The following is a 56,763-nucleotide window of genomic DNA, read 5'->3' as shown; positions in this document are numbered from 1 at the left end:
GCGGGGGGGGGGGGGGGGGGGGGGCGCGGGGGGGGGCCCCGGGGGGGGGGGGGGGGGCCCGGGGGGGGGGGGGGGTTGGGGGGGGGGGGGGGGGGGCATCAGAAGAGGGACTTGTACGTGTTCCAGCCGCCGGAGCCGATGAGCATGCGGGGGCCGTAGGCGCCGGTGCAGGTGCCGTCGTAGGAGTAGAGCCGGCCCGAGGTGTCGCGGGCGGTGAGGTCCGCGCAGCCGTCGCCGGAGAGGTCTCCCGTGCCGACCACGGAGGTGTAGGCGCCCCAGCCGGTACCGGCCTTGACGCGGGGGGCGAAGCCGCCGGTGGCGGTGGCGTAGTAGCGCCAGAGCACACCGGAGGCGTCGATGCCGAGCAGGTCGCCGCGGCCGTCGCGGTTGAGGTCGCCGGCGCCGACGACCTTCTTGTACAGCTTCCAGTTGGTGCCGAAGCGGACCCTGGGCTTCATCCGGTGGTCGGCCGTACCGGCGTACAGGTACATGTCGCCGGTGGACGTCTGGCGGGCGATCAGATCGGTGAACCCGTCGCCGTTCACGTCGCCCGGGGACGTCAGGATGTCGTACTGGCCCCAGCCGGAGCCGAGCGCCGTGTACGGCGACGAGGCCGCGACGACCTTCCCGCAGCCCGGCCGGTAGGCCCGCAGCTGGTCGCCGACGCGGGCGAGGACGTCCGCGCAGCCGTCGGCGTTCACGTCGCCGAACGGGACGAGGACGGACGTGGTCGGGAACTTCGTGCCCGTGCCCGTCATCCGCGCGGAAAGACCGCCGTACCCGTCGCCGCGGTACATCGACACCAGGCCCGCCGTGTCCATCGCGAGCAGGTCGCCCTGGCCGTCGTTCCCGGCCATGTCACGCCAGGCCGGCTGCCCGCCGGAGACGGTGACCGTGCCGTTCAGGGACAGGTCGCCGCCCTGCCCGTCCGCCGTGTTCGCCTGCAGGTGCCAGGTGTACCGGCCGTTCGCGACGCTCTTCCCCGCCGCCGTCCTGCCGTCCCACGACACGTCGATGCGGCTCCGGGTCTCGCCGCCCCCGTAGGCGCGGACCGGGTTCCCGGACAGGTCACGCAGCGTCAGCTGCCAGTACGACGAGGGCTTGGACAGCGCCCAGGACGCCTTCCAGCCGTCCTGCAGCCGCATGGTCGCGGACACCTTCGCCGAGGCGGCGGTGAGGTCGGAGGTGGGGACACCGGTCCACACGACGTGGACGAGGTTCTCGGCGTCCTTGTACGCGACGGCCCCGCCGAAGCGGTCCACGGTCCAGGACTCGCGGCGGGCGCCGCGCACGGGAGCGGCGTCGACGAGCCTGCGCACCGCGGGCTTGCCGCTGGTGACCTTGGTCAGGTCGGTGAGCCGGAGGTAGTCGCCGGCGTCCCGGTCGACGACGTAGCCGTCGCCCAGGAGGGCGTTGCCCGCCGCTCCCGTGGACAGCTGCAGCTTCGTGTTCGTCCTGAGGTCGACCACGCCCTGCTGGGCCGACCCGCACGCCCAGTACAGCCAGCGGCCCGCGGCCGCCTGAAGCTCCGTCGGGACGCACGCCGCGCCGGTCGTGACCTTGCCGAGGTCCTTGCCGGTGGCCAGGTCGGTACGCGTCACCTCGCCCGCCGCGGTCGAGCCCGCGTACAGGGTGTCGCCCCAGAGGGCCGCCGGCGCGGACGGCGTCTCGCGGACGACGCTCTGCGCGTCGAGGTCCACGACGAGCGTCCGGGCGCCGCCCTGGAAGACCGCGCGCCGGCCGAAGGCGTCGGTGATCCGGCCGTTCGCCTCACCGGTGTACACCCGGCTCACCTGACCGTCGGAGGTGCGGGCGGTGACCTCCAGCGGCCGGGAGGCGTCACGGGCCAGGTAGACCGTGCGGCCGTCCCCGTTGTCGAGCAGCGGCGTGGCGCTCTCCAGCTGCTTCGCCTCCGCGCCCGCCCACAGCGGCTGCGGGTGACCGGTGTGCACCGGCCCGACCGGCAGCGGCGTACGTCCGTAGAAGCCGCTGCCCTGGGCGGTGCCCGTCTCCAGGGTGGAGAGCCGGCCCGCGCCGAGGGCGAGCGAACGCACCTCGGCCGGCAGCGGCTCCAGCCGGCGCAGCTTCTCCAGGAGCGGAGCGCCGCCGTCCTTCGCCGGGACGGCCTTGAGGAGGGACCAGTCGGAGGACGACGTACCGCCGACGACGGCCACGCCCCCGCCCGCGACCTGGGTGAGCTCGGCCTCGGCCTTCTCCAGCAGGGTCCGGCTCCGCCCGTCGGGGTGCAGCGCGACGAGCCGCCGCTTCAGGGAGGCGTCGGTGCCGGAGGCGTCGCCGAGCGCGAGGACCCAGTCGCCGACGAGGGCGACGCGGGCGGTGCTCAGGCCTTCGGGCAGGACGACCGTCTGCTCGGCGCCGGTCAGGGCCGCGCGCTGCCGCACGTGGACGGTGCGGTCCTTGTCGATCCAGGCGATCCGGTCGGGGCTCACGGCCACCGGCGCGACGAGCACGCTCCCTTCCGGGGTGGGGGCCGCGATCACCGTCATCTGCCCGGTGCGCAGGTCGACGACGCCGAGGTCGGAGAAGTCGTAGGCGTACGGGTCGGCGGACCGGCCGAAGCGGATCACGGCCACGGAGTCGTCACCGGCCGCGAGCCGCGCGCGGTGCAGCCCGGCACCCTCGGGCCAGCCGGTGACGGGCGTGCGGGCCCCGTCCGGGTCGGCGGCGCTCACCAGGTAGTAGCCGAGGGTCGTGGAGGAGTCGTCGGCGGAGGCGTACTGCTGGAAGAGCAGCGTGTCGCCGAGCAGTCCCCGGTAGCTCGCGTCGCGCGGCACGGTGAACGGCCGCTCGGTGCCGTCCGTCAGGTCGCGGAGGTAGTGGGTGCCGGCGCCGTGCTGCACGTACGCCCAGCGGCCGGCGGTGCCGGACTCGGCGAAGGGCAGGAACCCCTTGTCGTACCCCAGCGGAACGCTCTTCGCGGGGGCGGTGAAGTCCGTCCACTCCAGCTGTCCGCCGGCGCCCTCCGTCTCGTGGACGTACCCCGTGGGGCCGACCGCGGTGACGGTCTCCTGCCGGGGCACGGCCCGCCAGTTCGGCGCGACGTCGAGCTGGTCGATCCCCACGATCGGTGACGCCTGCGCGGCCCCGACGGGCGGCAGCACGGCACCCGAGGCGAGCAGTGCGGTGGCGAGGACGGCGAGACGCGCGCGGGAGTGCCGCGCGCGTGCGAAACGAGACAAAGAGAGGTCCCTCCCCAGGGCAACCTGATGTGCGGACATCGGGGGGCGGAAGCCTCCGCCGGGCCCCCTGGCCGGCACTTCCCACCCACGTCGACCGGCTGAGCGTATCCCGTCGCACGCGGGTACGACTCAGGGCCCGCACCGGCACCGAAGTGCGGGGCGGGCCCTGAGGTTCGTTCAGCGGTTCACGGCAGGTCAGCCGTTGCGCTTCCAGCGGGGCTTGTCGTCGCGGCGGCCGAAGGAGCCGCCGGTCGAGCCGGTGCCGCGGTGGTCGTCACGGCGGCCGAAGGGACGGTCGCCGCCACCGGAGCGGAAGCCGCCGGAGGGACGGTCGTCACGACGGTCGCGGTTGAACGGACGGTCGCTGCCGCGGTGGCCGCCGGTCGGACGGTCGTTGTCACGGCGCTCGAAGGGGCGGCCGCCGCGGTCGTCGCGGTTGAAGCCACCGGACGGACGGTCGTCGCGGCGGAAGCCGCCACGGTCGCCACCGCGGTCGTCACGGTTGAAACCACCGGAGGGACGGTCGTCGCGGCGGAAGCCGCCACGGTCGCCACCGCGGTCATCGCGGTTGAAGCCGCCCGACGGACGGTCGTCGCGGCGGAAGCCGCCGGACGGACGGTCGTTGTCCCGACGGAAACCACCGGAGGGACGGTCGTCGCGACGGAAGCCGCCACGGTCGCCACCACGGTCGTCACGGTTGAAACCACCGGACGGACGGTCGTCGCGGCGGAAGCCGCCACGGTCGCCACCGCGGTCACGGCGCTCGTAGTTGCCCCGCTCGTCGCGGGCCGGGCGCTCCTCGCGGCGCTGCTCCTCGATGCGCGCGGCACGCTCGGCCTCGACGGCAGCGGCGGCGACCTCGGCCTCGGCGGCCTCGGTCACCTCGGCCACGGCGGCCTCGGGGTCCTCGCCGCGCTCACGGGCGGCGCGGGCCACCAGGCGGTCGGCCTCCTCGCGGAGCTCGACGGCACGGCGCTGGAGGCGCTCCAGCTGCTTGGTCAGGTCGACGACCTCGCGCTCGGCCTGCTTGGCCGAGTTGTTCGCGGAGTCGGCCTGGACCTCGGTCAGCGAACGGGCGCCGGTGATCTCGGCGACCTCCGGGTCGAACGCGCCCGCGCCGCCGACGATGTGGCGCGTGGCGTCGACGCCCGCGTCCTCCATCAGGCGGAAGATCTGGCGGCGCTGGTGCGGCAGGGCCAGGGAGACCACGACGCCGGAGCGGCCGGCACGGGCGGTACGGCCCGAGCGGTGCAGGTAGTCCTTGTGGTCGCCGGCCGGGTCCACGTTCAGGACCAGGTCGATGCCGTCGACGTGGATGCCTCGGGCGGCGACGTCGGTCGCGACGAGCGCGTTGACGTAGCCGTCCTTGAAGTCGGCCAGGGTGCGCGTACGGGCGCCCTGGGTCATGCCGCCGTGCAGGGCGTCGGCCTTCACACCGGCGTCGCGCAGCTGCTCGGCGATGCGGTCGGCACCGAGCTGGGTGCGGACGAAGATGATCGTGCGGCCCTTGCGGGCGGCGATGGCGGCGGTGACCGGCGCCTTGTCCTTCGGCTTCACGACGAGGACGTGGTGGGTCATGGTGGTGACGGCACCGGCGGACGGGTCGACCTCGTGCGTGATCGGGTCCACCAGGTAGCGCTTGACCAGGCTGTCGATCTCGTTCTCCAGGGTGGCGGAGAAGAGGAGGCGCTGGCCGCCGACCGGGACCTGGTCGAGCAGCTCGGTGACCTCGGGCAGGAAGCCCAGGTCGGCCATCTGGTCGGCCTCGTCGAGGACGGCGATCTGGACGTTCTCGAGGGAGCAGGCGCCGCGGTTGATGATGTCGCGGAGACGGCCCGGGGTGGCGACGAGGATGTCGACGCCGCGCTCCAGGGCGTAGATCTGGTTGCCCATGGACGTACCGCCGCAGACGACCTTCATCTTGAGGCCGAGCACGTCGCCGTACGGCTGGAGGGCGTCCGCGACCTGCATCGCGAGCTCACGGGTCGGGGTGAGGATGACGCCGCGGGGCTTCTTCTTGTCGGTGTGGCCACCGGACAGGGTGGCGAGCAGCGGCAGACCGAAGGAGAGGGTCTTGCCGGAGCCGGTGCGGCCGCGGCCGAGGATGTCCTTGCCGGCCAGGGCGTCCGGGATGGTCGCGGCCTGGATCGGGAAGGGGGTGGTGACGCCGTTCTGGGCGAGCTTGCGCACGACGCCCTCGGGCAGACCGAGGTCGCCGAAGGTGATGGTGGGCTCGTCGGACTCCGCGGACTCCTCGGACTCGTCGTCGAAGGAGTCGGCGTCGAGGGAGTCGGTGTCGGCGTCGAGGACCTCGTCGACGATGATGTCGGCCTCGAGCTCGGCGATCTCGGTGGCCTCTACGGCCTCGACGATCTCGTCGTTCTCGGGCATGACGGCGTGGTCAGAACTGAAAATGGACATGCGAAATGCGAAACCTTCCGGAGTCTCGGCACGCGCCCGTCAACTCCGTGATTTCGCAAACGACCGCCTCAATGCGGTCAGCCACGGCTAGGGAGAGTACGCGCCACGCGGCGCTCTTCTGTGTCGGCGCCGGGCAATGGGATCAAGCGATCTACCACCATACGGACTCTCCCTCACCTATGGCAAATCGGACTACGTCACACCGGTCCGACCTGCGGTGACGCCGCCGGCTCCGACGGCGCCCCCGGCCCGTCCGCCGCCCGCATCGCGCCCAGCTGGGTGTCGGCGCCGGACGGCGGCGGATCGGTGGGGTTCGAGGTCGGTTCCGGGGTCGGCTCGGGCGTCGGGACCGTCGGCTCGGGCGTGGGCTCCGGGCTCGGCGCGGTCGGTTCCGGCGTCGGGGTGGCCCCGCCGCCCCCCGGACCGCCGCTCCCGTTGCCGTTGCCGTTCCCGTTGCCGTTGTCCCCGTTCCCGCCGCCGTTCGCCCCGCCCGGGCCCTGGTGGCCGCCCGTCGGCTGCGGTTTCGGCGAGCCGTCGGGGCCGCCCGGGCCCTCGACCGGCAGCACCGCGCCCGCGGAGGGCTTCGCCGTGCCTGAGGGCGAGCCGCTCGGCACCGGTGACTCCGAACCCGCTCCGGCCGCCTCGGGTCCGTCCCGGCCGGGCCGGCCGTTCCAGGAGCCGCCGCCCCCGGCCGAGCCGTCGGCACCGCCGCCGGACTCGGACGCCACGCCCTGCTTCCCCCCGGACGCGCCGGGCGCCGGCTTCGCCCCTTCGTCGCTGACACTCATACAGCCGCTCAGACCGGCGCAGGCCGCGACGGCCAGCGCGGTGGCGACCCATCTCACCGGGGTGGGCAAATGGCGCACGGGGGCACCTCCAGGACACAACAGGCAGGAACGGAACGCGTCACCCTGCCCAACTCCCTTTGCGCCACAAGGGACACGCCCGGATGCCGCCCGGAGGGCTCAGCCGTAGCCCAGCGCGTGCAGCCGCTCGTCGTCGATGCCGAAGTGGTGGGCGATCTCGTGCACCACGGTGATCTCGGTCTCCGCGACCACGTCCTCGCGGGACTCGCACATCCGCAGCGTCGGCCCCCGGTAGATCGTGATCCGGTCCGGCAGCACTCCGGCGTACCACTCGCCCCGCTCGGTCAGCGGCGTCCCCTCGTACAGCCCGAGCAGCTCCGGATCGTCCGGGGCGGGCTCGTCCTCCACGAACACGGCGACGTTGTCCATCAGCCGCGTCAGCTCCGGCGGGATCCGGTCCAGGGCCTCGGCGACAAGCTCCTCGAACTCCTCGCGCGTCATCTCCAGCACGGGCCCATTCTCCCCCGGGAGGAAACCGTTTTGGCGATACCGGCCGGCATCCCATATGCTTCAGACGTCCCCGACGCGCTGAGAAGCGCGCAGGTGGGCCCTTAGCCCTCATCGTCTAGTGGCCCAGGACGCCGCCCTTTCAAGGCGGTAGCACGGGTTCGAATCCCGTTGGGGGTACGCATTACCGTGTGCGAGACTAGTGCTCGCACATAGCCAGGACCTGTGGAGCAGTTGGTTAGCTCGCCACCCTGTCAAGGTGGAGGTCGCGGGTTCAAGTCCCGTCAGGTTCGCTGAGGCTGGAAACAGTCTCGTGGCTGGGTAGCTCAGTTGGTACGAGCGATCGCCTGAAAAGCGATAGGTCGCCGGTTCGACCCCGGCCCCAGCCACAAGGAGAAGGCCCCGTTCGAAAGAACGGGGCCTTCTGCGTTTCCCGGAAGTCCCCGGAAGGCTCCCGGAAGGTCTCCCCGAGGGGTTCCCGGAAGTTCTCCCGGAAACGGGGAAGCGGCCGTACGGGGAAGGGGCCCGCGCCCCTTCCCCGGCCCGTCACGCCTCCTCGCGCTCCGGCGCCCGGCCCGCCCGGCGGCCCCGCACGGCGAACACGAGCGCCACGACGGCCGGTACGGCGACGAGCAGCGCCCAGTCCGGCACCGCGCGGCCGAGGGCGGCGACGCGTTCCTCCACCGCGAACGACTGGTCCACCGACAGCGGGCCCGGCAGCGCCGTCGTCCCGTCGAAGACCAGGAAGAGCGCGCCGAGGGCCACGAAGAACAGGCCCGAGAGCAGCGAGGCGGAGTGGACCTCCAGGCGGCCGAGCCGGACCGGCCGGCCGCGCAGCCAGCGCCGCCGGCCCAGGTCGTACCGCTCCCAGAGCAGCGCCAGGACGAACAGCGGGACCGCCATGCCCAGGGCGTACACGGCGAGGAGCAGTCCGCCGTACGCCGGGCTGCCGCTCAGCGCGGCCACCGTCAGGACGCTGCCGAGGATCGGGCCCGCGCAGAAGCCCGCGAGGCCGTAGACCAGGCCGAGGGCGTAGACGGAGAGCGCCGACGTGGGGCGGATCCGGCCGCTCGCCTCGGCGACCCGGCGGGAGGCGAAGCCGAGCCCGAGGAGCTGGAGGACGCCGAGCCCGATGATCAGCCAGCCGCCGGCGGTGACGAGGAGGTCCCGGTGGCCGTAGAAGAACCGGCCCGCGAGGGAGCCGGCCGCGCCGAGCGGGACGAGGGTGGTGGCCAGGCCCGCGTAGAGGACGCCGGTCCTCGCCACCAGCTTCGCGCGCGTGTCGATCGAGTACGCGAAGAAGGCGGGCAGGAGCAGGGCGCTGCACGGGCTGAGGAGGGCGAGCAGACCGCCGAGGAACGCGGCGAAGTAGCCGATGCCGGAGGTCACCGCCCGGCCTTCGCCGTCTTCGCCGCCGCCTCGATGGCCTCCGTGAAGGCCTCCAGGGGCTGGGCGCCGGCGATCGGCCGGCCGTTGACCAGGAAGGACGGGGTGGAGGTGGCGCCGAGCGCGTACCCCTGCTTCTGGTCCTCCAGGACGGCCCGGCGGGCCGCCTCCCCCTCGCTGTCCCTCGCGAACCGGGCCGCGTCCGGGACGCCCGCCTCCTCGGCCAGGGCGGCGAGCCGCTCCTTGCCGAAGCCCTTCTCCTTGGCCCCCTCGGCGTAGGCGGCCTTGTGGAACTCCCAGAACCTGCCCTGCTGCCCGGCCGCCCAGGAGGCGCGGGCGACGGCCGACGACTCCTCGCCGAAGATCGGGAAGTTCCGCCACTCGATGCGCAGGGTGCCGTCCGCGACGTACTTCCGCACCAGGACGGGCTCGGTGTCCCGGGCGAACTTGCCGCAGTAGCCGCACTGGAAGTCGGCGTACTCGATGAGCACGACGGGCGCGTCGGCCCGGCCCAGGGCGAGCTTGTCGGAGGCGTCCCGGCGGGCGTAGGCCTCCAGGTCGGGGTAGACGCCGGCGGACGGGTCGGCGGAGACCTCCGCGACGGAGGAGGAGCCGGCGGCGCCGGGCGACGACGGCCGGGTCGCGGTGTACGAGACGACGCCGAGGAGCACGGCGGCGGCCGCCACCCCGGACACGATCAGGACCTGCTTGGACGTGGACGTGGGCTTGGACGTGGGGTTGGACATGCGAGAACGATAGATACGGCCCCGCTCGGAAATCGGTTCGCCGCTTCTCGGCCACAGGTGCGATCCTGGATCCCGTATGTCTACTTCCTTCGCCGCCCTCCAGTCCGTCCTGGCCGGGGTCTCGCTGCGGGACTCCCACCGGCTCGGCCGCCGTCTCGAAGGCGCCCGCCGCATCCGCAAGCCCGAGGCCCGCGCGGCCGTCCTGGACGAGATCGCCGCCGAGGCGGCCAAGGCCAAGGAGCGCGTCGACGGGCGCGCCTCCCGCGTGCCCGCGGTCACGTACCCCGAGCAGCTGCCCGTCTCGCAGAAGAAGGACGAGATCCTGGAGGCGATACGCGACCACCAGGTCGTGATCGTCGCCGGTGAGACGGGTTCCGGAAAGACCACCCAGATCCCGAAGATCTGCCTGGAGCTCGGCCGGGGCGTCCGGGGCATGATCGGCCACACCCAGCCCCGCCGGATCGCGGCCCGCACGGTCGCCGAGCGCGTGGCCGAGGAGCTGCGGACCCCGCTCGGCGAGGCCGTCGGCTGGAAGGTCCGGTTCACCGACCAGGTGAACCCCGACGCGACCTTCGTGAAGCTGATGACGGACGGCATCCTGCTCGCCGAGATCCAGACGGACCGCGAGCTGCGCGCCTACGACACGATCATCATCGACGAGGCCCACGAGCGGTCCCTCAACATCGACTTCCTGCTCGGCTATCTGGCCCAGCTGCTCCCGAAGCGCCCCGACCTCAAGGTCGTGATCACCTCCGCGACGATCGACCCGGAGCGGTTCTCCCGCCACTTCGGCGACGCCCCGATCGTCGAGGTCAGCGGCCGGACGTACCCGGTCGAGGTCCGCTACCGGCCGCTCCTCGAAGAGGACTCCGAGGAGTCGGACCGCGACCAGATCACCGCGATCTGCGACGCCGTCGACGAGCTCCAGTCCGAGGGCCCCGGCGACGTCCTGGTCTTCCTCTCCGGCGAGCGCGAGATCCGCGACACCGCCGACGCGCTCCTCAAGCGGCAGCTGCGGAACACCGAGGTCCTCCCGCTCTACGCACGCCTGTCGCACGCCGAGCAGCACCGCGTCTTCCAGGCCCACTCCGGCCGCCGGATCGTCCTCGCGACGAACGTCGCCGAGACCTCCCTGACCGTCCCCGGCATCAAGTACGTGATCGATCCGGGCACCGCCCGCATCTCCCGCTACTCGCACCGCACCAAGGTCCAGCGCCTCCCGATCGAGCCGGTCAGCCAGGCCAGCGCCAACCAGCGCAAGGGCCGCTGCGGCCGTACGTCGGACGGCATCTGCATCCGGCTGTACTCGGAGGACGACTTCCTGACCCGTCCAGAGTTCACGGACGCGGAGATCCTCCGGACGAACCTGGCGTCCGTCATCCTCCAGATGACCGCCGCCGGCCTCGGCGACATCGAGAAGTTCCCCTTCATCGACCCGCCGGACCACCGCAACATCCGGGACGGCGTGCAGCTCCTCCAGGAGCTCGGCGCGATCGACCCGGCGGAGAAGGACCCGAAGAAGCGGCTGACCCAGCAGGGCCGGAAGCTCTCCCAGCTGCCCGTGGACCCCCGGCTCGCCCGGATGGTCCTGGAGGCGGACAAGAACGGCTGCGTCCGCGAGGTCATGGTGATCGCGGCGGCCCTGTCCATCCAGGACCCGCGCGAGCGGCCGTCCGAGAAGCAGGCGCAGGCGGACCAGCAGCACGCCCGCTTCAAGGACGAGACGAGCGACTTCCTCGCCTTCCTCAACCTGTGGCGGTACGTGCGCGAGCAGCAGAAGGAGCGCGGTTCCAGCTCCTTCCGCCGGATGTGCAAGCAGGAGTACCTGAACTTCCTGCGCATCCGGGAGTGGCAGGACATCTACAGCCAGCTGCGCACGGTCGCCAAGCAGATGGGCATCCACCTCAACGAGGAGGACGCGCCCGAGCAGTCCGTCCACGTGTCCCTGCTCTCCGGCCTCCTCTCGCACGTCGGCCTGAAGGACGTGAAGGAGTCCAAGGACGGGGCGAAGGACGGCTCCCGCCGCGAGGGCGGCCGGGGCGAGTACCTGGGTGCCCGCAACGCCAAGTTCGCGATCTTCCCCGGCTCCGCGCTCTTCAAGAAGCCCCCGCGCTTCGTCATGTCCGCGGAGCTGGTGGAGACCTCGCGCCTGTGGGCCCGGGTCAACGCCCGGATCGAGCCCGAGTGGATCGAGCCGCTCGCGCAGCACCTGGTGAAGAAGACGTACAGCGAGCCGCACTGGGAGAAGGACCAGGCGGCCGTGATGGCCTTCGAGAAGGTGACGCTGTACGGCGTCCCGATCGTCGCCGACCGCAAGGTGAACTACGGCCGGATCGACCCGGAGGTCTCCCGCGACCTGTTCATCAGGAACGCGCTGGTCGAGGGCGACTGGCGCACCCACCACAAGTTCTTCGCGGACAACCGCAAGCTGCTCACCGAGGTCGAGGAGCTGGAACACCGTGCCCGGCGCCGGGACATCCTCGTCGACGACGAGACGCTCTTCGACTTCTACGACAAGCGCGTCCCCGAACACGTCGTGTCCGGCGCCCACTTCGACTCCTGGTGGAAGCACAAGCGCCACGACGAGCCGGAGTTCCTCGACTTCGAGCGCGAGATGCTCATCAACGAGAAGGCGGGGGCCGTCACCAAGGACGACTACCCGGACTCGTGGCGGCAGGGCGCGCTGAAGTTCCGGGTGACGTACCAGTTCGAGCCCGGCGCGGACGCGGACGGCGTCACCGTCCACGTGCCGCTCCAGGTGCTCAACCAGGTGACGGACGACGGCTTCGAGTGGCAGATCCCGGGCCTGCGCGCGGAGGTCGTCACGGAGCTGATCCGCTCCCTGCCGAAGCCGATCCGCCGCCACTACGTGCCCGCGCCGAACTTCGCCGGCCGCTTCCTGGACGCGGTCGTCCCCGTCCAGGAGCCGCTGACGGGCGCGCTCGCCCGCGAGCTCCAGCGGATGGTCGGCGTCCCGGTCACGGCCGAGGACTTCGACTGGGCGAAGGTCCCCGAGCACCTCAAGGTCACCTTCCGGATCGTCGACGAGCGGCGCCGCAAGCTCGCCGAGGACAAGGACCTGGAGACCCTGCGGCTGCAGCTGCGCCCGAAGGCCCGCAAGGCCCTCTCCCAGGCCGCCGCGGCGGCCACGGGCGGCCCGGACGGCTCCGGGCCCTCCCTGGAGCGCACGGGGCTCACGGACTGGACGATCGGCAGCCTCACGAAGGTCTTCGAGGCCCGCCGGGCCGGCCAGCCGGTCAAGGCGTACCCGGCGCTCGTGGACGAGGGGGCGACCGTCGCCGTCCGGCTCTTCGACACGGAGGCCGAGCAGGCCCAGGCGATGTGGCGGGGCACCCGGAAGCTGATCATGCTGAACATTCCGGTGAACCCGGCGAAGTTCGCCTCGGACAAGCTCACCAACCAGCAGAAGCTGGCCCTGTCCGCGAACCCGCACGGCTCGATCCAGGCCCTCTTCGACGACTGCGCCACCGCCGCCGCCGACAAGCTGATCGCGGACCACGGCGGCCCGGCCTGGGACGAGGAGTCCTTCCGGAAGCTGTACGACAAGGTCCGCGCGGACCTCGTGGACACGACGGTGCGGACGGTGGGCCAGGTCCAGCAGATCCTGGCGGCCTGGCAGGCGTGCGAGCGCCGGCTGAAGTCCACGAACAGCCTGGCCCTGATCGACAACCTGACCGACGTGCGGGCGCAGCTGGCGTGGCTGATGCCGGCCGGCTTCGTCACCCGTACGGGGCTCAAGCGGCTGCCCGACCTGATGCGCTACCTGGTGGCGGTGGACCGGCGGCTCCAGCAGATGCCGACCGGGGTCCAGCGGGACACCACCCGGATGGAGAAGGTCCGGGAGATGCAGGACGAGTACGCCTGGCTGCTCGAACAGCTCCCGAAGGGCCGTCCGGTGCCGACCGAGGTCACGGACATCCGCTGGATGATCGAGGAGCTGCGGGTGAGCTACTTCGCGCACGCGCTGGGCACGGCGTACCCGATCTCGGACAAGCGGATCGTGAAGGCGATCGACGCGGCGGCGCCCTGACCGGGGGCGCCCCGGGGCCCGGCCGCCGCCGCCTTCGGCGCCGAGTTCGACCAGACCGCTGACCTGCTGTACAGTCTTCCTCGCAGCCACTTCGCAGCGGTTGCGAACAAGGTCCTGTGGAGCAGTTGGTTAGCTCGCCACCCTGTCAAGGTGGAGGTCGCGGGTTCAAGTCCCGTCAGGATCGCTTTCACGAAGGCCCGCATCACACGATGCGGGCCTTCGTCGTGTTCCCGTGGCGCCCGTGACACCCTCGCCGCCCTGCCGTGCCCGCCCCCGGGACGGCGGGGCTGTGCGCCCGCCTGGCGGCTTCGTCGCGCCGGGCCGCCCTTCCGGGTCGCCGGCCTCCTCCCGCGGCCGCCACGGGGCCCTGCGGGCGTCCGGGCCGGGGCGGTCGGCGACGCGGGACGAAAGTCCCACCGACCCATGACCAACGGCGGGTTGGGGGCGATCCCCGGGGTGGCAGGCTGTTCCTTGGCAAGGCTTCGCGAGTGTGACGGGTGTCACTGAAAGAGTTTCAGAAACCCCTTCACTTACACCCCTCCTACACCGGCCCGATTTAATATGTGCAATTGCACCACCCATCGAGGAGTGGCGCCGGACACAAAAAAGATCGCGCCGGACCCGGCGGAGTCCAGCGCGATCGTTGACGGAGACCTGTTGGGGCAGGAGCCCGTCGGCAGTGCTAGGGGTGGGCGACCGGATTGGGGGACCCGGACGTGCCCGGTGTTACGGGGTGTTGCAGGGTGCTGAGCGAGCCTCAGGCTTCGCTGCGCTGCTGCGGAATACCCGCGAGCAGTGCGCGAACCTCGGCCTCGCGGTAACGGCGGTGCCCACCCAGGGTGCGGATGGACGTGAGCTTGCCCGCCTTCGCCCAACGGGTCACCGTCTTCGGGTCGACACGGAACATCGTGGCAACCTCGGCAGGGGTCAGCAGCGGCTCGGCATCAGGGGTGCGAGCGGTCATGAGCGGCCTCCTCGGGAGAACCGAACCTTCTCGGTTCTTTCCTCTAAATTCTGCACCTTGACCCGCCTTGCCCGAAATGGCAGAAGCGGGCCGAGTCGGTTATAGGACGAACGGCTTGTCCTCGGCACTACAACTACACCATCCGTCCAGCCACGTCGGCCAAACCGATGGAATTGCCCTCGCAGGTGTTCATCAGCGGCGGAAGTCGATGGACCATGCCATAACGGACAGTCACACCACTGTGACGATCAGTCACAGGGTGATCAGGAGTCCTCAGACCCCCCATAGAGTGCAATGCTGAGCGTTCCGCCCATACTTGGGCGGAAGGAACCCTCCCCGGACTCCTTGTCCTATTTTGGCACGAGGGTGGGTGATGGACGCAAGGGTGCGGTAAGTGCTGTCCGTCACGCTTGAGCCAAAGGCCCGGATCGGGACCAACGTCCCCACCCCATGAGTGCCGAAAGGCCCGGGGCGCCGAAGAGAAAGACACCGGAGCCCCGGAATCCGGAAGTGTTGAAGATCATTTACACCGGCCGGACATGTCTTGTCGATACCGACCTGACGAAGATGCCCGACTGATGTCAGTTCGCGAACCGCAGGTCCCTGACCGCCCGCCACCGCTCCGCGAGCCGCCCGTACGCCTCGCTCGCCGCCTCGCCGTCCCCGGCCCGCAGCGCCGCCAACCCCTCCGCGAGCTGCGCCGCCGACCGGTCCTCCGCCAGCCACTCCGACGTGACCACGTGCACCAGGCCGCCGAAGTCCAGCTCCACGAGCGCCCGCGGATGGAACTCCTCCAGCCAGCGCCCCACGTCGATCAGACCCTCCGTCATGGGACCGTCGTCCACGGAGTCCCGCAGGGCCCGCAGCGCCCGCGCCAGCCGCCGCCGCGCCTGCGCCATCGTCGTCCGGTAGCGCAGCACCGGCGCCCAGCCCTCCTCCGCGCTTCCCGGCACCCCCGGCTCGTACGACCGGTCCTCGTCCCCGAAGAGCGCGAACCAGCGCAGCGGCACGTGCCACACGCCCGTACGGATCCACGGCCGCGCGTCCGGGTTCCGGCCCAGCCACCGCTCGAAGTCGCCGGCCACCTGACCCCGCACCACGGGCGGCAGCATCGCGTCGAGCACCGCCGCCGGATACCCCTCCGCCACCAGCTCCCGGATCGCCAGCCACCCCCGCAGCCGGGTCCGCCACGGGCAGATCACCACCACCCCGTCCAGGTGCGCGACGAACGCCTCGCCGCTCTCGTGGACCGGCACCGGCACCGGCGGCATCGGCAGCAGGTCCGCGAGCGACCGCCGCAGCTCCTCCTGCGCCCCCGGGGTCCGCTGCCGGCGGGCGTACCGCGCCCAGTGGCTCCGCTCCGGCTCGGGAAACGCGGCCAGCGGCTCGTACACCCGCAGGTAGGAGGCGTAGGGAACGGGGACCGTGGAGGTGACCGACATGTCGCAAATCCTTCCACGGAGGTACTCCGGGAGGGGGTGATCCTCGGCACTGCGGCCGATCTACGCCCAGGTAGGACTTACTCTCTTGCCGAACTGGTCCTCCCCCACCCACAGGGAGGGCCGAAACCGCCGCTTCGTACTTGGGAGTCACCACCGTGACCGATGTGACCGGCGTTCCTGTCGACGTACTGAACACTCTGTTCCACTCGGAGCAGGGTGGCCACGAGCAAGTCGTCCTCTGTCAGGACCGCGCATCCGGCCTCAAGGCCGTCATCGCCCTCCACTCCACCGCCCTGGGCCCCGCCCTCGGCGGCACCCGCTTCTACCCGTACGCCACCGAGGCCGAGGCGATCGCCGACGCGCTCAACCTCTCCCGCGGCATGTCGTACAAGAACGCCATGGCCGGTCTCGACCACGGCGGCGGCAAGGCCGTCATCATCGGCGACCCGGAGAAGATCAAGACCGAGGAGCTGCTGCTCGCCTACGGGCGCATGGTGGCCTCCCTCGCCGGCCGGTACGTCACGGCCTGCGACGTCGGCACCTACGTCGCCGACATGGACGTCGTCGCCCGCGAGAACAAGTGGACCACCGGCCGCTCCCCCGAGAACGGCGGCGCCGGCGACTCCTCCGTCCTCACCGCCTTCGGCGTCTTCCAGGGCATGCGCGCCTCCGCGCAGACCCTGTGGGGCGACCCGACCCTGCGCGGCCGCAAGGTCGGCGTCGCGGGCGTCGGCAAGGTCGGCCACTACCTCGTCGAGCACCTCCTCGAGGACGGCGCCGAGGTCGTCATCACCGACGTCCGCGAGGAGTCGGTGCGCCGGATCACCGACAAGCACCCGCAGGTCACCGTGGTCGCCGACACCGACGAGCTGATCCGCGTCGAGGGCCTCGACATCTACGCGCCCTGCGCGCTGGGCGGCGCCCTGAACGGCGAGACCGTGCCGTTCCTCACCGCGAGCATCGTCTGCGGCGCGGCCAACAACCAGCTCGCCCACCCCGGCATCGAGAAGGACCTCGTGGAGCGCGGGATCCTCTACGCGCCCGACTACGTGGTCAACGCCGGCGGCGTGATCCAGGTGGCCGACGAGCTCCACGGCTTCGACTTCGACCGCTGCAAGGCGAAGGCGACGAAGATCTTCGACACCACCCTGGAGATCTTCGCACGTGCGAAGGCGGACGGCATTCCGCCGGCCGCGGCGGCCGACCGGATCGCCGAGCAGCGCATGGCGGAGGCCCGGCGCGGCTGAGCCGTGACGGTGCCGCGCACGGCGCCGCGCCCGGGGCCGGCCCGTCACCGGGGAGACTTCACTCACTCCCCTCGGCGGGTCGGCCCTCCAGAAGAGGTTAAAATCGCGATTGACCAGCGAGGAGAGGGCACCTCGAAGGTTCTGTACCGGGGTATGTGATGCGCGCGGCGTACCGTAGACCCGCGGAAACAGGTACCGTTGAAGCCCTACGGACCGGTCTCTCTTTCGAGAGTCCGTTCCGAATCATGAACGCGTGTCAAGACTCTGGGGCCACCGAGCCCCGTCACCGAGGGGGTCGAGCCATGGGGCGCGGCCGGGCAAAGGCCAAGCAGACCAAGGTCGCCCGCCAGCTGAAGTACAGCAGCGGCGGGACGGACCTGACGCGTCTGGCCAATGAGCTGGGCGCATCGACTTCGAGCCAGCCGCCGAATGGCGAGCCGTTCGAGGACGACGACGAGGAAGACGACCCGTACGCCCAGTACGCGGATCTCTACAACACGGACGACGAGGACGAGGACGACGAGTCCGGTCCTGCTGCGTCGCCGCGTCGCGCTTGACCTTCTGAATCACCGAAACCCGGTCCGGGGAGCCACCCGGCCGGGTTTCCGTGCTGTCCGCGTCAGGGCCGTCCGCGTCGGGGCCGCCCGCGTCGGGCACGCGGAGGAGCCCGTACGGAACGCGAACGGGGCGCCCCGCCTGGAGCGCCCCGTCGCGTGCTGTCCCGCGGTTCCTACTTCGCGTAGTCCCCGACCAGCTCGGCACCCGTGGTGTGCGCCCCGCGCTCGGTGATCTCGCCGGCGACCCAGGACTCGACGCCGCGGTCCGCGAGCGTCGTCAGCGCCGCGTCCACCGACTCGGCCGGCACGACGGCCATCATGCCGACGCCCATGTTCAGGGTCTTCTCCAGCTCCAGGCGCTCCACCTGACCGGCCTTGCCGACCAGGTCGAAGATCGCGCCCGGGGTCCAGGTCGAACGGTCCACCGTGGCGTGCAGGCCGTCCGGGATGACCCGGGCCAGGTTGGCGGCCAGGCCGCCGCCCGTGATGTGGCTGTACGCGTGGACGTCCGTGGTCCGGGTGAGGGCCAGGCAGTCCAGCGAGTAGATCTTCGTGGGCTCCAGGAGCTCCTCGCCGAGCGTCCGGCCGAGCTCCTCGACCTGCTGGTCGAGGGTCATGCCCGCGCGGTCGAAGACCACGTGCCGGACGAGCGAGTACCCGTTGGAGTGAAGACCCGACGAGGCCATGGCGATGACCGCGTCGCCCGAACGGATCCGGTCCGCGCCGAGCAGCCGGTCGTACTCCACGACACCCGTGCCGGCGCCGGCCACGTCGAAGTCGTCCGGGCCGAGGAGGCCCGGGTGCTCCGCCGTCTCGCCGCCGACCAGGGCGCAGCCCGCCAGGACGCAGCCCTCGGCGATGCCCTTGACGATGGCGGCGACCCGCTCCGGGTGGACCTTGCCCACGCAGATGTAGTCGGTCATGAAGAGCGGCTCGGCGCCGCAGACGACGATGTCGTCCATGACCATCGCGACCAGGTCGTGGCCGATCGTGTCGTACACGCCCATCTGGCGGGCGATGTCGACCTTCGTGCCGACGCCGTCGGTCGCCGAGGCGAGCAGCGGACGCTCGTAGCGCTTGAGGGCGGAGGCGTCGAAGAGGCCGGCGAAACCGCCGAGGCCGCCGAGGACCTCGGGGCGCTGCGTCTTCTTCACCCACTCCTTCATGAGCTCGACGGCGCGGTCGCCCGCTTCGATGTCGACGCCCGCGGAGGCGTAGCTGGCACCGGTGGTCTGAGACATGGGTTCAGAGCTTTCGTGTCGTCGTGCTGCTCGTACCGCCCGCGCCGCCGAGGCGACGCGGGCGGCGGGGGTCTTACGGGCGCCGGAGCGCGTCGGAGGCCGCGGTCGCGGCCGGGCCGGCCGCCAGCTCGGTCTCCAGGAGCTGCTTGCCGAGCAGCTCGGGGTCCGGAAGCTCCATCGGGTACTCGCCGTCGAAGCAGGCACGGCAGAGGTTGGGCTTCTGGATGGTGGTCGCCTCGATCATCCCGTCGATGGAGATGTACGAGAGCGAGTCCGCGCCCAGCGACTTGCCGATCTCCTCGATCGACATGCCGTTGGCGATCAGCTCCGCGCGGGTCGCGAAGTCGATGCCGAAGAAGCAGGGCCACTTCACCGGCGGCGAGGAGATCCGGATGTGGATCTCGGCCGCGCCGGCCTCGCGGAGCATCTTGACCAGGGCGCGCTGGGTGTTGCCGCGGACGATCGAGTCGTCGACGACCACCAGGCGCTTGCCCTTGATGACGTCCTTGAGGGGGTTCAGCTTCAGCCGGATGCCGAGCTGGCGGATGGTCTGCGAGGGCTGGATGAAGGTGCGCCCGACGTAGGCGTTCTTCACCAGGCCGGCGCCGAAGGGGATGCCCGAGGCCTCGGCGTAGCCGATCGCGGCCGGGGTACCGGACTCCGGCGTCGCTATCACCAGGTCGGCCTCGACCGGCGCCTCCTTGGCGAGGCGGCGGCCCATCTCCACGCGGGAGAGGTAGACGTTCCGGCCGGCGATGTCCGTGTCCGGGCGGGCCAGGTACACGTACTCGAAGACACAGCCCTTGGGCTTCGCTTCCGCGAATCGCGAGGTGCGGATGCCGTTCTCGTCGATCGCGATCATCTCGCCCGGCTCGACCTCGCGGACGTAGGTCGCGCCGCAGATGTCGAGGGCGGCGGACTCGGACGCGACCACCCAGCCGCGCTCCAGTCGACCGAGGACCAGCGGGCGGATGCCCTGCGGGTCACGGGCGGCGTAGAGCGTGTGCTCGTCCATGAAGACGAGGGAGAAGGCACCCCGGACATCGGGGAGGATCTTCGCGGCGGCCTGCTCGATGGTGAGCGGTTCGCCGTTCTCGTCGACCTGGGCGGCGAGGAGCGCCGTGAGGAGGTCGGTGTCGTTGGTGGCCGCCACACGGGTGGAGCGGCCTTCCTTCTTGGGCAGGTCCGCGACCATCTCGGCGAGCTGCGCCGTGTTCACCAGGTTGCCGTTGTGGCCGAGCGCGATCGAGCCGTGGGCGGTTGCCCTGAACGTCGGCTGCGCGTTCTCCCACACGGACGCCCCGGTGGTCGAGTAGCGGGCGTGACCGACCGCGATATGACCTTGGAGGGAACCGAGAGAGGTCTCGTCGAAGACCTGGGACACGAGGCCCATGTCCTTGAAGACGAGGATCTGGGAGCCGTTGCTGACCGCGATACCCGCGGATTCCTGGCCCCGATGCTGGAGGGCGTAGAGCCCGAAGTACGTGAGCTTTGCGACCTCTTCACCCGGAGCCCAGACACCGAAGACGCCACAAGCGTCCTGGGGGCCTTTCTCACCGGGGAGCAGGTCGTGATTGAGTCGACCGTCACCACGTGGCACGTTTCCGAGTGTAGACGGGCTCGACCACTGGTCCGAATTGAGGAAAACCGGCCTCCCCTCCGCTCGTGCGATCACACCAAATGATCGTTTCGGACTTGGAGGGGCCTACGAGTCAGGCGCGCGAAGGGATTCCGGCCCCCGGGCGCCGGAGAGCGGACGCTCGTACCAGGCCGGGAGCCCTCTCGCGATGTGACGGAGTTCGCAGTCGGCGCCTGCTCAGGGGGCGCTCGCCGTCGCCGTGAGGCCCTCCCCGGACGCGTCCGTGAGGGTCAGCGTTCGGTGGTTCAGCCGATACGCGAGCGGGCCGTCGAGGAGCTCGTACAGCCGCGTCTCCAGGGCCATCTGCGGGCTCGTGCACATCATCCGGGTGGTCGCCGCCGGACCCTCGACCGTGAGCGTCCGACTCCCCTCGTCCACGCGCGCGGTCGCGGAGAAGCCGTTGCACCCCAGGTTCCCGGTGGCCCGCCCGTCCTCGCCCAGGACGATCCGCGCCTTGCCCTCGCTCCCCGCCGGCAGCGAGGACACGGTGTCCCCGGAGACCAGCCCGTCGACCTTCCAGGTGGTGCCGCGCAGCGGGACGGCCCGCTCGGCGGTCAGCTCCAGACCGTTCCGGCCGTCCACCGACGCCAGCCGCAGGGCGTCGCCCTTCAGCGTCCCCTTGAGCGAGCCGGAGAAGGCCTTCAGCAAGTCCGCCTCGAAGCGCCGGGCGTCGGCCGGACAGCCGATCTCGGTCACCTCGCCCGGGGCGACCGTCAGCGTGTCGCCCTTCACCGTGACGGCGGCGCCGAACGTGTTGCAGCCGCTGTTCCCCCGGGCCCGGCCCTCCTCGAAGTCGACGCGCGCGCCGTCGGGAGCGGCCGACCTGCGCCCGTCGACCGTCACGGCCTCCACCGACCAGTGCGTCCCCACCACCGGCAGATCCGGCTGGACCGCGCCCGCACCCGAACCGGCACCCCCACCCCCCTCCGTACCGCACGCGGTGAGCAGCAGGAGCGGGACCAGGACGGCGACTGCGCGTGGCTTCGGCATGCCGATGGGACGGAACGGCCGGCCGTACGGTTCCGGCACCCGGTGCGCGGCTGGGCCTTTCCTTCGGATCTCGCAAGCCCGGCAAGATCCGAAGGAGACGGCCTAGCCCATGAGGGGCAGCAGATCCTTCAGATCGGCCCGCTCGCCGCTCGCGCTGACGTGCGCCTCGTCCAGCTCCACCGCCCACTCCGACCGGCCGGTCGCGAGCCTGATCCACGTCAGCGGGTCCGTCTCGACCACGTTCGGCGGGGTGCCCCGGGTGTGCCGGGGGCCCTCCACGCACTGCACCACCGCGTACGGCGGGACGCGGACCTCCACCGCCCCGCCCGGCGCCCGCACCGCGAGCGTGTCCGCGAGGAGCCTCGTACAGGCGGCGAGGGCCTGGCGGTCGTACGGGATGCCGGCGCCGGTCGCCGCGTTCAGGTCGTCGGTGTGGACGACGAGCTCGACGGTCCGGGTCACCAGGAAGTCCCCGAGCGTCATCGCGCCGAAGCTCACCGGCAGCAGCCGCTCGTCCCCCGCCCCGGCGACCGCCCGCTCGTACTCCTCCGCCACCCGCGCGCACAGCCCCACCGGATCCGCCGCGTCGATCCCCCGGGTGTGCTCGTCGATCCGCTCGGCCCCCGTCGCCGTCACCGACGGCCAGTCGAGCAGGGCCAGTTCCCGCACCGCCGGCTCGGGCGCGGCGAGCAGCAGCGGGACGGACTCCACCATCCACGCGAGGTGCGCCACCAGATCCCGTACCGTCCACTCCCCCAACCGCGTCGGCCCGTCGAGCTGCTCGGGCGTGAGCGCGGCCACCGCCTTCCGCACGTTCCCGAACTGGGCGCTCACGGCGGCCCGGATCCTGGCGGAGTCGTAATTGCGGGTGCGCTTCTTGGCAGGTGGCATGGGCAGAGGCTAGCCCCGAGACTGGAAGGACGGAGCCAATCGCAGCGAAAGCAGGCGACGGGACCATGACCCATCACGAGCACCCCGATGCCGCCCTGGTGCGGCAGGGCTACGACGCGTTCAAGACAGGCGACATGGAGACCCTGGGCTCCATGATGACCAGCGACTGCACCCACCACGCCCCGGGCAGCACCCGGTTCGGCGGGCACTTCAAGGGCCGGGACAACATCCTCGCGATGTACGCGGAGCTCGCCGAGTACACCGGCGGCACGATGCGCGTCGAACTCGGCAGGATCTGTGTCGACGGACGCGGCCACGCCATCGCGAACCACACGTGGTTCGCCGAGCACGGCGACCGCGGCATCGAGATGCCCGGCGCCCTCTTCTTCACCATCATCGGCGGCAAGGTCTCCGACATCGACGAATGCGTCGAGGACATCGCCGAGCTCGACGCCTTCTACTCCCTCGGCGGCCCGGCGGCCACCGGCACCTGAGCACACGGGAAAGCCCCCGCCCGAAGGCGGGGGCTCACACCGTACGCGTACCGGCGATCAGGCCAGCAGGCCCGGGATCGTCGCCTCGTGCGCCTCGCGCAGCTCCGCGAGGGAGAGCGCGAACTCGCCCTGCACGTCCACCGCGTCGCCGTCGACGACACCGATCCGGGTCGCCGGCAGACCCCGCGCACCGCACATGTCGGTGAAGCGGAGCTCCTCGCTGCGCGGGACGGCGACGACCGCACGGCCCGCCGACTCGCTGAAGAGGAACGTGAAGGCGTCCAGGCCCTCCGGGACGACCAGGCGCGCGCCGTTCCCGCCGCGCAGGCAGGACTCGACGACCGCCTGGACCAGACCGCCGTCGGACAGGTCGTGCGCCGCGTCGATCATGCCGTCGCGGGACGCCGAGATCAGGATCTCGCCGAGCAGCTTCTCCCGGTCGAGGTCCACGGCCGGCGGCAGACCGCCGAGGTGCTGGTGGATCACCTCGGACCAGGCCGACCCGCCGAACTCCTCACGCGTGTCGCCGAGCAGGTAGAGGAGCTGGCCCTCTTCCGCGAAGGCGATCGGCGTACGGCGGTTCACGTCGTCGATCACACCGAGCACGGCCACGACCGGCGTCGGGTGGATCGCCGTCTCGCCCGTCTGGTTGTACAGCGACACGTTGCCGCCGGTGACCGGCGTGCCCAGCTGCAGGCAGCCGTCCGCGAGACCACGGGTGGCCTCCGCGAACTGCCACATCACGGCCGGGTCCTCGGGCGAACCGAAGTTCAGGCAGTCCGAGATGGCCAGCGGCTTCGCACCGGACGCGGCGACGTTGCGGTACGCCTCCGCCAGCGCGAGCTGCGCGCCCGTGTACGGGTCGAGCTTCGCGTACCGGCCGTTGCCGTCGGTCGCCATGGCCACGCCGAGGTTGGTCTCCTCGTCGATGCGGACCATGCCCGCGTCCTCGGGCTGCGCCAGGACCGTGTTGCCCTGCACGAACCGGTCGTACTGGTCCGTGATCCAGGACTTCGAGGCCTGGTTCGGCGACGAGACGAGCTTGAGGACCTGGTCCTTCAGCTCGGCGCCGTCCTGCGGCCGGGGCAGCTTGCCGGCGTCGTCGGCCTGGAGCGCGTCCTGCCAGTCCGGGCGCGCGAACGGCCGGTGGTAGGTCGGGCCCTCGTGGGCGACGGAACGCGGCGGGACGTCGACGATCTGCTCGCCGTGCCAGAAGATCTCCAGCCGCTCGCCGTCCGTCACCTCACCGATGACGACCGCGATGACGTCCCACTTCTCGCAGATCTCCAGGAAGCGGTCGACGTGCTGCGGCTCGACGATCGCGCACATGCGCTCCTGCGACTCGCTCATGAGGATCTCCTCGGGCGAGAGCGTCGCGTCGCGCAGGTGGACCTTCTCCAGGTCGACGTGCATGCCGCCGGAGCCCGCGGAGGCCAGCTCGGACGTGGCGCAGGAGAGCCCGGCGCCGCCGAGGTCCTGGATGCCCGCGACGAGCTTCTCCTTGAAGATCTCCAGGGTGCACTCGATGAGGAGCTTCTCCTGGAACGGGTCGCCGACCTGGACGGCGGGGCGCTTGGTGGGCTTGGTGTCGTCGAAGGTCTCGGACGCGAGGACCGAGACGCCGCCGATGCCGTCGCCACCCGTGCGGGCGCCGTACAGGATGACCTTGTTGCCGGGGCCGGAGGCCTTGGCGAGGTGGATGTCCTCGTGCTTCATCACGCCGATGCAGCCGGCGTTGACGAGCGGGTTGCCCTGGTAGCAGGAGTCGAAGACGACCTCGCCACCGATGTTGGGCAGGCCGAGGCAGTTGCCGTAGCCGCCGATGCCGGCGACGACACCGGGCAGCACGCGCTTGGTGTCGGGGTGGTCGGCCGCGCCGAAGCGCAGCGGGTCGACGACCGCGACCGGACGGGCACCCATGGCGAGGATGTCGCGGACGATGCCGCCGACGCCGGTGGCCGCGCCCTGGTAGGGCTCGATGTACGAGGGGTGGTTGTGCGACTCGACCTTGAAGGTGACCGCGTACCCCTGGCCGACGTCGACGACGCCGGCGTTCTCGCCGATGCCGACGAGCATGGCGTCGTTCTCGGGGACCTTCTCGCCGAACTGCTTCAGGTGGACCTTGCTGCTCTTGTAGGAGCAGTGCTCGGACCACATGACGGAGTACATGGCGAGCTCGGCGCCGGTGGGACGGCGGCCGAGGATCTCGCGGATGCGCGCGTACTCGTCCTCCTTGAGGCCGAGCTCCTTCCAGGGCTGCTCGCTGTCCGGCGTCTCGCTCGCGTGCTTGACGGTGTCGAGGCTCATCAGGCGTTGACCAGCTTCTTGAGGATCGAGGTGAAGAAACCGAGGCCGTCCGTCTTGCCGGTGCCGATCAGCGGCTCGACGGCGTGCTCGGGGTGCGGCATGAGGCCGACCACGTTGCCCGCGGCGTTGGTGATGCCCGCGATGTCGCGCAGCGAGCCGTTGGGGTTGACGTCCAGGTAGCGGAAGGCGACCCGCCCCTCGGCCTCCAGCTCGTCGAGCGTGCGCTCGTCGGCGACGTACCGGCCGTCCATGTTCTTGAGCGGGACCTCGATCTCCTGGCCCTGGACGTAGTCCGAGGTCCAGGCGGTCTCCGCGTTCTCCACCCGCAGCTTCTGGTCGCGGCAGATGAAGTGGAGGTGGTTGTTGCGGAGCATCGCGCCCGGCAGCAGGTGGGCCTCGGTGAGGATCTGGAAGCCGTTGCAGATGCCGAGGACGGGCATGCCCGCCTTCGCCTGCTCGATGATCGTCTCCATCACCGGCGAGAAGCGGGAGATGGCTCCGGCCCGCAGATAGTCGCCGTAGGAGAAGCCACCGGCCAGGACCACGGCGTCGACCTGCTTGAGGTCCTTGTCGCGGTGCCACAGCGAGACGGGCTCGGCGCCCGCGAGGCGGGCGGCGCGCAGCGCGTCCTGGTCGTCGAGCGTTCCGGGGAACGTGACGACGCCGATGCGTGCGGTCACGACTCCACCTTCACGATGAAGTCTTCGATCACAGTGTTGGCAAGGAAGGTTTCGGCCATCTCGTGGATGCGGGCGAGGGCGGCGTCATCGACCGGCCCCTCCACCTCCAACTCGAAGCGCTTCCCCTGACGGACGTCGGCGATTCCGGCGAATCCCAGGCGGGGCAGTGCACGCTGCACCGCCTGCCCCTGAGGGTCGAGGATCTCCGGCTTGAGCATGACGTCGACTACGACGCGTGCCACTGGCACTCCCGGTGGTGTGTTGCGTGGGCGGTTCCCTCAGCGTACCTGCCTCCAAATTCTACGCGGGTAGAGATCTGAAGGATCCTACAAAAGCACGGTTCGGTGCGGCGTGGGTCACACGAACGCCCGCCACCCGCCGCCCCGACACTCCCCCGCAAAATTCCAGTGAAATATCGCGGACCGCAATGTGCCGGGACACGCTGAAACAATTGGCAGGGCTTCACAATGCGACACCTGCCGCTGTACAAAGGAATCCAGAAGAAAGCAGCATTGTCCCGGCACAGCCGTACGGTCGTCATCGCAGCACGTCAGAGGCGCCACAAGCGTCCTCTCGACCTCGGCGGCCGCAGGAAAGGACCGATATCCGTGGCTCAGCGTGTGGTGGTCACTCTCTCCGACGACATCGACGGCGGAGAAGCGGCTGAAACGGTCGCGTTCGGCCTCGACGGGAAGATGTACGAGATCGACCTGAATGCTGCCAATGCAAAGAAACTCCGCAAGGCTCTCGCGCCCTACCTCGCCGCAGGTCGCAAGCTGCCGGCCCGGATGGCGGCCGGCCGGAGTCCCTCGATCGAGACGTACACCCACACCGCCCTCGCCCCCGACCCGGCGGCGGTCCGCGCCTGGGCCCAGTCCAACAAGATGGACGTCCCCGCCCGCGGCCGGATCCCGAAGCGCGTCTACGAGGCCTTCCGCGCCGCGAGCTGAACCGGGAGCAGGAGCCGGGGCTGCGGGGCCCCGAGCGGGAGCCGGGGAACCGATTTGCATCGCACCCCCGTTGATCAGGTAGAGTCTGGATCACGCCGAGGGGCAAGGCCGAAAAGCCAAGTCTCCAGCAGCGTGCGGGTGTAGTTCAGTAGCAGAACATCCCCCTTCCAGGGGGAAGGCGCAGTGTGCAATTCCTGTCACCCGCTCTGCATCGCTTGACCGACCACGGTTGTGGATCAGGTAGAGTGGTGCTCGCACCGCCCGGTGAAAGCCGAGCGGCAGCAATGCGGACGTGGCTCAGTTGGTAGAGCATCACCTTGCCAAGGTGAGGGTCGCGAGTTCGAATCTCGTCGTCCGCTCAGGAAGTACGAAGGCCCCGGTTCTCAGGAACCGGGGCCTTCGTCGTACCCGGGAAATGTGAACGGGCCCACACGAGGATGTGTCACGAGCACCCCGGACGTTGGGTATATAGTTAGCAGCGCGCTACGGCGCATGCGGACGTGGCTCAGTTGGTAGAGCATCACCTTGCCAAGGTGAGGGTCGCGAGTTCGAATCTCGTCGTCCGCTCCATGAAGAAGCCCCCGGTCGAATCGACCGGGGGCTTTCTCGTCGTCCTACCAGGTGGTCCCGGTCAGCAGCTCGTACGCCTCGATGTACTTGGCGCGGGTCGCGTCCACGATCTCCTGCGGGAGCGGCGGCGGCGGCTGCTCGCTCTTGCGGTCCCAGCCCGAGGCCGGCGAGGTCAGCCAGTTCCGCACGAACTGCTTGTCGTACGAGGGCTGGGCACGGCCCGGCTGCCACTGGTCGGCCGGCCAGAAGCGGGACGAGTCCGGGGTGAGGACCTCGTCGGCGAGGACGAGCCGGTCGCCGTCCGGGGTGCTCTCGAAGCCGAACTCGAACTTCGTGTCGGCGAGGATGATGCCCCGCTCGCGGGCGATGTCACGGGCCCGCGCGTACACGTCGAGGGTCTGCCGGCGCAGCAGCGCGGCGGTCTCGGAGCCGACCTGGCGGGCGACCTCCTCGTACGACACGTTCTCGTCGTGGTCCCCGACCGCGGCCTTCGTCGCCGGGGTGAAGATCGGGGCGGGCAGCTCGGAGCCGTCGCTCAGGCCCTCGGGGAGCGCGATGCCGCACACCGTGCGGGACTCGTCGTACTCGACCAGGCCCGAGCCGGTGAGGTAGCCGCGGGCTACGCACTCGACCGGGACCATGTTCAGCGACTTGCAGACGAGGGTGCGGCCCTCCCAGTCGGCGGGGGCGCCGGCCGGCAGCTCGGTGGAGATGACGTGGTTGGGGACCAGGTCGGCGAGCTTGTCGAACCACCACAGGGAGAGCCGGGTGAGCACCCGTCCCTTGTCGGGGATCTCGGTGGGAAGGACCCAGTCGTAGGCCGACATGCGGTCGCTCGCCACCATCACGAGGTCACCGGCCTCGTTCCGGTACAGGTCGCGGACCTTGCCCGTGTGGAGATGGGTGAGGCCCGGGACCTGGACGGGCTCGGGCTTTTCTACGAATCCGGACACGGTTCCTCCGCGTAGGTTGATCCAGGAGCGAGTCCGATTCTCTCGCACGCGCGGACGGACGCGACCGTCGGGCCCTGCGACCCCCTGCTCACTCCCTCTTACAGATCCGGTCCAGGAGGTTGGCGGTGGCGCGCTGGACCCGGGCGTCGACATGGCCCGGGCGGTCCAGCGCCGGCGACCAGGCGAACGTGCCGGACGCGAACACCCAGGCGCCGGACGGGGCCCGGTACAGGCTCGTCTCCTGGTGGCGGAGCGCCCCCTCGCCGTCCCGGTAGGGCGAGTGGGCGAGCAGGATGCGGCCCTGGTGCTCGGGCAGCGCGGTGCGCGGGAAGTAGCGGTCGGCCTCGCCCGCCACCAGGCCGGGGAGCTCGTCGCCGTCGCCGGCGCCGGTGGCGTCCCACAGCCAGTGGTCGGCGTTCCGGACGACCAGCGGGTGCGGTTCGGGCACCCGGCCCGCGTACTGGATGCCGAGGAGCTGCTGCTCGGGCCGGTCGACCTCGCGCCAGAGCGCGGGCCTACCAGGGCCGCGCCGCTTCCGGCAGGTCAGGAGGCGGTCCGGCACCCCGGACGGCGAAGGGCCCAACTCCACCTGCCAGTACATGGTGTTGGCGGAGAGGAAGACCAGTGACGTGCCCTGGTCGCGGGCGAGTTCGGCGGTCCTGCGCATCGGCGCCGACCAGTACTCGTCGTGGCCGGGGAACACCAGGCCCCGGTAGCGGCTCGGGTCGACCCGGCCCGCGTGCAGGTCGCGGGTCTCGGCGTACGCGAGGTCGTAGCCGTACCGCTCGGCCCAGCGGATGAAGTCGTACGCGTGGCCCACGTGCAGCGGCAGGCCCGCGCCCGCGTACGGGCGGTCGAAGGAGACCGTGACGGCCGCCTCCTCCTCGCCGAGCAGCCGGCCGTCCTCGTCCCAGGCGTGGTAGAGGCTGGCGCCCGTGTGGCCGTCCTCCGGATACAGGTTGTACGCCTGCCAGGTCACGTCCGGGAGGACGAGGAGCAGATCGGCCGGGTGGTTGTCGCGGACCGTGAAGGGGATGTGCGACCGGTACCCGTCGGCGGTGGTGAGGACGGCCACGTACGCGCCGATCGACCAGTACGACGGGACCTGCAACCGCCAGGACTGCCACCAGTGGTGACAGGAGACCGTGCGGTCGGCGGTGAGCGGGGCCGGCTGGACGATCCCGGACAGGCGCGGGCTGGTGGTGATCTTCGCGGCGCCGTCGCCGCCGTAGTGCCCGATCCGGTAGACGTCGACCGAGAACTGCTGCGGCGGGTCCACCGTGACGTGGAAGTCGATCGACTCCCCCGGTGCCACCGCCCCGTCCGATGCGAAGCCCTTGATCTGGCGGCGGACGTCGTCGGCCGTGCGGGGGCCGCCGCTGCCGCCCCGGGCCAGGATCTCGTCCGCGTACCAGGGGACCATCTGACCGGTGTCGTCGAAGTAGTTCTCCGAGCCGCGCAGCCAGGGCAGCGGACCCTGGCCGAAGGGATCGCTCACGGCGTGCGCGAGCGCGCCCGACTCCCACCGTCTGATCTGCTCCGCCCCCATGCTCCGCCCCTCCCTGGACTCCCCCGGTCGGCTGGCCTGCTCGTCGGCTTGTCGGCTGGTCGGTGCCGCTGGTCCTTGCCTCTGTCAGTGACGGTCTCCAGCACATCACATAACGCACGCACTCCGTCACCGTTCGTCGTGAATTGGCGAGAGTGGAAGCCGAGCCTCCGGGGCGGAGGCCCGGCCGGCGGGCCCGGACCGGGCGTATGGACGGGCTCGGACCGGGCGTATGGACGGGGCCGGAGCAGGCGTACGGACGAGCCCGGAGCAGGCGTACGGACGGGCTCAGACCAGGCGTACGGGCTTCTCCGGACGCACTCCGGTACGGGCCAGCCACACGCTCAGCGGCTCCGGATCGCCGTCCTCGACGAGGGCCAGGACACGGGGCCCGAGGTCCGCCGCCCGCTCCCCGCCGACGAGCAGGGCGGGTCCGTCCAGCCAGTCCAGGCCGGGCTCGGCCTCCGCCGTGTCCACCGCAGCGCAGCAGACCATCGCGGTGACGTGGTCGGCCAGCAGGTCGCGTCCCGTACGGGGCGGCTGGAGCGGGAACAGCGGCAACGGCCCGTCGGGGCCGCTCACCGCCACCGCCGCGGGGGCGGCCTTGCGGCCCTTCTCCGCCGCGCGGGCACGCTCGGCCGCCGCGGCGACCCGCACCTCCCGCGCCGCCTCCTCCCGCACCAGCAGCGCGCTGAGCGCCGCGGCGAGCGCCTCTGCGGCGGGGTTCGCGGGCTCCTCGTCGTCGCGGGGGTCCACGGCCTCGTCGTCGGCGAGCCGGGTCATGGGCTCGTCGTCGGCGAGCCGGGTCATGGGCTCGTCGTCGGCGGGCCGGGTCATGGGCTCGTCGTCGGCGGGCCGGGGCATGGGCTCGTCGTCGGCGATGTGCCTCACGGCCTCGTCGTCGAGGTGCTTGACGGGCTCGTCGGCGCGCTGGTTCACGGGCTCGTCGGCGACCGGGAGGTCCTTCGCGTCGGGCTCCGGTGTCGTGGGCGCGGGCTCCTGGGGCACGGCGCCGGCGGGCCGTTCCGTCGTCAGGTGGGCGATCACGCGGGTCAGGGTCGGACCGGCGGAGTCGGGGGCCGAGCCGGCCGCCGAGTCGGGGACGCCGAGACCGTCGAGGACCTGGTGCAGACGGGCGGCGTCGGTGCGCCACTTCCGGTCGACGACTTCCTCCGGGTACTGGCTCCACTCGACCGGGGACCAGTCGGGTCCGGCCTCGGCCGGGCCGCCGTGGAAGAGCCGGGCGGCGAGCAGCGAGGTCGCCTCGTCGACCGCGCCGGGCTCCTCCAGGAGGTCACAGGCCGGTCGCTCGCCGAGCCGGGACGTGAAGCCCTCCGCGAGCCGGTCGCGACGGGACAGCTCGGTCAGGGCGGAGACCACGCCCGCGTCGAGCCTGGCGGGCCAGCGGCCCATGCGCCAGGCGGGCAGCGCGACCCGGGTCAGGAGGCGGTCCCAGCCCGCGTACGCCAGGCCGACCTGCTCCTGGGCGACGATCCGTACGCCGTAGTCGACGGCCTGGGCGCGCTCCGAACCGGCGGCGGCGACCCCGCGCTCCATCTCGGCCGCGTGCCCCCGGCAGGCGCGCAGCAGGACGCGGGCGACGCGCCCGACGCCCTGCGCGCCGAGCCGGCGCAGCGGGTCGAGGCCGGGCTCGCCGGGTACGGCCACGGCGGCGTCCAGGCCCCGGAGGAAGCGGCGGGCCGCGGCTATGTCGGGGTGCGCGGCCGGACCCGTGCCGGCCACGACGGGGGCGAGGACGGCACGCAGCTCGGCGACGCGCATCCACCACAGGAACGGCGAACCTATGACGAGGACGGGGGCTCCGTCGCCGCCGGGCGCCGTCCGCAGCGCGCGGTGGGCCCGGTGCGTGCGGTCCTCCAGCCAGCTGTCGCAGTCCGGCGTCAGGGCTATCCCGGCCGGCGCGGGAACGTCGAGCCGGTCGGCCAGGTCCCGGACGAGCCGGTACAGATCGGGGGCCGCGGTCTCGGCGAGCTCCACCGTCGGCGTCGCGGCCGGGCGGGCCCGGGCGACGACGAGGGCGACGGCCGTGGCGGCGAGGAGCACGACCACCGCGAGGACGGTCACGACCCAGCGGGCCGTGTCCCAGGCCGCGCCGGTGAAGTGGCCGGTGACCCCGCCCGCGTACAGCACGACGGCCACCGCGGCGGGGAGCACCGCGAGGCCCAGTGCCCTGCCTCGGACACGGAGGACGGCGAGGGCCCGGGAGTGCGCGGCGCGCGCACCCCACTCCTCGCCGACAACGGAACCGGTACCGGACACGCCGGACATCACCCCCTCCTGCCCTCGTCGGGACTGCCTGTGGCGGTGTTGCTCACTCCCCCACTGTGGCACCCGCCACCGACATCGCAATGCCGGTGGGCCAAGTGCCGGAACGCCTTCGCCGCACCCTAGTTGGGGCGTTGGCGGTCGTCATCCGTATGGCCGAGCCGTCACTCGATGGAATGGCTTTGGGTAAAGGTGATGGCGCTCAAGTGGCCGTGTGGTTCACAGCTTCCGCACCACACGGCCACAAGAGGAATCGGACGAAGTCCGGTGGAATCAGGCCTCGGCGGCCTTCCGCGCGATGTCCGTGCGGTGCTGCGAACCGTCAAGGCGGATACGGCCGACTGCCGCGTACGCCCGCTCGCGGGCCTGCGCCAGGTCCGCGCCGGTCGCGGTGACCGAGAGGACGCGGCCGCCGGCGCTGACGACCTTGCCGCCGTCCAGCTTCGTCCCCGCGTGCAGCACGTACGCGTGCGGGGCGTCCTGCTCCGCGATCTCGGCGAGGCCCTCGATCGGGTCGCCGGTCCGCGGGGCGTCCGGGTAGTTGTGGGAGGCGACGACCACGGTGACCGCGGCGTCGTCGGCCCAGTTCAGCGGGGCCTGGTCGGCCAGCGTGCCGTTCGCGGAGTTCAGCAGGACACCGGCCAGCGGGGTCTTCAGACGGGCCAGGACCACCTGGGTCTCGGGGTCGCCGAAGCGCGCGTTGAACTCGATGACCCGGACACCGCGGCTGGTGATCGCCAGACCCGCGTACAGCAGGCCGGAGAACGGCGTGCCGCGCCGGCGCAGCTCGTCGACCGTCGGCTGGAGGACGGTCGCGAGGACCTCCTCGACCAGCTTCGGGTCGGCCCAGGGCAGCGGCGAGTAGGCGCCCATGCCGCCGGTGTTCGGGCCCTCGTCGCCGTCGAGCGCGCGCTTGAAGTCCTGCGCGGGCTGGAGCGGGAGGACGGTGGTGCCGTCGGTGATCGCGAAGAGGGAGACCTCGGGGCCGTCGAGGTACTCCTCGATGACGACCCGGTCGCAGGCGAGCGCGTGCGCCCGGGCCTGCTCGACGTCGTCCGTGACCACGACGCCCTTGCCGGCGGCGAGACCGTCGTCCTTGACCACGTACGGAGCGCCGAAGGCGTCGAGCGCCTCGTCGATCTCCTCGGGGGTCGTGCAGACGTAGCTGCGGGCGGTGGGCACGCCCGCGCCGGCCATGACGTCCTTGGCGAAGGCCTTGGAGCCTTCGAGGAGCGCCGCCTCCTTCGAGGGGCCGAAGACGGGGACGCCGACCGCGCGGACGGCGTCGGCGACACCCGCGACGAGCGGGGCCTCCGGGCCGACGACGACCAGTTCGGCGCCGAGCTCGGTGGCGAGGCGCGCGACGGCGTCGCCGTCCAGCTGGTCGACGGGGTGCAGCTCGGCGACCTCCGCGATTCCGGCGTTGCCGGGCGCGCAGTGCAGAGCGGTGACGTCGGGATCGAGGGAGAGAGAGCGGCACAGGGCGTGTTCGCGGGCGCCGCCGCCGATGACGAGGACCTTCACGCCAGCCAGGGTAGCCCGCTGGCCGGGATGCCCCTTGTGCGGGCCACCGAGCGAGACACCCCTACTCGTTCGTGTATTCCTCCACAACGGTGGCTCCGAGCTCGCGCACGATCAGGTCGTGCCCCGACAGCGCGGAGTCCACGAGGTCGGGGTCGTCCTCCTCCGGCACGTCGTCCTCGGGCGCCACCGGCTGCGGCGCCGGCGGGCTGTACGCGGGCGCGGGAGCCTGCGCCGGCGCCGGTGCGGCCGCCTGCGGGAACGCCGCGGACGGAGCCGGCTGCGCCTGCGCGGGAGCGGGCGGCGCCTGCTGGAAGGCCGGGGCGGGCGCGGCGGGCCTGCCGCCCCCGAACCCCCCGGTCCCACCGGAACCGCCGAAGCCGGTGGCGGCGGGCGGCGGAGAGGCCCCGCCCGAAGGGTCGATGATCGCCTCGACCTTCCAGTTCACGTTGAACTGCTCGGCGAGGGCCTGCTTCAGGACCTCCTCGCTGCCGCTGCTCGCGAAGTTGTCGCGCGCCCCGGCGTTCAGGAAGCCGAGCTGCAGCGTCGTCCCGTCGAAGCCCGCCACCTGCGCGTTCTGGCTGAGCAGGATCCACGTGAAACGACGCCGGTTCTTCACCGCGTCCAGAATCTGCGGCCACAGGTTCCGCACCTGCGCCGTGTCCCCGCCCCCTCCACCGGACGCCGGAGCCGGCTGCGCCTGCACGGGCGCTGCCGCGGCATGAGCCGGAGCCGGGGCCTGCGCCGCCGGCGCGGCCTGACCGGACGCACCGGGCCAGGCCCCCGGCGCACCACTGCCGGGCGCGGCGGCCCCCGGCCACGCCCCGGGGCGCGGCGCGGCGGGCTGCGCCTGCACGGGCGCGGACTGCGGGGCCTGCTGGAACGCGGGCGCGGGCTGCGCCTGTACGGGATCCGGCTGGACGGGTGCCGCCTGTACGGGTGCCGGGGCGGGCGGCGGCGGTGCCATCGGCGTGTGGGCCTCGGGCCCGGGCACGTACCCCAGCGCGGGCGCCGGCGGTCCGGGCGTGAAGACGGGCGCGGGCGCGGCGGCGGCCCCGCGCTCCAGGCGGTCGAGCCTGGCCTGCAGCGAGCGCTCGTCGTCGAAGGCGGCGGGCAGCAGCACGCGCGCGCAGATCAGTTCCAGCTGGAGCCGGGGCGAGGTGGCGCCCCGCATCTCCGTCAGCCCCGTGTTGACCAGGTCGGCCGCCCGGCTCAGCTCGGCGGCCCCGAAGACCGACGCCTGGGCCTGCATGCGCTCGATCACGTCGACGGGGGCGTCGATGAGCCCCTTCTCCGCCGCGTCCGGCACCGCCGCCAGGATCACCAGGTCCCGCAGCCGCTCCAGCAGGTCCGTGACGAACCTCCGCGGGTCGTTGCCCCCCTCGATGACCCGGTCGACCACCTCGAACGCCGCGGCCCCGTCCCCGGACGCGAACGAGTCCACCACCGAGTCGAGCAGCGACCCGTCCGTGTAGCCCAGCAGCGACGTCGCCATGGCATACGTCACACCGTCGTCGGCGGCCCCCGCGAGCAGCTGGTCCATCACCGACATCGAGTCACGCACCGACCCCTGGCCGGCCCGCACGACGAGCGGCAGCACCCCGTCCGCGACCGGAATGCCCTCCCGCCCGCACACCTCGCCCAGGTAGTCCCGCAGCGTCCCCGGCGGCACCAGCCGGAACGGGTAGTGGTGCGTCCGCGACCTGATCGTCCCGATGACCTTCTCGGGCTCCGTCGTCGCGAAGATGAACTTGAGGTGCTCCGGCGGCTCCTCGACCACCTTCAGGAGCGCGTTGAACCCCGCCGACGTGACCATGTGGGCCTCGTCGATGATGTAGATCTTGTACCGGCTCGCCGCCGGCCCGAAGAACGCCTTCTCCCGCAGGTCACGCGCATCGTCCACACCACCGTGCGACGCCGCGTCGATCTCGATCACGTCGATCGACCCCGGCCCGTTCCTCGCCAGGTCCCTGCACGACTGGCACTCCCCGCACGGCGTCGGCGTCGGCCCCTGCTCGCAGTTCAGACACCGCGCCAGGATCCGCGCACTCGTCGTCTTCCCGCACCCACGCGGCCCACTGAACAGGTACGCGTGATTGACCCTGTTGTTCCGCAGCGCCTGCTGCAACGGGTCAGTGACATGCTCCTGCCCGATGACCTCGGCGAAGGACTCGGGGCGATAGCGGCGGTAGAGCGCGAGAGACGACACAAGTACGAGGTTATAGGCGCCCACCGACAACCCGGGAAAAACCGCCACCGCCCGTCCACGGACCCCACGGCCCGTCCACACACCCACGGCCCGTCCACGGACCCCACGGCCCAGCCCACCGCCGCGGCCTTCAGGAACGCCGGCTCCCCCGGGAACGCAAGCGCCCCCCACGCACCTGCCAGAGCCGACCTACCCTTGCTGCCTTCCGGCCCTGGGGGAGTTCAGTCAGATAACACCGCGTGAGGGGCTCCGCCCAGCGTACCCGATCCCCAGAGCCCTCCGTGCCCCTCCCTCCCCAATCCCTCCGCGACCCCACCCCCGATCCCACCCTCGGTCTCACCCTCGACCCCACCCTTGATCCTTCCTCGATCCCGCCCCCGATCCCGCCCTCGATCCCGCCCCGACGACCCTCATGCCGATCACGTTCGCGAGCACCCCTCAACGTCTTGTATTGTTTGCGGCGGAGGATTCGCCTAGAGGCCTAGGGCGCACGCTTGGAAAGCGTGTTGGGGGCAACCCCTCACGAGTTCGAATCTCGTATCCTCCGCCATTGCTCTCACCGGGCAATTCGTTGAAGGGCCCCACCGTTCGCGGTGGGGCCCTTCGACGTTGCCGGGGTCATCGCCCGCCGATCACTCGGCCTGGGGCGGGGGCCTTGGGTCTCACCGGGCCCAAGGCAGGGCCTGTGTGCCGTCCGCACCGGGGACGGAGGCGACGCCGTCCGCGCGCATGGCGACGTGCGCCTCGGTCGCCCGCAGCGCGTGGATGCGGCGGACCGCGCCGGGCGGGAGGACAAAGGTCCGGCCGGCCTCGACCTTCTCCGTGACGGCGCCGCAGCTGACCTCGAGGGCGCCCGCGGTCACCGTCCAGACCTGCTCACGGCTGATGACGTGCTCGGGACCGCTCTGGCCGGCCGCCATCTCGACGGTCCACGTACTGAGTTCCGCACTGCCACGGCTGGGAGCCGCCAGGCCGGTCATGCGGGCGTTCGGGGACGCGGTGACGTTCTCGTCGGTGGGGGCGATCACGGCGAGGGGGACTGCCGGGCTACCGGGGGCGCCCGGGGTTACGGACAGATCCGCCCCGTCCGACCCATCCGACCCATCCGACCCATCCGACCCGTCCTCCGCGTTGAGCGCGGCCGGTGCGTTGACCGGCGCGTTGAGCGCGTCCGCCGTGTCAGACGTCTCCGCCGTGGTGGACGCCTCCGGGGTGGCCCATTCGACGAGCTGGACGACGATGCCGTTCGGGTCGGTGAGCTGGAAGAGGCGCTCGCCCCAGGGTTCTTCGCGGAGCGGCATGGTGATGGGGGCGCCGGCCTCGGCGAGACGTCGTTCCTCGGCCTCGATCCCGGAGACGGTGAGGGCGAGGATCAGGCCCGCCGCCTGCTGGTCGCGCTGCTCGGGCGGGAGCACTTCGCTTCCCCGGCGGAGCAGCACGATGTCGGCGGCGGCGTCACCGCGGCTCAGCGAGACGAAGCCGTCGGCGGCCATGGCGACCTCGTACCCCAGGTGCGTACGGAAGAAGTCGCGCGAGGCGTCCACGTCGGCGACGGTCAGGGACAGCGTGGAGGTGGTGACGTTCATGGCGGCTCCTGACGAGTGGGGGTGGCGGGGAGAGGTGGCTGGCGGCTGCGTCGGCCCGGCGGGGGCGTGGCTGTCTATACGGACTCCTGGGCGTACGTGGCGCGACTGGCGCGAGTGGCTGAGCGAGAACGGACGGCAGCGCTGCCGCCCACACATTCCCTCGGGCGATTCTTGCTACGGACGTAAACTTAGCCCCGCACCCTCCCACCGTCAAGCATATTTTTACGACGAGAGTAAGATTCCCCCATGACTGCCGAGATGGGGCTCCGTGAGTCCAAGAAGCAGGAGACCAGGCAGCTGATCTCCGACTGCGCCACCAAGCTCTTCATCGAGCAGGGCTTCGAGCCGACCACCATCGCCGAGATCGCCACCGCGGCCCGCGTCGCCAGAAAGACGGTCACCAACTACTTCCCCCGCAAGGAAGACCTGGCCCTCGACCACCACGAGGCGTTCACCCAGGGCCTGGCCCGAACCGTCGCCGAACGCCGGCCCGACGAAACCCCGCTCGCCGCCCTCGGCCGCACCTTCCGCGCCGCCCTCCTCGCCCACGACCCCGTCGTCGGCTTCACCGGCCCCGCCTTCGCCCGCATGGTCGCTGACAGCCCCACCCTCACCGCCCGCCTGCGCGAACTGCACGACCACCGTGAGGACGCCCTCGCAAGGGCACTGGCGGACGCCGCGGCGCCGACGGACGCCGCACCGAACACCGCCCCGGACACGGCACCGGAAGCGGCCCCGGACACCCACTCCCCCCTCGCCATCGCCCCCCGCGCCGCCGCCGCCCTCATCGCCGCCGCCGACCGCCTGCTGTTCCGGCGCATCCAGGAACTCACCCTCGCCGGCCACGACAACGACCGGATCGAAGCCACCCTCCTCCCGGAGGCCGACCACCTCCGCGCCCTCCTCGACACCGCCCTCGCAACCCGGTGAACACCGAGGGGCCCCACCACAAGTGGTGGGGCCCCTCGCAAACGTCCCGCACGAACCGACGACGCCCGCCGCCGCCCGCCGCCGCAACAACCTCGGCCGTCTCAGCCGCCTCCGCCGTTACACGGGGCAAGGCCGGTACTCGAGGCTCAACTCACGATCCACCGCGTAGCTCGTCCGCATCGACGCGTCGATCACCTGCTGCCACGAGCCGTACTTCGCGTACAGCTGATCCGCCGTCGGCCCCAGCGGATTCCCGTACTTCGCGATGTTCCGCTCCTCCAGCACCCGCACCTCCTCCGGGCTCATCCCGGCCCTGGTGATCTCCTTCGCCTGGTTCCGCATGTCGACCAGCTCCCGCGCGATCTCCTCGTCCGTGAACCCCGCCTCCCGCATCACCGCCTCGGTGCGGTGCATGTCCTCGAGCAGCCCGTGGTACCGCATCCGCGTCCGCTGCGCCTCCACCTTCTCGTCCATCGGCAACACCCGGATCCTGCACACCACCGGATCCGCACTCGGACACGGATCCTCCGCCGACACCGGCGGCGCCAACGGCGCCGTGATCACCGACCCACACGCCTCCACCGCCCCGGCCACACTCGTCCCCGCCGTACCCAACAGGGCGACGGCCGCCGCGAACGGGACCAACGCGCGACGCAGCCGCGAGGAAGAAGAGGCAGAGGGAGAGGGAGAGCCGAAAGCCCGGCCTGAGCCAAAAAGGGAAGTGTGCATGCGCGCCACCTTGGCGACCACTCCCCACCCCTTCACGCAGGCTCACCGGCCATCACCCCTACGAGGCCCCGCTCAGCCGACCCACCCACCCCGTCGCCGCCCCGACACCCTCCCCGTCATGCCGAATACCCCTGTTCACCGGATCGGGGGGTCATGAGAGGGAGGGACGTTACTGCGCGCATCCGTATGTAGTCATGCCGATACTTTCTGTGATGACCAGTCGGCGCTCGACCAAACAGGGGTTATCGATGCGGAAGTTGGCTACAGCGGTGGTGGCTGCGGGGTTGTTCTTCGGGGGGATGGGGGTGGCGGTGGCCGACTCGGCACACGATTTGGTGATGCGGACGCCGGGAGTCGGTTTCGTCGGCACATACCAGTGGCAGCCCACGACCAAGATTCCGAGCGGCCTGCACGTGAAGGGCACTCTGCGCGACGAGAACAACGACGACGGCCACAACGTGTACCTCCGCATCAGGGTCGAGGGCTACGCATGGGGCCACCTGACGGGCGCCCAGAGGAGGCACGTCAAGGTCGACAAGGTGTTCTCCGACGGTGCGGTTCTCAAGACCAAGCAGGTGCGGATGCACGCGTGCATTGACCGCGGCTCGCTGCGGCCTGATTACTGCTCACCGGAGCGGCTCTTCTCGCGCAAGTAGTCATCGGTTCTGGGGAGCCGCCTCGACGCGGCTCCCCACCCCCCAAGGAGCGCACCACGATGGACGTCATCCTCCGCGCCGAGGGCGTGGATCTCCTCTACGGCACCGAGCAAGCCGTACGGAACGCAGATTTCACACTCAAGCGCGGTGAAGTGGCCGCCATCATGGGGAGCAGCGGATCGGGGAAATCATCGCTGCTGTACTGCCTCGCAGGAGTTCTGCCACCGACGAGCGGAACCGTGACTTTCGACGGCGTGCAACTCGCTTCGCTCCCCGACGGGGAGCTGAGTGCATTGCGACGTACACGCCTGGGGTTCGTCTTCCAGTTCGGGGAGCTCCTCCCCGAACTAACCGTGGAAGAGAACGCGGCCCTCCCCCTCCGGCTCGCCGGAATCAGTAAGACGCATGCCCATGCGATGGCCAGCCAGGTCCTGGGACGGCTCGGGATGGGCGATCTATTGCGACGCAGGACCTCGAAATTGTCAGGCGGCCAGAGCCAGCGTGTCGCGGTGGCACGAGCTCTGGTTCATAGGCCTGACGTGGTGTTCGCGGATGAGCCGACCGGGGCCCTTGACAGCGTCAATGCCTCTGCTGTGCTGGAGGAGTTCCTTCAGCTGGCACGAAGGCAGAAGACAGCCGTGGTCATCGTCACGCACGATGCCGAAGTCGCTGCGAGGGCCGACACGCAGTACACGATGTCGGACGGCCTTCTGGCTCAGAGGGTGGCCGCGTGAACCCGTTCGCCCTCGGAATCCGGCTGCTGCGCGGCAGCGGGCGTCGAGGACGGGCCCGATTCTTACTGATGACGCTTGGGTCGGCACTCGGAGTGGCATGCCTGGCCGCCGTCCTCACGATCCCATCGATCCTTGCTGCTCATGACGCGCGTACGGCTGCGCGCGAGCCGAGCATGGGTACAAGTAGCGTTCTGTACCAGGAATTTCGGGATCCCTACGGTTCACAGCCACTTCATCGTGTTTTCGTCGCACGAAGAGGTCCAGGGCCTGCTCCCGTACCCCCGGGCATCAAGCGGCTTCCTGCTGCCGGCGATGCAGTGATTTCCCCGAAGCTTGCTGAGATTCTGGCCGCCAATCCAAGCGCAGCCGGTCTTGTCCCGGGTCGCGTTACTGGCACCATTTCACCGGAAGGATTGGGCGACACCGAAGATCTGTACGCCTATATCGGCACCACTCCTGCTGAGCTGACTGAAGCAGGGGAGCTGGGTAGCTTCGGCACCAGTCGATCGTGGCGGCAGATCGTCGAACCATCGACCATCAGCATCCTGCGTTTCACCCTCGCGTGCATCGTGCTGCTCCCCCTCGTCATCTTCCTCTCCGTCTGTGCGCGGCTCTCAGGAGAGTCGCGTGCGCGGCGGCTCGCTGCGCTTCGGCTTGTGGGCCTCAGTGTGAAGGACACGCTGCGGGTCAATGCGGGGGAGAACGTGGTCGCTGCGTCTGTTGGTGCTCTTTTGGGTGTCGTGGGGTATCTCGGGGTCAATGAGGTGATGGCGCGGGTCGGGCTTCCTGGGCTGCATTGGTATCCGAGTGATGGGCGGCCCGAGGCGTCGACGGTGGTCGTGTGTCTGGTGGGGTGTCCGGCGCTTGCGTGGGTGGTGGGGCATTTCGGGGCGCGGCGGGCTGCGTTGTCGCCGATCAGTGTGCGGAGGACGGGGGAGCGGAAGGCGCCGAGGAAGTTCGGGATGCTGCTTTTGGTGCCTGGGCTGGGGGTTGTTGCGGGGTATTGCGTGGCCAGTGCGATGGGGCGGGATCCGTCGGGTGGGGCGGCGGGGTCGCTGTTGGTGCCTGGTGCTGTGTTGTTGACCGGTGCTGGGCTTGTCTTTGGGTTGGCGCCGGTGACCGCGTGGATTGCGCGGCGGGTGGCGGGGGTGGCGAGGTCGCTGCCGGTGGCGTTGGCGATGCGGCGGACGGAGGTGGATCCGGGGGCGTCGTTGCGGGTGGCGACGGGGCTCGTGCTGCTGGTGTTCGGGGCGGCTCTGACGCAGGGGGTGCTGATCGAGCTGGATCAGGTGAGTCGGCGGAGCGGGCCGCTTCAGGAGTACGACATCCGGTTGAAGGACGTCTCGCCGGCTCAGCGGGAGGCGCTGGTCGAGGTTCCTGGGGTGCGGGCGGCGACTGTCTCGTACAGCTCGTGGAATCCGCTGGACGGGAGCGACGTGGCGCGCGCCGACCTGGTGGTCGGCACGTGTGGGCAGCTCGCGGCTTATGCGCGGCAGGCCCGTGGCTGTGTGGATGGCCGTGTCATGCAGTTGCGGGACGAGAGCACGCCGTTCGAGTACGACCCGAAGGCGGGAGAGAAGTACCCCTTCGTGTTGAAGGACGGCCGGAAGGTTCTGGTCACCGTGCCCGCCGAGCGGGTCGCGCTGCGGACGTGGGGGGTATCCGCTTTCAAGGCGGGCGCTCTTCTCGTACCGCCTTCGCTCGCGCCGTCAGGCCTGGCGGATTCGCACGGCACTCTCACGCTTCTCAGTGGTTCCGATCCCGAGACCGTGCGTTCCGTGCTTGATGGGATTGGGGCGGTTGCGCCTACGGCTGTGGTGGAGCCGGTGGGGATTGTGATCGATTCGATGGCGCAGTTGAGGGTGATTCGGAGTTTGTTGGTGGTGGGGATGGTGTTGGGGCTGGTTATCGGGGTGGCGGCGTTTGTGGTGGCGGTGGCGGATCGGGGGATGGAGAGGAAGGGGGAGGTGGTGGCGTTGGTGTTGTTGGGGGCGAGGGCGGGGACGTTGAGGGTGGTGCAGGTGGTGCAGGTGGTGGTGCCGTTGGGAGTGGGGTTGGGGGCGGCGGTGGTGGCGGGGTGGTTGGCGGAGTCGAGCTATCTGATTACGGGGGGTGGGGCGGTGCATTGGGATTGGGAGGGGTTGCCGGTGTTGGTGGGGTGTGCGGTGGTGGTGATGGTGGTGGCGGGGATGGCGTCGGTGCCGATGGTGCGGAGGCATGTGGAGCCGGAGCAGATTCGGCGGGATTGAGGGCGGCGGGAGCGATGAGTTCGGGGTGGGGTGGGAGTCTGAGTGGTAGTTGACCGTCCGAGGATGAGGAGAGCGTTGTGGCCGAGAACGTCGTGAAGGGGCCTGCGAGCTACTTTCCGTCGATCGAGAAGAAGTACGGGAGGCCGATCGGGGAGTGGAAGGAGCTGATCAGGGCGTCGCCGCTGGGGAAGCACATGGAGTTGGTGGCGTGGTTGAAGGCGGAGTACGGGATGGGCCACGGGCACGCGAACGCGCTGGTGGCCCATACGTTGGCCGAGGGGAAGTAGGGGGAAGTAGGCGGGAAGCAGGGCGGGGCGGGTCACGCGGCGAGGGTGTGGGTGGTGCGGCGGGTGACGCGGGAGGTGAGGGCGAGGGTGGCGGCGGCGGTGGTGGTGCCGGCGAGGAGGGCGGTCCACCAGAGGGTGGCGGGGCCGAGGGTGGTGTAGGTGGCGACGCCGAGGGTGAGGGCGGCGAAGCGGGCGAGGCCCCAGGTCCAGCTGAAGGCGCCTTGGTAGCGGCCGCGGGCGTGGGCGGGGGCGAGGTTGGCGACGACACCGGCGGCGATGCCGGCGACGACGACCTCGCCGAGGGACCAGACGACGACCGAGAGGGTGTAGCCGGCGACGCCGTCGGCCAGGCCGGTGAGGGCGACGCCCAGGGCGATGAGGGCACTGCCCCCGCTCTGGACCGCGAGCTGCGGGAGGCGGGCCAGCCAGGCGGTGGCGAACGGCTGGAGGGCGACGACCAGGACGGCGTTGACCGCCGCCATCGCTCCGTACACGGCGGGCGAGAGGCCGCTGTCGTGGACGGCGAGCGGCAGGGCGACCTCGGTGAGCGAGTAGACGAAGAGCTGGACGCCGAAGAGCGGGAGCAGGAGCAGGGCGAGGCGGTCGCGGACGACGACGCCGTAACCGATGCCGTCCTCGGCCGCCTCGGGGGTGGCCGTCCGCTTCGGTTCCGGCAGGCGGACGGCGACGACCAGGGCGAAGAGGAGCATCGAGCCGGCGTCGACGGCGAAGAGCAGCCAGTAGCCCTGGGCGGCGAGGTAGCCGCCGAGGATGCCGGCGACGGCGCTGCCGATGTTCACGCCCCAGCCGAAGAGGGCGTACGCCCGCTGGCGGCGGTCGGCGTCGACGGCGTCGGCGAGGAGCGCGTACGCGGCGGGGGACACGGTGCTGCCGGCCGCGCTGATCAACAGGGCCGCCGCGGCCATCGTCCAGACGCCGGGGGCGAGGAAGAGGGCGCCCTGGGCGGCCGCTGCGCCGATCAGGCCGATGAGCATCGTGGGGCGGCGGCCGAGGCGGTCGGCGAGGACGCCGCCGACGGCCGGGCCGAGGAGGTTGCCCGCGCCGAGGGCGCCGAGGACGTACGAGGTGTCGGTACCGGTCACCCCGCGGGAGGCGAGGAAGAAGACCAGGAACGGGGTGACGAGGTAGCCGAGGCGGTTGATGATCGTGCCGGCGAAGATCGTCCAGACGACGGGCGGGAGACCGCGGAAGGAGGAGGGCATGGGAGGAGACTGCGCCTCGGGTCCCCGGCCCCTCCAATGATTAAGCTGTAGCCGAATCCATTCGGGACGGCCGGGGCGGGCCGTGGGACTTCGGGGATGTGGACGTATGGAATCCGGGCTCAGTTTCTCCGCCGCCGACCTCGCGCAGACCCGCTTCGCCGTCTCCCCCATGTGGGAGGTCGTCACCAGCTACCGGATCCTCGTCCGGCAGCCCGACACCGCACCGCACCGGCGGTGGGTCGCCCAGGTCCGGCCGCGGATCGCGCGGGCGGGGCTCGACCGCGGGTGGCTCGACGCGCTCATCCCCGGCCACGGCTACCTGGCCGACTTCCTCACCCCGACCCCCGCCGGCCCCTTCCCCACCCTGGAGTCCGAGCTCGACGCGATCCGCCGCACGCCCGCCGCGCAGGTCCGCCACGACCTCGACATGCTGGCACGGGAGGAGAACGGCCCCCGCGAGAACCCCCGGTCCCGGGTGCTCCGGGAGGCGCCCGGGGACGCGCTGGGCAGGATCGCCGACGAGATCGAGTCGTACTGGGAGATCGCCCTCGCCCCCTACTGGGCGCGGATCCAGAAGGTCCTTGAGGCCGACGTCTTCCACCGGGCCCGGCAGGTCGCCGAGCACGGTTCGGCGCGGGTGCTGAGCGAGCTGCACGAGACGGTGCGGTGGGACGACGGCACGCTGCGGCTGGTACGCCGGCACTGCTCGCTCACCCGCAACCAGGCCGGCTCCGGGCTGCTGCTCATCCCGTCCGTCTTCGCCTGGCCCCGGGTCCTCACCCGGTCCGTCCACCCCGACCCGCCCCAACTCGCCTACCCCGCACGGGGCATCGGAACGGTCTGGGAACCCCGTACCACCGGCGCCACGGACGCCGTCGCCGCCGTCCTCGGGCGCTCGCGGACCCTGCTGCTCACCGAGCTCGACACCCCGTCCTCGACGACCCAGCTCGCCACCCACTGCGGCCTTTCCGCCGCGGGCGTCTCCCAGCACCTCATCGCCCTGCGCAACGCCGGCCTGGTCACCGCCCACCGCAGCGGGCGGTCCGTGCTGTACGCCCGCACCGCCGTCGCCGACCAACTCCTCAACCCGTAGGGGAGGATGCCGGGATGAGTTCTCTTTCGCCGTCCGGTTCCCTTTCTCCGTCCGGTTCCTCTTCCCTGACCGGTTCCTCTTCTCCCCTGACCGGTCTTCCTTCTCCGTCCGGTTCCACGCCCCCGGCTGCTTCCGCCTCCTGGTCCGAGCGGGTCGTGGTGCGGGGCGGGGTACGGCTGGCGTGCCGCGACTGGGGAGGTTCCGGGCCGGATGTGCTGATGCTGCACGGGCTCGCCGGGCAGGCCGGTGAGTGGGACGCGAGTGCGGGCCTGTTGCGGGAGGCCGGGTACCGGGTCGTCGCCCTCGATCAGCGTGGGCACGGGGCGAGCGAGCGGCACCCGGGGGACGCCTCGCGGGCCGCGTACGTCGCCGATGTCGTCGCGGTGGTCGGTGAACTCGGGCTTGAGCGGCCGGTGTTGGTCGGGCAGTCGCTCGGGGGGCACACGGCGTTCCTCACGGCGGCCGCCCACCCCGGGCTGTCGCGGGCGCTCGTTCTCGTCGAGGCCGGGCCGGGCGGGTCGGACCCGGGTACGCAGGAGGGGATCGGGGCGTGGCTGCGGTCGTGGCCGGTGCCGTTCGCCTCGCGGGAGGCGGCCGTCGCGTATCTGGGCGGCGGGAAGGAAACCGTGGGGGAAGGGTGGGCGAGCGGGCTGGAGGAGCGTGACGGGGGGCTGTGGCCGCGCTTCGACCCCGAGTTCATGGTGCGGTCCCTCGACGACAACGCCGCCGGCGCGTTCTGGGACGAGTGGACCGCCGTCGCCTGCCCCACGCTCGCGGTCCTCGGGGAGGGTGCGCAGGGCGGGATCATCGGCGGCGAGGAGTACGCGGAGATGGTCCGGATCCGCCCCGGGCTGCACGGCGCGAGCGTGCCCGGCACCGGGCACGACGTACACCTGGAGCGGGCCGACGTGCTGCACCGGCTGATCGTCGACTTCCTGCGGGAGGGCGGGGCGTAGGACGGTTCCTTCGCCTCCTCTCCCCCTTGCCTTGGAGTGCACTCCAGTTCCTAGAGTGCGCGCATGCGCTATCGGGTACTCGGCGGGACCGGGATCGACGTCAGCACGTACTGCCTCGGCACCATGATGTTCGGTGCGGTGGGGAATCCTGATCACCAGGAGTCCGTACGGATCATCCATGCGGCCCTGGACCAGGGCATCAACTTCGTGGACACCGCCGACATGTACTCGGCGGGCGAGTCCGAGGAGATCGTCGGCAAGGCGCTGCGCGATCCCCGTCGGCGGGAGGAGACGGTCCTCGCCACCAAGGTGTACTTCCCGATGGGCGGTGAAGGACCCAACAGGGGCGGCTCGTCACGGCGTTGGATCACGCTCGCCGTCGAGAACAGCCTCAAGCGGCTCGGCACCGAGTGGATCGACCTCTACCAGGTGCACCGGCCCGACCACCGTACGGACATCGAGGAGACCCTCGACGTCCTCGGCGACCTCGTCACCCAGGGGAAGATCCGGGCGTTCGGCTGCTCCACCTTCCCGGCCGAGGAGATCGTCGAGGCGCACGCCGTCGCCGAGCGGCGCGGGCTGCGCCGGTTCCGCTCCGAGCAGCCGCCGTACTCGCTGCTCGCGCGCGGGGTCGAGGCGTCCGTGCTGCCCGTGGCGCAGCGGTACGGGATGGGCGTCCTGACCTGGAGCCCGCTCGCGTCCGGCTTCCTCACCGGCCGGTACCGGAAGGGCGCCCCCATCGACCTCACCAGCGGGCGGCCAGCCCTCACCCCGCACCGCTTCGACCCCTCCCTGCCCGTCAACGCCGCCAAGCTCGACGCCGTCGAGGAGTTCGTCGCCCTCGCCGACGAGATCGGCTGCAGCTTGCCCGAACTCGCGCTCGCCTTCGTGGCCGCGCACCCGGCGGTCACCTCCGTCATCATCGGGCCGCGGACGATGGACCAGCTGGAGGGGCTGCTCAAGGGCGCGCCCGTCGTCCTCACCGACGAGGTCCTGGACCGGATCGACGCGATCGTGCCGCCCGGCACGAACCTCTACCAGCCCGACGGCGCCTGGCGTTCGCCCGTCCTCACCGAACCCCGGCTGCGTCGGCGGCCGTTGGAGGAGCGGGCCGCCGGCTGACCGACGGCCCTACGGGGCCGAGAACTGCTCCGTACCCACCACCCTCAGCAGGGCCAGGCGCTCCCCCGCGTCGGTGCCCGGCGGCGGGGTGTGGAGGACGAGGCGCTGTTCGCCTTCCGGCGCCAGCAGGACCTGGCAGTCCAGGTCCACCGGACCGATGACCGGATGGACGACGCGCATCCGGCTGTGGCGGCGGACGGCGACCTCGTGGAGGGCCCAGAGCTCGGCGAACTCGTCGCTGGCGGCGCGCAGTCGGTCCACGAGACGGGTGGAGGCCGGGTCGTGGGAGCGGCGGCCGGCGGCGGCGCGCAGGTCGGCGACGTGGAGGCGGCTGTAGTACGCGTGCTCCTCGGGCGGGTACGCCGTACGGGCCCGCTCGTCCGCGAACCAGCGCCACACGACGTTACGGCCGTGCTCCGACACCGTGCAGACGCCGCCGAGGAGGGCGCGGGCCATCGCGTTCTGGGCGAGGACGTCCCCCAGGTCGCTGAGGACCTGCGCCGGGGTCGACTCCAGCTGGTCGAGGAGGTGCAGCAGGCCGGGCGAGACGTGGTCGCCGACCGTGGGACCCGCGGGCGGGCGGTGCCCGGCCAGCAGGTGCAGGTGGTCGCGCCCGTCGGTGTCGAGCCGCAGCGCGCGGGCGAGCGCGGCGAGCATCTGCGGCGAGGGCTGCGGGCCGCGGGCCTGCTCCAGGCGGATGTAGTAGTCCGCGGACATGCCGGCGAGCTGGGCGACCTCTTCGCGGCGGAGCCCGGGGGTACGGCGCCGGGGCCCGGCCGGGAGACCCGCGTCCTGCGGGCGCACCCGGTCGCGGGAACGGCGCAGGAAGTCGGCCAGTTCGCGGCGGTCGATCGTCGTCATGCCGATCATCCTGCCGGAGGCACGGGGCTCCTTCCAGGGACCGGCGGTCCCAGGTAAGGACACGGGACGGGGGCTCTCGACGGAGGACTGCTGCCCGACCGGCGACTGCGGCTCGACGGAGGACCGCTGCCCGACCGGCGACTGCGGCTAGACGGAGGACTGCGGCGGCCTGGTGGAGCGGCGTGGGGCGTACGACGTGAGGTGTGAGACGTGAGGTGCGAGACGGCGGCGGCTGCGGCTGCTGCTGCTCAACCTGGGATCGGCGATCCCAGGGTCGGAAGGGCTCTCCCGGGGGGTCGCGGGGGTCGGCAGAGTTCTCGGTGTCAGGCACTCACCCCCTTCCACCGGGAGCAACCATCATGGCTACGGTCACCGTCGGCACCGCACACGTCCACTACGACGTCGAGGGCTCGGGCGAGGGTCCCGCGCTAGTCCTCGTCCACGGGACCGGGTCGGGTGGGGCGGTCATCAACTGGGGTCGCACCGCGCCGCGTTTCACCGCGGACCGCAGGGTCGTCACGATGGACCTGTCGGGGGCCGACCGGACCGTCGACGACGGTGGTGCGCTGACGGTCGAGACGCTGGCGGCGCAGGTGATCGCGGTGATCGAGGACGCGGGTACGGGTCCGGTGGACCTGCTCGGCTTCTCGATGGGGGCGCCGGTGTCGGCGGCGGTCGCTGCGCTGCGCCCGGATCTGGTCAACCGGCTGGTGCTGGTGGCGGGTTGGGCGTACACCGACGGCGACGAGTACATGCGGAACCTGTTCACGCTGTGGCAGCGCCTCGGCGAGTTCGACCCGGCGGGGTTCGGGCGGAGCGTGACGATGACCGGGTTCAGCCGCGACTTCCTCAACATGATCGGCCGCGAGGGCGTCGAGGAGCTCATCCCGAACATGCCGCCCACGCCGGGCACCCTGCGGCACGTGGCGCTCGACCTGGGGGTCGACATCCGCGCGCTGCTGCCCCGGATCACCGCGGAGACGCTGGTCGTGGGCGCGACGCGAGACGCGACCGTCCCCGTGGAGAACAGCCGTGAGCTGCACGCGGCGATCACCGGGAGCAGGTACGCGGAGATCGACGCCGGCCACGTCGTGCTCTTCGAGAAGGAGGACGAGTTCGTGGCGACGGTGACGGAGTTCCTGGACTCCGCCGCGACCGTGCCCGCCGCCGTGCCCGCCGCAATGGCCGCCGCCGCCTGAACCCGGTCGTGGGCGCGGACGGCTCCGGCGCGCGGACGGCTCCGGCACGGACGGCTCCGGCACGGACGGCTCCGGCGCAGCGGTCAGCGGTCAGCGGCCAGCGGTCAGCGGCCAGCGGTCAGCGGCCAGCGGTCAGTGACGGAGTAGCCAGTGACGGAGTAGCCAGCAGCAAGCGATCAGTGGCGGACTTCGAGGCCCGTGACGCCGAGGTCGTAGAGGCCGTCGAGGACGAGGTCGACGCCGACGGCGGCGAGGAGCAGGCCCAGGAGGCGGCCGAGGAGCTCGATGGTGGCGTGGTGGGTGCGGCGCAGGACGTGGGTGAGGAGCAGGACGCAGATCAGGTCGAGGGCGATGACGGCCACGTACGCGCCGACGACCGTCGAACGCCAGCTGAAGGAATCGCGGGCCGCCGCCTCGATCAGTACGGCGGTCATGGCCAGCGGGCTCACCACGTACGGCATGAGCAGCTCGCGCACGCCGCTGACCAGGTCGGGAGCGTCCTGGTGGGGGCCGTCGGAGCCGAGGTGCATGCCGAGGACGAGCCCGACGGCGTAGAGGAAGAAGATGACGCCGCCGGCGAGCTGGAGGGCGGGCTCGCTGATGTGGAAGAGGTTCAGGATCCAGGGGGCCGTGATGCCGGTGACCAGGCCGACGAGGACAGCGGCGCCCGAGGAGATGAGGGCGATGTTCCGCAGCTGGCGGACGGGGTGGACCTGGGCGAGGCCGGCGAAGGCGAGGACGACCTTGGGCGGGCCGACGACCGAGAAGAAGGCGATGAAGGCCGCGGAGAAGGTGAATGCGTTCACTCGGGAATCATGAAGCGGCCGGGTGATTTCTCCCGTTTTTCGGGCTGATGCCCGCGCGGTGTCGAGAACCGGCGTCCGGCTACGACTCTCCTGCGAGAACACGTCCCTGCGGGACGTACACGCCAACGAGGAGGACGTCATGAAGTACCTGGTGATGGTCCAGGGGTCGCAGGCCGACTACGAGGGCATGGTCGGCCGCGGCTCGGCCGGCAGTCCCGCCTGGAACAAGGCGCAGCTCCAGGCCATGTTCGACCACATGAACGCGATCAACAAGGAGCTGGCCTCCACCGGCGAGATGCTCGACGCCCAGGGTCTCGCCGCCCCCTCCACGACCCGCTTCGTCACCGTCGACGCCAACGGCGACCCCGTCGTCACCGACGGCCCCTACGCCGAGACCAAGGAAGTCCTCGCCGGCTACTGGGTCCTCGACTGCCCCACTCTCGACCGCGTCACCGAGATCGCCGCCCAGGTCGCCCGCTGCCCCGTCCCTCCCGGCTCCCCCGACTACCCCGTCGTCATCCGCCCCATCGACGAAGCGGGCCCGACCCAGGACTGACCCCCGACCGACCGCGCGACCCGTGCGTGTAAGCCCCGCCGTTTCGGTGGGGCTCGCGGTGGTGGGTGGGGAGGCGGGCGGCGGGAGGACGGGGAGGGGGCGTGGTGGGTGTCATCCTTGGTCTTCGACGGAACCCCGTGCTGGGGAGTAAATTACCCCGTGGGGTATCTGTGGAGGAGTCGCTGTGGAACTCGATCTCGCGGGCGCCGAGCTGAAGGCCGTGTTGAACCGGCTGCGGCGGGCGCAGGGGCAGATCTCCGGCGTGATCCGGATGATCGAGGAGGGGCGCGACTGCGAGGAGGTCGTGACGCAGCTCGCGGCGGCGTCGCGGGCGCTCGACCGGGCCGGGTTCGCGATCATCGCGACGGGACTGCAGCAGTGCCTGACCGACATCGAGAACGGGCGCAAGGACGGGGAGGACCCGCATGCGATGCGGGCGCGGCTGGAGAAGTTGTTCCTGTCGCTGGCGTAGGCGGGAGACCGCCACGGCGAAGAGCACCCCTGGGGAGGCCCCAGGGGTGCTCTTCGTCGTAGCGGGTGCGGTCAGTCGTCCGCGAGGCCCTTCAGGCGCTTGGCGAAGCGGGTGAGGCGGGCGCCCTGGTAGCGGGCGGCGTGGAGGACGTCCTCCGAGGGGGCGCCGTGGGCGCCGGGGTGGGCGGTGCCGTAGGGGTTGCCGCCGGCGGCGTAGACGGCCGGGTCGGTGAAGCCGGGCGAGACGATGACCGAGCCCCAGTGGTGGAAGGTGTTGTAGAGGGCGAGGAGCGTGGACTCGTTGCCGCCGTGGACGTTGTGCGCGCTGGTGAAGGCGGTCGCGGGCTTGTCGGCCATGACGCCCTGCTGCCAGAGCCCGCCCGAGGTGTCGATGTACTGCTTCAGCTGCGCGGAGACGTTGCCGAAGCGGGTCGGGGAGCCGAAGGCGTACGCGTCGGCCCACTCCAGGTCGTCCAGGGTGGCGACCTCGACGTCACCGGTGGCGTCGACGTGGGCGCGCCAGGCCGGGTTCGAGTCGATGGCGGCGTCGGGGGCGAGCTCGGGCACGCGGCGCAGGCGCACCTCGGCGCCGGCCTTCTCGGCTCCTTCGGCGACGGCCTGGGCCAGCCGGTGGACGGAGCCGGTGGCCGAGTAGTAGATGACGGCGACCTTGACGGACATGGCGAACTCTCCTCGATCCAAGAAAGTGGATTACTTTCCGCTTCGATGTTCCGAGTTAAGCGGATCGCTATCCGGTTTGCAAGGGGGACGGGTATGCTCAACAACGAGCAGCGACCTAGGGGGAACACGGGCGAGCGGGAAGAAAGAGCGGGAGTCGACAGATGAGCACCGAGAAACCGCAGGCCGGAGCCGGGGCGGCAGCGGAGCCCGAGATCACGCCCCTGGCCGGTCCCGGACTGCTCCCCACCGTCGACGCGCCCGCCCCCGAGCGCGCCGACGCCGCCCGCAACCGGCGCAAGATCCTCGACGCCGCCGCCCGGATCGTCGCCGAGCAGGGCCCCGACGCCGTCACCATGAACCAGGTCGCCCACGCCAGCGGCATCGGCGTCGGCACCGTCTACCGCCGCTTCGGCGACGTCTCCCAGCTCCTGTGGGCCCTCCTCGACGACCGGGAGCGCCAGTTCCAGGAGGCGTACATGAGCGGGCCGCCGCCGCTGGGCCCCGGCGCCCCGGCCGCCGAGCGGCTCGACGCCTTCCTCGACGCGCTCGTCGACCGGGTCGGCGAACAGCGCGAACTACTCCTCGCGGCGCACTCCGCCGCGCCCCGCGCCCGCTACCACAGCGGCGCCTACCGGGTGATGCACACGCACGTCGCCCTGCTCATCGGGCAGCTCAGGCCGGGCTCCGACAACGCACTCCTCGCGCACCTGCTGCTCGCGTCCTTCTCCCCGGACGTCATGCACCACCTGACGGTCGAGCAGGACCTCTCGGGCGACCGCCTCAAGGCGGGGGTACGGGCGCTGCTGACCCTGCGGGACTGACGGACGCCTGCGGGACTGACTGACGCTTGCGGGGTCGTGAGCCCCGGCTCCGATCCGTGCGGCACCCCTGAGGCCGCGACCCGTGAGGCCGTGACTCCTGAGGTCGTGGCCCCTAAGGCCGCGGTCCCTGAGGCCGTGACCCCTGAGACCGTGGCCCCTGGCGCCTGATCCGCCCGCGGGTCGCCCCTCAGTCCGCGTCCGCGCCCAGGGGTCGGCTCGTATCCGGGGCCCCGTCCGTGCCCAAAGGTCACTCCCCGCTCAGGGCCGCCAGTCCGTCCAGGACGCGGGCGAGGGCGAAGGCGTAGGCGTGTTCCGCGTCGTAGAGGCCGCCGTAGGCGAGGGCGGCGGCTTCGCCGACGCGGCCGGCGAGGGGGAAGCGCTGCGCGTCGAAGACGCGGGCGAGGAGGGGCTCGTGGGCGGCCCACCACTCGCCGTCGGACAGGGCGCTCTCGCGTTCCACGGCCCGCGCGTCGAGTTCGGCCCGCGCGCCGGACTGTACGGAGCCGAGGACGAAGGTGAGGGCCGAGTCGCGGGCCACGTCGTCGAGGCCGAGCCCTTCGAAGGCGCCGAGTTCGTACTCGTACTTGGCCATCACGCCGGGGCCGAGCGGGGCCCGGACGATGCGCAGGTCGACCAGCCAGGGGTGGCGGAGGTGCAGGGCGCGGTTCGCGTCGGCGACGGAGGTGACGCGGGCGCGCCAGGGTTCGGCGGCGCCGAACGGCGGGCGGTCCATGCGCAGGAAGACGGTGTCCAGCATGAGGTCGAGCAGTTCGCTCTTGCCGGGGACGTACGTGTAGAGGGTCATCGGGGTGACGCCGAGGCGCTGGGCGACGGCGCGCATGGTGAGGGCGTCGAGGCCGCCGGCGTCGGCGAGGTCGAGCGCGGCGTCGACGACCGCGTCGACGGTGAGGCCCTGGCGGGGGCCGCGCCGCGCCGCGGGGGCCGGGGCCGGGGCGTCGGCACGCCAGAGCAGCTCCAGGGTGCGGGCCGGGTCGCCGGCCCCGCTGCTGTTCTTCCCGCCGGTGGTCGCCATGGCACTCATGTACTCATTCTCGCAGGTCAGACGTACTACGCCCTAACTTTGTACGTTGTATAGAGTACCCTGTCCGTTCGAGCTTGGGACGACCACGGAGGGCGCACACATGAACCACCCCGTCGGAGCGAACGAAACCGCCGCGGCGGACGGCCACCACGTCATCCAGGTCCGCGGGGCCCGCGAGAACAACCTCAAGAACGTCGACGTCGACCTGCCCAAGCGGCGCCTCACCGTCTTCACCGGGGTCTCCGGCTCCGGGAAGTCCTCGCTCGTCTTCGGCACCATCGCCGCCGAGTCGCAGCGCCTGATCAACGAGACGTACAGCGCCTTCCTCCAGTCGTTCATGCCGTCCCTGGCCCGCCCGGACGTGGACGGACTGCACAACCTGAGCGCGGCGATCGTCGTCGACCAGGAGCGGATGGGCGCCAACTCCCGCTCCACGGTGGGCACGGCCACCGACGCGTACACGATGCTGCGGATCGTCTTCAGCCGCCTCGGCACCCCGCACGTCGGCACGTCCGGGGCGTTCAGCTTCAACCTCCCCGAGGGCATGTGCCCGCGCTGCGAGGGCGCCGGCGAGGTCTCGGACATCGACGTCGACGAGCTCGTGGACCGCGGGAAGAGCCTCGCCGAGGGCGCGATCACCGTCCCGAACTTCGCCGTGGACTCCTGGTACTGGCGGATCATGGCCGAATCCGGCTTCTACCCCGCCGACAAGAAGCTCGCGGACTTCACCGAGGAGGAGTGGGAGGCCTTCCTCCACAAGCCGACCTGCAAGGTGAAGGTCGGCAGCAACACCTTCACCTACGAGGGCCTGGTGCCGAAGGTCCAGCGGCTCTTCCTCGCCAAGGACCGGGACGCGCTCCAGGCGCACATCCGGGCCTTCGTCGACCGCGCGGTCGTCTTCCGCACCTGCCCCGAGTGCGAGGGGGCCCGGCTCACCCGCGCCGCGCTGTCCTCCCGTATCGACGGGGTGAACATCGCCGAGTGCTCGGCGATGCAGATCAGCGACCTCGCCGCGTTCGTCCGCCGGATCGAGGACCCCTCCGTCGCGCCGCTCCTCGCGGGCCTGCGCGAGCTGCTCGACTCGCTCGTGGAGATCGGGCTGGGCTATCTGAGCCTCGACCGGGCGTCCGGCACGCTGTCCGGCGGCGAGGCCCAGCGGGTGAAGATGGTCCGCCACCTCGGCTCGCCGCTCACCGACGTCACGTACGTCTTCGACGAGCCGACCACCGGACTGCACCCGCACGACATCCGGCGCATGAACGACCTGCTGCTCCGCCTGCGCGACAAGGGCAACACCGTCCTCGTCGTCGAGCACAAGCCCGAGGTCATCGAGATCGCCGACCACGTCGTGGACCTGGGGCCGCGGGCCGGGACCGCGGGCGGCGAGATCTGCTACAGCGGGAACGTGCCGGGCCTGCGCAGCTCCGGCACCCTCACCGGCGACCACCTCTCGCACCGGGCCAAGCTCCGCGAGGAGGTGCGGACCCGGACCGGCGCCCTCGCGATCACCGGGGCCACCCAGCACAACCTCAAGGACGTCAGCGTCGAGATCCCGACCGGGGTGCTGACCGTGGTCACCGGCGTGGCGGGCTCCGGCAAGTCCTCCCTGATCCACGGCAACCTGCCGGGCCGGGAGGGCGTGGTCGTCGCCGACCAGTCCCCGATCCGCGGCTCGCGCCGCTCGAACCCGGCGACGTACACGGGGCTCCTCGGCCCCATCCGCACGGCCTTCGCCAAGGCCAACGGCGTCAAGGCCGCGCTCTTCAGCGCCAACTCGGAGGGCGCCTGCGGGAACTGCAACGGCCTCGGGCTCATCTACACCGACCTGGCCATCGCGGCCGGTGTGGCCTCCGTCTGCGAGAAGTGCGAGGGCAAGCGGTTCACGCCCGAGGTCCTCACGTACCGGCTCGACGGGAAGAACATCCACGAGGTGCTGTCCCTGTCGATCGAGGAGGCGTACGACTTCTTCACGGCGAAGGGCCAGGCCCGCACCATCCTCGGCCGCCTCAAGGACGTCGGCCTCGGCTACCTCCGCCTCGGCCAGCCCCTCAACACCCTCTCCGGCGGCGAACGCCAGCGGCTCAAGCTCGCCATCCACATGGCCGAGAAGGGCGCGGTCTACGTGCTCGACGAGCCCACCACCGGCCTCCACCTCGCCGACGTCGACCAGCTCCTCGCGCTCCTCGACCGGCTCGTCGACGCCGGCAACACGGTCGTCGTCATCGAGCACCACCAGGCCGTGATGGCCCACGCCGACTGGCTCGTCGACCTCGGTCCCGGCGCCGGTCACGACGGCGGCCGCGTCGTCTTCGAGGGCACCCCCGCGCAGCTGGTCGAGAAGGGGGACACCCTGACCGCCCGCCACCTGCGGGAGTACGTCGGCGGCTGACCGCCCTCCCCGAACGGCGGGGGCCGAAGACCGCTCCGTGGACCGCGGTGGACGGGGACGGGTGCCGGGCGCAGGATCGTGCCGTGACCACGTATCTGATCCTCCACGGCTTCCAGAACCACCGTCCGCCCGGCCACTGGCAGCACTGGCTCGCCGCGCAGCTCAGGGAGCGCGGCCACGAGGTCCGCTACCCGCAGCTGCCCGAGCCGGACGCGCCCGTCCTCGCGGACTGGATCGCGGCCCTGGAGGAGCACGGGCGGCGTCCGGCCGACGGCGAGTTCGTCGTCCTCGCGCACAGCCTGTCGGTCCTGCTCTGGCTGCGGGCGGGCGAGCGGCGGCCCGACGCCGACCGGGTGCTCCTGGTCGCCCCGCCCTCGCCGCGGGTGACCGCCTCGATCCCGGCCATCGCCGCCTTCGCCGACGGTCTGGACCTGGCGGAGCGGGGCCTCGCGGCCCGTCTCGTGTACGGCGACGGGGACCCGTACTGCCCCGAGGGCGCCGACGTGCACTACGGCACCCCGCTCGGCCTCGACACGGACCGCGTGCCGGGCGGCGAGCACCTCGACCTCGACGCGGGGTACGGGGACTGGGCCTCGGTCCTGGAGTGGTGCGAGGACCCGGACGTGCGCGTCAAGGGCCGCTAGGGCCTGTCGTCACATTCCCGTCGTCGCCCGAAGGGCGGCCCCGCGGCGTCTGGTGCGTGCTCTCGGCGTGCCGGGTGGAAGTCCGCGTACTGGACGTACTCGGGCTTTCGCCCGGTGCGGCGAG

At 71.5% G+C, this 56,763-nt stretch carries 46 protein-coding genes, 8 tRNA genes and 1 other RNA gene; 27 read left to right on the top strand and 28 right to left on the bottom strand.

Features of this window, described 5'->3' with window-relative positions; genetic code table 11:
• Nucleotides 1-98 precede the first annotated feature (98 nt).
• The 4 genes from ACFCY7_RS17665 to ACFCY7_RS17650 all read right to left on the bottom strand — a co-directional run bounded on the left by ACFCY7_RS17665 (nt 99) and on the right by ACFCY7_RS17650 (nt 6,937).
• A complete protein-coding gene (locus ACFCY7_RS17665; RefSeq protein ID WP_376485891.1) occupies nt 99-3,200 on the bottom strand; it encodes an FG-GAP-like repeat-containing protein in 3,102 nt (1,033 codons plus the stop codon).
• Between the two features lie 195 nt (nt 3,201-3,395).
• Nucleotides 3,396-5,621 carry a DEAD/DEAH box helicase gene (locus ACFCY7_RS17660; protein ID WP_376485888.1) on the bottom strand — a complete coding sequence of 742 codons (2,226 nt, stop codon included), beginning with the start codon at nt 5,619-5,621 and terminating at the stop codon, nt 3,396-3,398.
• A 197-nt stretch (nt 5,622-5,818) separates the two neighbouring features.
• The gene (locus tag ACFCY7_RS17655; protein ID WP_376485885.1) at nt 5,819-6,487 is read right to left on the bottom strand and encodes a hypothetical protein; all 669 of its coding nucleotides are present in this window, start codon (nt 6,485-6,487) and stop codon (nt 5,819-5,821) included.
• Between the two features lie 99 nt (nt 6,488-6,586).
• Nucleotides 6,587-6,937 carry a metallopeptidase family protein gene (locus ACFCY7_RS17650; protein ID WP_033208941.1) on the bottom strand — a complete coding sequence of 117 codons (351 nt, stop codon included), beginning with the start codon at nt 6,935-6,937 and terminating at the stop codon, nt 6,587-6,589.
• A 104-nt stretch (nt 6,938-7,041) separates the two neighbouring features.
• Between ACFCY7_RS17650 and ACFCY7_RS17645 the strand changes: the two genes are divergently transcribed.
• From ACFCY7_RS17645 to ACFCY7_RS17635, 3 genes are all read left to right on the top strand, one after another.
• A tRNA-Glu gene (locus tag ACFCY7_RS17645) sits at nt 7,042-7,114 on the top strand.
• Nucleotides 7,115-7,153: 39 nt separating this feature from the next.
• Nucleotides 7,154-7,227, top strand: a tRNA-Asp gene (locus tag ACFCY7_RS17640).
• A 22-nt stretch (nt 7,228-7,249) separates the two neighbouring features.
• Nucleotides 7,250-7,323: transfer RNA gene (locus ACFCY7_RS17635), tRNA-Phe, on the top strand.
• A 157-nt stretch (nt 7,324-7,480) separates the two neighbouring features.
• On the opposite strand, the gene ACFCY7_RS17630 is transcribed toward ACFCY7_RS17635, so the two are convergent.
• Entirely contained in the window at nt 7,481-8,323 is an 843-nt protein-coding gene (locus ACFCY7_RS17630) for a cytochrome c biogenesis CcdA family protein (RefSeq protein WP_376485882.1), read from the bottom strand.
• The gene (locus ACFCY7_RS17625; protein WP_376485879.1) at nt 8,320-9,066 is read right to left on the bottom strand and encodes a DsbA family protein; all 747 of its coding nucleotides are present in this window, start codon (nt 9,064-9,066) and stop codon (nt 8,320-8,322) included. Before ACFCY7_RS17625 ends, ACFCY7_RS17630 begins: the two co-directional genes overlap by 4 nt.
• A gap of 76 nt (nt 9,067-9,142) precedes the next feature.
• On the opposite strand from ACFCY7_RS17625, the gene hrpA reads away from it, so the two are divergent.
• Both hrpA and ACFCY7_RS17615 read left to right on the top strand, forming a co-directional pair.
• Nucleotides 9,143-13,117: an ATP-dependent RNA helicase HrpA gene (gene hrpA, locus ACFCY7_RS17620; RefSeq protein ID WP_376485876.1), complete on the top strand. Its 3,975-nt coding sequence runs from the start codon at nt 9,143-9,145 to the stop codon at nt 13,115-13,117.
• A 110-nt stretch (nt 13,118-13,227) separates the two neighbouring features.
• Nucleotides 13,228-13,301, top strand: a tRNA-Asp gene (locus ACFCY7_RS17615).
• A 573-nt stretch (nt 13,302-13,874) separates the two neighbouring features.
• Here ACFCY7_RS17615 and bldC read toward each other — a convergent pair.
• A complete protein-coding gene (gene bldC / locus ACFCY7_RS17610; RefSeq protein ID WP_003949541.1) occupies nt 13,875-14,081 on the bottom strand; it encodes a developmental transcriptional regulator BldC in 207 nt (68 codons plus the stop codon).
• Nucleotides 14,082-14,662: 581 nt separating this feature from the next.
• Nucleotides 14,663-15,523 carry a hypothetical protein gene (locus ACFCY7_RS17605; RefSeq protein ID WP_376485874.1) on the bottom strand — a complete coding sequence of 287 codons (861 nt, stop codon included), beginning with the start codon at nt 15,521-15,523 and terminating at the stop codon, nt 14,663-14,665.
• A 155-nt stretch (nt 15,524-15,678) separates the two neighbouring features.
• On the opposite strand from ACFCY7_RS17605, the gene ACFCY7_RS17600 reads away from it, so the two are divergent.
• Together ACFCY7_RS17600 and ACFCY7_RS17595 are read left to right on the top strand one after the other, a co-directional pair.
• Nucleotides 15,679-16,770 carry a Leu/Phe/Val dehydrogenase gene (locus tag ACFCY7_RS17600; protein ID WP_376485872.1) on the top strand — a complete coding sequence of 364 codons (1,092 nt, stop codon included), beginning with the start codon at nt 15,679-15,681 and terminating at the stop codon, nt 16,768-16,770.
• A gap of 302 nt (nt 16,771-17,072) precedes the next feature.
• Nucleotides 17,073-17,327, top strand: a complete 255-nt coding sequence (locus ACFCY7_RS17595) for a DUF3073 domain-containing protein (RefSeq protein ID WP_019887615.1) — start codon at nt 17,073-17,075, stop codon at nt 17,325-17,327.
• 173 nt (nt 17,328-17,500) lie between these two features.
• Here the strand turns inward: ACFCY7_RS17595 and purM are convergent, their stop codons facing one another.
• From purM to ACFCY7_RS17575, 4 genes are all read right to left on the bottom strand, one after another.
• Nucleotides 17,501-18,568 carry a phosphoribosylformylglycinamidine cyclo-ligase gene (purM, locus tag ACFCY7_RS17590; protein WP_376485870.1) on the bottom strand — a complete coding sequence of 356 codons (1,068 nt, stop codon included), beginning with the start codon at nt 18,566-18,568 and terminating at the stop codon, nt 17,501-17,503.
• Nucleotides 18,569-18,641: 73 nt separating this feature from the next.
• Nucleotides 18,642-20,168 carry an amidophosphoribosyltransferase gene (gene purF, locus ACFCY7_RS17585; RefSeq protein WP_376485868.1) on the bottom strand — a complete coding sequence of 509 codons (1,527 nt, stop codon included), beginning with the start codon at nt 20,166-20,168 and terminating at the stop codon, nt 18,642-18,644.
• Nucleotides 20,169-20,384: 216 nt separating this feature from the next.
• On the bottom strand, nt 20,385-21,197 hold the full coding sequence (locus ACFCY7_RS17580) for an META domain-containing protein (protein WP_376485865.1): 813 nt from the start codon (nt 21,195-21,197) through the stop codon (nt 20,385-20,387).
• 102 nt (nt 21,198-21,299) lie between these two features.
• Nucleotides 21,300-22,088, bottom strand: a complete 789-nt coding sequence (locus tag ACFCY7_RS17575; RefSeq protein ID WP_376485862.1) for a sterol carrier family protein — start codon at nt 22,086-22,088, stop codon at nt 21,300-21,302.
• 65 nt (nt 22,089-22,153) lie between these two features.
• Here ACFCY7_RS17575 and ACFCY7_RS17570 point away from each other — a divergent pair, with 65 nt between their 5' ends.
• Complete coding sequence (locus ACFCY7_RS17570) at nt 22,154-22,582, top strand: nuclear transport factor 2 family protein (protein ID WP_376485861.1); 429 nt, start codon at nt 22,154-22,156, stop codon at nt 22,580-22,582.
• 57 nt (nt 22,583-22,639) lie between these two features.
• Here the strand turns inward: ACFCY7_RS17570 and purL are convergent, their stop codons facing one another.
• Genes purL through purS form a run of 3 tightly spaced genes read right to left on the bottom strand, consistent with a single transcriptional unit; the run spans nt 22,640 to nt 25,811 of the window.
• Nucleotides 22,640-24,889, bottom strand: a complete 2,250-nt coding sequence (gene purL, locus ACFCY7_RS17565) for a phosphoribosylformylglycinamidine synthase subunit PurL (RefSeq protein WP_376485860.1) — start codon at nt 24,887-24,889, stop codon at nt 22,640-22,642.
• Nucleotides 24,889-25,569: a phosphoribosylformylglycinamidine synthase subunit PurQ gene (gene purQ / locus ACFCY7_RS17560; RefSeq protein WP_360797885.1), complete on the bottom strand. Its 681-nt coding sequence runs from the start codon at nt 25,567-25,569 to the stop codon at nt 24,889-24,891. Before purQ ends, purL begins: the two co-directional genes overlap by 1 nt.
• The gene (purS, locus tag ACFCY7_RS17555) at nt 25,566-25,811 is read right to left on the bottom strand and encodes a phosphoribosylformylglycinamidine synthase subunit PurS (protein ID WP_017240564.1); all 246 of its coding nucleotides are present in this window, start codon (nt 25,809-25,811) and stop codon (nt 25,566-25,568) included. Before purS ends, purQ begins: the two co-directional genes overlap by 4 nt.
• A 366-nt stretch (nt 25,812-26,177) precedes the next feature.
• Between purS and ACFCY7_RS17550 the strand changes: the two genes are divergently transcribed.
• From ACFCY7_RS17550 to ACFCY7_RS17535, 4 genes are all read left to right on the top strand, one after another.
• Complete coding sequence (locus tag ACFCY7_RS17550; protein ID WP_376485859.1) at nt 26,178-26,519, top strand: Lsr2 family protein; 342 nt, start codon at nt 26,178-26,180, stop codon at nt 26,517-26,519.
• A 134-nt stretch (nt 26,520-26,653) separates the two neighbouring features.
• Nucleotides 26,654-26,725 (top strand) — tRNA-Gly (locus ACFCY7_RS17545).
• An 80-nt stretch (nt 26,726-26,805) separates the two neighbouring features.
• Nucleotides 26,806-26,878: transfer RNA gene (locus tag ACFCY7_RS17540), tRNA-Gly, on the top strand.
• A gap of 135 nt (nt 26,879-27,013) precedes the next feature.
• Nucleotides 27,014-27,089, top strand: a tRNA-Gly gene (locus tag ACFCY7_RS17535).
• 44 nt (nt 27,090-27,133) lie between these two features.
• Here the strand turns inward: ACFCY7_RS17535 and ACFCY7_RS17530 are convergent.
• From ACFCY7_RS17530 to ffs, 6 genes are all read right to left on the bottom strand, one after another.
• Nucleotides 27,134-28,042 (bottom strand): phosphoribosylaminoimidazolesuccinocarboxamide synthase, encoded by a 909-nt coding sequence (locus ACFCY7_RS17530; RefSeq protein WP_376485857.1) that lies wholly within the window; start codon nt 28,040-28,042, stop codon nt 27,134-27,136.
• An 88-nt stretch (nt 28,043-28,130) separates the two neighbouring features.
• Nucleotides 28,131-29,591, bottom strand: a complete 1,461-nt coding sequence (locus tag ACFCY7_RS17525; RefSeq protein ID WP_376485855.1) for a N,N-dimethylformamidase beta subunit family domain-containing protein — start codon at nt 29,589-29,591, stop codon at nt 28,131-28,133.
• Between the two features lie 285 nt (nt 29,592-29,876).
• The gene (locus tag ACFCY7_RS17520) at nt 29,877-31,877 is read right to left on the bottom strand and encodes a hypothetical protein (protein ID WP_376485852.1); all 2,001 of its coding nucleotides are present in this window, start codon (nt 31,875-31,877) and stop codon (nt 29,877-29,879) included.
• Nucleotides 31,878-32,147: 270 nt separating this feature from the next.
• Nucleotides 32,148-33,398 (bottom strand): phosphoribosylamine--glycine ligase, encoded by a 1,251-nt coding sequence (gene purD, locus ACFCY7_RS17515; RefSeq protein ID WP_376485850.1) that lies wholly within the window; start codon nt 33,396-33,398, stop codon nt 32,148-32,150.
• 61 nt (nt 33,399-33,459) lie between these two features.
• Nucleotides 33,460-35,604, bottom strand: a complete 2,145-nt coding sequence (locus ACFCY7_RS17510; protein WP_376485848.1) for a DNA polymerase III subunit gamma and tau — start codon at nt 35,602-35,604, stop codon at nt 33,460-33,462.
• A gap of 153 nt (nt 35,605-35,757) precedes the next feature.
• An RNA gene (gene ffs, locus ACFCY7_RS17505) (signal recognition particle sRNA small type) lies at nt 35,758-35,856 on the bottom strand.
• A gap of 210 nt (nt 35,857-36,066) precedes the next feature.
• Here ffs and ACFCY7_RS17500 point away from each other — a divergent pair.
• A tRNA-Ser gene (locus ACFCY7_RS17500) sits at nt 36,067-36,154 on the top strand.
• 112 nt (nt 36,155-36,266) lie between these two features.
• Here the strand turns inward: ACFCY7_RS17500 and ACFCY7_RS17495 are convergent.
• A complete protein-coding gene (locus ACFCY7_RS17495) occupies nt 36,267-37,190 on the bottom strand; it encodes a VOC family protein (RefSeq protein ID WP_376485845.1) in 924 nt (307 codons plus the stop codon).
• Between the two features lie 258 nt (nt 37,191-37,448).
• Here ACFCY7_RS17495 and ACFCY7_RS17490 point away from each other — a divergent pair, with 258 nt between their 5' ends.
• A complete protein-coding gene (locus ACFCY7_RS17490; protein WP_376485904.1) occupies nt 37,449-38,120 on the top strand; it encodes a TetR/AcrR family transcriptional regulator in 672 nt (223 codons plus the stop codon).
• Between the two features lie 117 nt (nt 38,121-38,237).
• Here ACFCY7_RS17490 and ACFCY7_RS17485 read toward each other — a convergent pair whose 3' ends face one another.
• Nucleotides 38,238-38,849 (bottom strand): hypothetical protein, encoded by a 612-nt coding sequence (locus ACFCY7_RS17485; RefSeq protein WP_376485903.1) that lies wholly within the window; start codon nt 38,847-38,849, stop codon nt 38,238-38,240.
• A gap of 212 nt (nt 38,850-39,061) precedes the next feature.
• Between ACFCY7_RS17485 and ACFCY7_RS17480 the strand changes: the two genes are divergently transcribed.
• The 4 genes from ACFCY7_RS17480 (at nt 39,062) to ACFCY7_RS17465 (ending at nt 42,775) form a co-directional block, all read left to right on the top strand.
• The gene (locus tag ACFCY7_RS17480; RefSeq protein WP_376485843.1) at nt 39,062-39,505 is read left to right on the top strand and encodes a hypothetical protein; all 444 of its coding nucleotides are present in this window, start codon (nt 39,062-39,064) and stop codon (nt 39,503-39,505) included.
• Between the two features lie 59 nt (nt 39,506-39,564).
• Nucleotides 39,565-40,239: an ABC transporter ATP-binding protein gene (locus ACFCY7_RS17475; protein ID WP_376485841.1), complete on the top strand. Its 675-nt coding sequence runs from the start codon at nt 39,565-39,567 to the stop codon at nt 40,237-40,239.
• On the top strand, nt 40,236-42,488 hold the full coding sequence (locus ACFCY7_RS17470; protein ID WP_376485838.1) for an ABC transporter permease: 2,253 nt from the start codon (nt 40,236-40,238) through the stop codon (nt 42,486-42,488). The genes ACFCY7_RS17475 and ACFCY7_RS17470 overlap by 4 nt, the downstream gene beginning before the upstream one ends.
• Nucleotides 42,489-42,565: 77 nt before the next feature.
• Nucleotides 42,566-42,775, top strand: coding sequence for a DUF4287 domain-containing protein (locus tag ACFCY7_RS17465; protein WP_376485836.1), 210 nt, complete (start codon nt 42,566-42,568; stop codon nt 42,773-42,775).
• Between the two features lie 32 nt (nt 42,776-42,807).
• Here the strand turns inward: ACFCY7_RS17465 and ACFCY7_RS17460 are convergent, their stop codons facing one another.
• Nucleotides 42,808-43,998, bottom strand: coding sequence for an MFS transporter (locus ACFCY7_RS17460; RefSeq protein WP_376485834.1), 1,191 nt, complete (start codon nt 43,996-43,998; stop codon nt 42,808-42,810).
• Between the two features lie 106 nt (nt 43,999-44,104).
• Here ACFCY7_RS17460 and ACFCY7_RS17455 point away from each other — a divergent pair, with 106 nt between their 5' ends.
• From ACFCY7_RS17455 to ACFCY7_RS17445, 3 genes are all read left to right on the top strand, one after another.
• Nucleotides 44,105-45,091 carry a DUF5937 family protein gene (locus ACFCY7_RS17455; RefSeq protein ID WP_376485833.1) on the top strand — a complete coding sequence of 329 codons (987 nt, stop codon included), beginning with the start codon at nt 44,105-44,107 and terminating at the stop codon, nt 45,089-45,091.
• Nucleotides 45,092-45,306: 215 nt separating this feature from the next.
• Entirely contained in the window at nt 45,307-46,047 is a 741-nt protein-coding gene (locus ACFCY7_RS17450) for an alpha/beta fold hydrolase (RefSeq protein WP_376485900.1), read from the top strand.
• 63 nt (nt 46,048-46,110) lie between these two features.
• Complete coding sequence (locus tag ACFCY7_RS17445; protein WP_376485831.1) at nt 46,111-47,169, top strand: aldo/keto reductase; 1,059 nt, start codon at nt 46,111-46,113, stop codon at nt 47,167-47,169.
• 9 nt (nt 47,170-47,178) lie between these two features.
• Here the strand turns inward: ACFCY7_RS17445 and ACFCY7_RS17440 are convergent, their stop codons facing one another.
• The gene (locus ACFCY7_RS17440) at nt 47,179-48,039 is read right to left on the bottom strand and encodes a helix-turn-helix transcriptional regulator (protein ID WP_376485897.1); all 861 of its coding nucleotides are present in this window, start codon (nt 48,037-48,039) and stop codon (nt 47,179-47,181) included.
• Nucleotides 48,040-48,389: 350 nt separating this feature from the next.
• Here ACFCY7_RS17440 and ACFCY7_RS17435 point away from each other — a divergent pair, with 350 nt between their 5' ends.
• The gene (locus tag ACFCY7_RS17435; RefSeq protein WP_376485829.1) at nt 48,390-49,229 is read left to right on the top strand and encodes an alpha/beta fold hydrolase; all 840 of its coding nucleotides are present in this window, start codon (nt 48,390-48,392) and stop codon (nt 49,227-49,229) included.
• 176 nt (nt 49,230-49,405) lie between these two features.
• On the opposite strand, the gene ACFCY7_RS17430 is transcribed toward ACFCY7_RS17435, so the two are convergent.
• Nucleotides 49,406-50,035: a MarC family protein gene (locus ACFCY7_RS17430; RefSeq protein WP_376485827.1), complete on the bottom strand. Its 630-nt coding sequence runs from the start codon at nt 50,033-50,035 to the stop codon at nt 49,406-49,408.
• 139 nt (nt 50,036-50,174) lie between these two features.
• On the opposite strand from ACFCY7_RS17430, the gene ACFCY7_RS17425 reads away from it, so the two are divergent.
• Both ACFCY7_RS17425 and ACFCY7_RS17420 read left to right on the top strand, forming a co-directional pair.
• Nucleotides 50,175-50,591, top strand: a complete 417-nt coding sequence (locus ACFCY7_RS17425; RefSeq protein WP_376485895.1) for a YciI family protein — start codon at nt 50,175-50,177, stop codon at nt 50,589-50,591.
• Between the two features lie 184 nt (nt 50,592-50,775).
• Nucleotides 50,776-51,063 (top strand): metal-sensitive transcriptional regulator, encoded by a 288-nt coding sequence (locus ACFCY7_RS17420; RefSeq protein ID WP_376485824.1) that lies wholly within the window; start codon nt 50,776-50,778, stop codon nt 51,061-51,063.
• Between the two features lie 71 nt (nt 51,064-51,134).
• Here the strand turns inward: ACFCY7_RS17420 and wrbA are convergent, their stop codons facing one another.
• Nucleotides 51,135-51,743 carry an NAD(P)H:quinone oxidoreductase gene (gene wrbA / locus ACFCY7_RS17415; protein ID WP_376485821.1) on the bottom strand — a complete coding sequence of 203 codons (609 nt, stop codon included), beginning with the start codon at nt 51,741-51,743 and terminating at the stop codon, nt 51,135-51,137.
• Nucleotides 51,744-51,904: 161 nt separating this feature from the next.
• Between wrbA and ACFCY7_RS17410 the strand changes: the two genes are divergently transcribed.
• Nucleotides 51,905-52,564 carry a TetR/AcrR family transcriptional regulator gene (locus ACFCY7_RS17410; protein WP_376485819.1) on the top strand — a complete coding sequence of 220 codons (660 nt, stop codon included), beginning with the start codon at nt 51,905-51,907 and terminating at the stop codon, nt 52,562-52,564.
• A 247-nt stretch (nt 52,565-52,811) separates the two neighbouring features.
• Here the strand turns inward: ACFCY7_RS17410 and ACFCY7_RS17405 are convergent, their stop codons facing one another.
• Nucleotides 52,812-53,597, bottom strand: a complete 786-nt coding sequence (locus ACFCY7_RS17405; protein WP_376485893.1) for a TetR/AcrR family transcriptional regulator — start codon at nt 53,595-53,597, stop codon at nt 52,812-52,814.
• 109 nt (nt 53,598-53,706) lie between these two features.
• Between ACFCY7_RS17405 and ACFCY7_RS17400 the strand changes: the two genes are divergently transcribed.
• Nucleotides 53,707-55,995 carry an ATP-binding cassette domain-containing protein gene (locus tag ACFCY7_RS17400; protein WP_376485817.1) on the top strand — a complete coding sequence of 763 codons (2,289 nt, stop codon included), beginning with the start codon at nt 53,707-53,709 and terminating at the stop codon, nt 55,993-55,995.
• Between the two features lie 83 nt (nt 55,996-56,078).
• Complete coding sequence (locus ACFCY7_RS17395; protein ID WP_376485815.1) at nt 56,079-56,639, top strand: RBBP9/YdeN family alpha/beta hydrolase; 561 nt, start codon at nt 56,079-56,081, stop codon at nt 56,637-56,639.
• Nucleotides 56,640-56,763 lie beyond the last annotated feature (124 nt).

The sequence above is a fragment of the Streptomyces sp. NPDC056361 genome (assembly GCF_042262805.1).
Lineage (GTDB): Bacteria > Actinomycetota > Actinomycetes > Streptomycetales > Streptomycetaceae > Streptomyces.
Note: the sequence above shows the minus strand (reverse complement) of the source record. Positions and strands in the feature narration are given on the sequence as shown.

Bases quoted from the DNA above. Each gene is read 5' to 3' on its own strand.
- ACFCY7_RS17480 (WP_376485843.1), top strand. From the start codon at position 39,062: ATGACCAGTCGGCGCTCGACCAAACAGGGGTTATCGATGCGGAAGTTG.
- ACFCY7_RS17455 (WP_376485833.1), top strand. From the start codon at position 44,105: ATGGAATCCGGGCTCAGTTTCTCCGCCGCCGACCTCGCGCAGACCCGC.
- ACFCY7_RS17405 (WP_376485893.1), bottom strand. From the start codon at position 53,597: ATGGCGACCACCGGCGGGAAGAACAGCAGCGGGGCCGGCGACCCGGCC.
- ACFCY7_RS17520 (WP_376485852.1), bottom strand. From the start codon at position 31,877: ATGTCCGGCGTGTCCGGTACCGGTTCCGTTGTCGGCGAGGAGTGGGGT.
- ACFCY7_RS17485 (WP_376485903.1), bottom strand. From the start codon at position 38,849: ATGCACACTTCCCTTTTTGGCTCAGGCCGGGCTTTCGGCTCTCCCTCT.
- ACFCY7_RS17410 (WP_376485819.1), top strand. From the start codon at position 51,905: ATGAGCACCGAGAAACCGCAGGCCGGAGCCGGGGCGGCAGCGGAGCCC.
- purL (WP_376485860.1), bottom strand. From the start codon at position 24,889: ATGAGCCTCGACACCGTCAAGCACGCGAGCGAGACGCCGGACAGCGAG.
- ACFCY7_RS17660 (WP_376485888.1), bottom strand. From the start codon at position 5,621: ATGTCCATTTTCAGTTCTGACCACGCCGTCATGCCCGAGAACGACGAG.
- ACFCY7_RS17435 (WP_376485829.1), top strand. From the start codon at position 48,390: ATGGCTACGGTCACCGTCGGCACCGCACACGTCCACTACGACGTCGAG.
- ACFCY7_RS17575 (WP_376485862.1), bottom strand. From the start codon at position 22,088: ATGCCACCTGCCAAGAAGCGCACCCGCAATTACGACTCCGCCAGGATC.
- ACFCY7_RS17595 (WP_019887615.1), top strand. From the start codon at position 17,073: ATGGGGCGCGGCCGGGCAAAGGCCAAGCAGACCAAGGTCGCCCGCCAG.
- ACFCY7_RS17460 (WP_376485834.1), bottom strand. From the start codon at position 43,998: ATGCCCTCCTCCTTCCGCGGTCTCCCGCCCGTCGTCTGGACGATCTTC.
- wrbA (WP_376485821.1), bottom strand. From the start codon at position 51,743: ATGTCCGTCAAGGTCGCCGTCATCTACTACTCGGCCACCGGCTCCGTC.
- ACFCY7_RS17495 (WP_376485845.1), bottom strand. From the start codon at position 37,190: ATGAACGTCACCACCTCCACGCTGTCCCTGACCGTCGCCGACGTGGAC.
- ACFCY7_RS17570 (WP_376485861.1), top strand. From the start codon at position 22,154: ATGACCCATCACGAGCACCCCGATGCCGCCCTGGTGCGGCAGGGCTAC.
- bldC (WP_003949541.1), bottom strand. From the start codon at position 14,081: ATGACCGCTCGCACCCCTGATGCCGAGCCGCTGCTGACCCCTGCCGAG.
- ACFCY7_RS17490 (WP_376485904.1), top strand. From the start codon at position 37,449: ATGGGGCTCCGTGAGTCCAAGAAGCAGGAGACCAGGCAGCTGATCTCC.
- ACFCY7_RS17580 (WP_376485865.1), bottom strand. From the start codon at position 21,197: ATGCCGAAGCCACGCGCAGTCGCCGTCCTGGTCCCGCTCCTGCTGCTC.
- ACFCY7_RS17425 (WP_376485895.1), top strand. From the start codon at position 50,175: ATGAAGTACCTGGTGATGGTCCAGGGGTCGCAGGCCGACTACGAGGGC.
- ACFCY7_RS17445 (WP_376485831.1), top strand. From the start codon at position 46,111: ATGCGCTATCGGGTACTCGGCGGGACCGGGATCGACGTCAGCACGTAC.
- ACFCY7_RS17625 (WP_376485879.1), bottom strand. From the start codon at position 9,066: ATGTCCAACCCCACGTCCAAGCCCACGTCCACGTCCAAGCAGGTCCTG.
- ACFCY7_RS17525 (WP_376485855.1), bottom strand. From the start codon at position 29,591: ATGGGGGCGGAGCAGATCAGACGGTGGGAGTCGGGCGCGCTCGCGCAC.
- ACFCY7_RS17400 (WP_376485817.1), top strand. From the start codon at position 53,707: ATGAACCACCCCGTCGGAGCGAACGAAACCGCCGCGGCGGACGGCCAC.
- ACFCY7_RS17475 (WP_376485841.1), top strand. From the start codon at position 39,565: ATGGACGTCATCCTCCGCGCCGAGGGCGTGGATCTCCTCTACGGCACC.
- ACFCY7_RS17440 (WP_376485897.1), bottom strand. From the start codon at position 48,039: ATGATCGGCATGACGACGATCGACCGCCGCGAACTGGCCGACTTCCTG.
- ACFCY7_RS17605 (WP_376485874.1), bottom strand. From the start codon at position 15,523: ATGTCGGTCACCTCCACGGTCCCCGTTCCCTACGCCTCCTACCTGCGG.
- purM (WP_376485870.1), bottom strand. From the start codon at position 18,568: ATGTCTCAGACCACCGGTGCCAGCTACGCCTCCGCGGGCGTCGACATC.
- hrpA (WP_376485876.1), top strand. From the start codon at position 9,143: ATGTCTACTTCCTTCGCCGCCCTCCAGTCCGTCCTGGCCGGGGTCTCG.